Genomic DNA, 57,671 nt, shown 5'->3' with positions numbered 1-57,671 from the left:
CGGTGAACCCTCAGGTCTGGCATTTCGCCCGGATTTTAACCTCGACATGCTACTCAGTTCGCCGAAAACCATGGCCCAGCACTGGCTGTTCCGCCGTGAATTACTGCTGGCAGCGGAAGGGTTTGACCTCAATTATCCGCAGGCGGCAGAGCTGGATTTGATCGTGAAATTGATCGAATCACAAGGATTGAATGTCGTCGGACACCTGGCGGAACCGCTGGTGACGGCGCACCTGCGTGCACGCGATGTGGTGGTGGATGCCGGGATTATCCAGCGTCACCTGCAAAACCGGGGTTACGCCAATGCCGAAATCGCCCTCGACAATTACTACAACTATCGCCTGCGCTACAACCACGAGGCGCAGCCAAAAGTATCAATTGTGATCCTCGCCGGGCAAAGTTTGCCCGCGTTGATTACCTGCGTGACCACCCTGATGGAGAAGACGCGCTATCAGCATTATGAGCTGCTGATTGTGGCTGACGATCAACACAGCCCGGAACGCGACAACTGGCTGAGTGCCATTGCCACGGTGGATCCACAACGTATTCGCGTCATTCACTATCCGCATCCGTGGCATCAGGGGGCGATGAGCAATCTGGCAGCAGAGCAGGCGCAGGGTGAATATCTGATGTTTATGCACAGTGAGCTGGCGATTGCCGATGGCGACTGGCTGGATAATCTGCTCAATCATGGGCTGCGTCCGGAAGTGGCGATTGTTGGCGGTAAGCAGCTCTCTGCCAGTAATAAAGTCCGTCACGCGGGTTATATTCTGGGCATCAATGGCGTGGTCGGTGATGTGTTGCGTGGCCATGATGATAAAGATCCCAGTGCGCTGGGTCGCCTGCATCTCGATCAGAATTACAGCGCCGTGTCTGGTGATTTTATGCTGGTGCGTTTTGCCGTGTTCGCGGCGCTTAACGGTTTCGACGAAAGCCAGCCGCTGTTTAGCGATGTGGATTTGTGTTTGCGCGCGCGCGAACAGGGGTATCTCACGGTCTGGACGCCTTACGCACGTATCATGCGTGCCGCCGAACGCAAAAGTCCCTTTGCGGGTGTCACCCTCAAGACTGCCGCCCAGCTCAGGCAGCAGGAAGAAGACACGTTGCTGCAACGCTGGCTGCCGCTGGTGGGGCATGACCCGGCCTATAACACCAATCTGTCTCTGCGCAGCCGACACTTTGATATCAGCAATGACAGCGAAATGAGCTGGCGTCCGGTGCAACGAGCCGCGCTGCCGCAGTTGCTGCTGCATCACTCTGATACGGCGGGTTGCGGTCATTACCGCATGTTGCAACCGCTGTATGCCATGCAAATGGAAGGAAAAGCGCAGGGCAACGCCTCGTTATCTTTGCTCAATCTGAGCGAAGTTGCCCAGTATCGTCCCGACAGCCTGATCATCCAGCGCCGTTACGCTCCGGCCTTTCATACGTGGATCGAACGTGCGGGTAAGATGCCGGATATGTTCAAAGTGTTCGAACTGGATGATTACATCCTCAATCTGCCGATGAAGCATTACAACCGTGCCAATTTCAGCCAGGAGATCTCCGGACTGCTGCGTAAAAGCCTGAGCTACTTCGACCGCTTTGTGGTTTCGACACCGCCACTGGCGGAGTCGCTCGCCACTTTCCATCCCGATATCAAGGTGGTGCTGAACCGTCTGCCGGTGAACTGGTGGGGCAACCTGCACAGCCTGCGCGGCCAGGGGCGCAAACCGCGCGTGGGCTGGGCCGGTGGCTCCAGCCATCAGGGCGATCTGGAAATGATTGCCGACGTGGTGAAGGCGCTGGCGAATGAGGTGGAGTGGGTGTTTATGGGCATGTGCCCGGAAAAACTGCGTCCTTACGTCCATGAACATCATGCTGGTGTAGACATCAGTCTCTATCCGGCGGCATTGGCGGCGCTCAATCTCGATCTGGCGCTGGCACCGGTGGAAGACAATATCTTTAACGTCTGCAAAAGCAATCTGCGTCTGATGGAGTACGGTGCCTGTGGTATTCCCGTGATCTGTAGCGATGTGGAATGTTATCGCCACACTGATTTGCCGGTCACGCGCGTTAAGAACCGCTTTAAGGACTGGGTGGATGCGATCCGTATGCACCTCAGCGATGCGGATGCCAGCGAACGCAATGGTCTGGCACTGCAAACCCTGGTGCGGGATGAGTGGATGCTGACCGGTACGCATCTGGACAACTGGTTAAAAGCCTGGACTGTCTGATAACGACGTAAATACCCCGTTTTTGCCCTTTGTTTTGGGGATTGGAGGCAGAGCGGGGTCGCTAGTATAGGGAATATTTGCCGGGCTACATCAGCTACAGAAGAAGCGCACAACGATGACCACCATTCAGGACGAAAACTTCCCTTATTTCATTATTGCGCCGGATTATCGCGAGTCTTCGGCTGGCATACAGGTGATGCATCGCTTGTGCCATCTGTTGAATGAAAGTGGCAGACAGGCATGGATGGTCAATTGCGCCGTTAATCCGGCATGGAATACACCGGTGGTCAGCGGTAAAGAACTGCGGGAGCACCGGCTGCGTGGTGGCCTGTTTACCGCTATCTACCCGGAAGTGATAAGCGGCAACCCTCATCAGGCAGCGATGGTGGTGCGTTACATGCTCAACCAGGAAGGGGTAATTAACGGCAATGCCCTGGAAGCCGGTGCTGATGACCTGTTTTTCTGGTATCGCCCGGAATTTGCTGGCAAACACGCCAATCCGCGCATGCTCAATATCGAGTGCTATGACCTCGACTTGTTCCAGAACGATCAGCCAGAGAAAAGCTGCGACATTCTGTATCTCAACCGTGTACCGCTCTCTGCGGTTGATTTCTCCGCCTTACCGCCAGGCATTGAGATCCTCTCGATGCGCAATCCGCTGACATTGACAGAATTGGCAGCCAAGCTGAAAACGGCGCGAACGTTTTATACCTTTGAGTCATCCGGTACCGCCTTGCTGGCCATTCTGTGTGGCAGCCCAGTGGTGGCGCTCAGGGCGGCAGGTTACGAAAAATATGCCCTGACCGAGGCGACGCTGGCGGAAAATGGTGCTGTCGGCATCTGCTGGGATGACCATCCCGCCACGCTTGAGGCTGTGCGTGCCAATTTATGGCAGATGCGCGATACCTTACTGAAGCGACGTGAGCAGACGCAGGCGCAGATCCAGCAGCTGGTGGATATTACCCAGCAGAAGCTGCGCCAGCACCAGCAGGCGCTGTGGCAGGGACGACTGGAAAACTGGCTGGTGCAACGTAGCCTGACACCCGCTCTGCATGACAGGCTGGCATTAGCCAGCTCGCCGCGTATCCTGGTGGCGGTGTTTAACGATCCCGACCATCCTGAGCATCTCTTGCTGACGTTAGACACGCTGGTGCAACGGCCCGCGTTTGTGCAGGTGGTGGTGATTGCGGCGCAGGATATTACCTTGCCTGCTGACATACTGGCGATTCATGCGGGTGAGTGGCTCAACTGGCTGCAACACGCCAGTGTTGATGCCACCTATGATTGGTTACATTGCATCCCCGCTGGCAGTTTTTACAGCGCGGAAAGCTGGCCAGTACTGGCCCATTTCCTCAGCAGACAAGCGGATGCACTGGCGGTGTACAGCGACGAGCTATGGCTGAACGCGGCAGGTGCAGCGGTGCCACATCTGAAACCCCAGTGGGATTGGGACCTGTTCAGTGCAGCACCTGCGGCATATTTGCAACGATGCTGGTTGTCACGCCAGGCACTGCAACGCTGGCAGGGTGAGGCACGGCAATATCCGCAGGCATTTGAAGTTGCTCTGATGCAGCAGATCACCTTACACGCAGGTGCTGAGACGATCCGACATTACCCGGACCCGCTGTGTATCTTGCCTGAACCGCAGTTGACTGAAGCAGAGAGTCTGGAGACTGGGCGGGTGCTGGAGCATGGCCTGCAGCTGATGGGGTATCCCGCGGCTCAGGTCCATATTCAGCAAGGTCAGACGCTGCAGCTGCTGTATGGGCATACGGCAATGCCGCTGGTCTCGCTGATCCTGCTGGCAGGCAATTCGCTGGCAGAGCTGGAGCGTGCCATCACCAGCCTGCTGCAACATAACAACTGGCCGCATACCGAGCTGCTGGTGGTGAATCATCAGCATGAAGACAGCACCCTGAATACCTGGCTGGCAGGGCTGGCAACCATCGATCCAGCACGCATCCGCGTGATTGAGGTGGCCACCGGCTGGCAGCCTGTTGCATTGCGTAATGCGGCAGCAACGCAGGCCACCGGCGAGTTTCTATGCTTTATTGAGCCGCAGCTGATCTTCCTGCTGGATAACTGGCTGGCAGCGTTGATGAACCATGCGCTGCGCCCGGAAGTGGCGATGGTAGGGCCAAAGTTGATCCACACCGAACAGCATATCCTCTCGGCGGGCGTTATTGCCGGTTATCGCGGGCTGGCGGCACATATTGGTCACGGCGAACGCTGGGATTCATCGGCAATGGGCGGTTATCTGCAAAGCGATCGTCAGTCACGGCTGCTCAATGCTCAGTGCCTGTTGATCCGGCAGCATTGCTGGCAGCAGGCGGGTGGGCTGGACGAAAGCTATAGCGATCCTGCCGTGGCAGAAATCGACTTTGCGCTGAAAATTGCCCAGGCGGGTTATCGCAGTATCTGGACACCGCACAGTGTGGTGGCAACCGAGGGCAATGCGCGCGGATTCAACCCTTCGTCGCCAGAGGCCAGTCAGCTGCGCCAGCATTGGGGACGTGACTTGCTGTGCGATCCGGCTTATCCCCTTAATTACTCGTTGCACGGTGATCCTTTCAGCGTTGATGAGAGCCTGAAACAAACCTGGCCTGCCTTTAGCGAGGCAAACATTCCCCGTGTGGCTTTTGTACATGGCGATCAACATAAGCCCAATAGTGCGCGCTTACTGCAGGTCTTGAGTGTGATGGCACAGCAGCAACAGATTGCACTGCTGACCTATGACGCCTTTACCCCCTGGGTGCTGCTGCGTCTGCAACCGGATATGTTGATCGTTACCGCCGACGTCGCCGAGCGACAACGGGAAAATATTGCGTCGCTAGTGAACCTGAGCGGCTGCCAATGCTATGTCCTGCCGGAAGCCAGTGTCAGCCAGCAATCCGGCTCGAATTTGTTGCAGGCCAGCTGGCTGAACGGCTGGCTGGTGTGGAGCGAAGAATCACAGCTTTGGCTGCAAAAACGTAAGCAAAGCGCGTTTTTGCTGCCGTCGCAGGTCATGATGCCAGAGACAACTCCCGTTCGCGCGCCACGTCACGCACGTCTGCGCGTGTTGTGTGACACCAGTGAGCTGAGCGCGGCGGATAACCGCTTTTTTGCCCGGGTAGTGGGCGAAACTTCAGCATTTATCGACTGGGTGATCCGGGGTGCAGCACCGGCCAGCTGGCTTGGTTCGATTTGCGAAATCCATCGCGTTGCGCCGGGTCCGGTTTCGGCCGACGAACTCGCCAGCCTGCACGTCAACATGGCGGTGCTGTTTCGTCTCAATCTGGACGAAAACCGTGGCAAAGATGATTTGTCATTACTCCATTACCAGGCAGCGGGTCTGCCGGTGCTGTGCAGCGACATTGCTTCGCTCCGGCATCGCGGGTCGGCGAGCCATATCCGTAACAAAGAGAATCTCTGGATAACCGCACTGCGCGACTGGCACCAGCAGACTGAATGGCCGCCGGTTCCCGCGCTCGACCCTGCGTATCAGCTGACAGCAGCCGGGCTTGTGACCTTCTGGCAACAGGCTGGTATCTATTTTCCTGACCGTGACACCGCCCACAGGGGGTTTTGATGAAAAAGATTGCGCCACATTACGACAATAAAAACATTCTGGTCACCAGCCCGTTATTGCCGCCGCTGGAAGAGTTTATTCCTTATCTGGAGAATATCTGGCAGAGCAAATATCTGACCAACGGCGGTCCGTACCATCAGGCGCTGGAAGCAGCGCTGGCGGAGTACCTTGGGGTCAAACATATTTGCCTGTTCTCTAACGGCACGCTGGCCTTAATAACGGCGCTACAGGCATTACGCATCGGCGGAGAAGTGATCACCACGCCTTATTCCTTTGTCGCCACCTCGCACTCGCTGCTGTGGAACGGCATCAAACCGGTATTTGTCGATATTGATCCGGTGACCTGTAACCTCGATCCGGCCAAAATTGAAGCGGCCATTACGCCACAAACCAGCGCCATCATGCCGGTACATTGCTACGGTATTCCGTGCGATACCGATGCGATTCAGCGTATTGCCGATACCTATGGCCTGCGGGTGATTTATGATGCTGCGCATGCCTTCGCGGTGAAGCGTGAAGGCGTCAGCATCCTGAATCATGGCGATTTATCGGTGCTGAGTTTCCACGCCACTAAGGTGTTTAATACCTTTGAGGGCGGGGCGATTATCTGTCCTGATGAGAAAATCAAACGTCGCATCGATTATCTGAAAAACTTCGGTTTTGCTGACGAAACCACCGTGGTAGCGGCGGGTATCAACGGCAAAATGAGCGAATTCCAGGCGGCATTTGGTATGTTACAGCTCAAACACGTTGATGCTGCCTTTGCGGTGCGTCAGCAGATCTATCAGCGCTACGTTGCGGCACTGGCTTCTGTACCCGGTGTGTCACTGTTGTATAGCGATGCGCAAACCGAGTGGAATTATGCCTACTGTCCGTTGTTTATCCATCCGGAACACTTCCCGCTGTCGCGCGATGAACTGTACCAGCGCATGAAAGATGCCGGTATTTATGCGCGTCGTTATTTCTACCCACTGATATCACAGTTCCCGATGTACAAAGGCTACGATTCATCCCATCCCGACAACTTGCCGGTGGCGACCGAAACCTCTCAACAGGTTTTGTGCCTGCCGATCCATCCGACGCTGACCGAAGCTGAGCAGACGCGTATCATTGATATCGTGCTGGCAGCCAGCCAGATCGCGGCAGCCTGAAGACAGACGAAGAGAGCATCTCCCCTGACGCGGGGGAGATGCGATTACTGCAGGGTTAGCTGGCGGCGGTAACCGGCTGGCTGAGCAGATCCAGCAGCGTAACCGGTTGATGCAATGCTGCACTGCGCTGCGCTTTCTCGAGAAAGGTTAAGCCACTCAACGCGGTATCAATACCCAGGCTGTAATCATTATGCTCACCGCGCAAACTGTGCGCGATATCCACGTAATAATTGGCAAAGGCTTCGATAAACCCGGCAGGATGACCGGCTTTGAAGCGGCAGTAGCGAGGCAGATTAGCGATGCGGTTGGCGTTATCGGTACGATCAATTAATGTGACCTGCCCCTGTGCGTTGGTGAGCTTCAGGGTCTCCGGTTCGACCTGGAGCCATTCGGCACTGCCTTTATCACCCATCACCCGGATGCGTAAGCCATTGCGGTAACCCAGAGCGGCTTTGCCATACCAATACTGGCATACCAGGCCGTCTTCATAACGGGAAACAGCATGCACGGTATCGATGATATTGGGCAGCGAGGTGAAGTGGCTATTGATGGCATACACATCGGTTGCCCGGCGTTGCACGACAAAATCCACCAGTTGATGGACATGTACGCCGAGATCGAGAGAGACAGTTGGGATCACCCCGTCGGATTGTCGCCAGCTTTGCGGACGAGCCACTTCCCCGGCCGGATTGCGGCGACTAAAGCCTTCCTGCGGCATTTCCACCAGCACTTGCTGAATATCGCCGAGCTCGCCTTCCGCGATGCGCTGACGCAGTTCGCGCACCATCGGGTAGCCGCTGTAGTTATAAGTGACATACAGACGGCCACCGGTACGTTGCAGGGTACGGTGTACCAGCTGGGCGCTGGCGACGGACTCGACCAGCGCTTTTTCACAAATCACGGCGACGCCGTATTCCAGGCAGCGCACGATCACATCGAGATGATGGGGTGTCGGCAGTAAAATCACCACGGCGTCCAGTTGGGCATGTTCGGCAGCCAGTAAAGCCTCGTAATGGTCATACAGGCGTTCTGCCGGGATCCCCCAAGCCTGTGCCGTTTGCTGGTTAATTTGTGCATCGCGGCTGAAACAACCGGCGACCAGCTGGAACTCGCCATCCATCTGGCAGGCAATTTTATGCGTCTGGCCGATGGCGGAATTCATGCCTCCACCGAGAAAGGCCAGCTTGAGTGGCTGGGTCATAATGATCTCTCCTGTTGTATCGACGGGTTGAGATATTGGTTCAGATGAGGAGTCAGCTCTGCCAGCGTGGTCAGGCTGTTGCATTCGGCAAACACCAGACCCGCGCGATCGCGTGGTGCGGCCTCCAGCGCGTCGCCTGGCATTTTCAGCGGGATCACATCCAGAATCTGTGCCGGCAGCGCCGCGAAATGGAAGCCAGGGAAACGGGTCGGCTGGGCCACCGAGACGGTATGACGGGCGATAAAACGCTGGCGTACCGGACGGCGCTGATCAAAATGGTCGTCCAGCCTGATAAAAGGGGCGACGAAGTGGCTACAGTAAGGCACTTCGGTGGAGAGGCTGATCAGGCGGCTGTAGAGATCGCCAGGACAACGGCGCGTCAGTTCGATCAACCAGAAATCGTTGCCATCAGTCATAAACTGGGTGTGCAGCAGGCCATCAACCAGACCAAGTTGTGCGGTTAGCGTCGCCAGACAGTCACTGACCCGATCCTGCATTGCGCTACTGAGCTGGGTGGTGAGGGAGCTGCTGTTGACCTGCCACGGGTAAACGGTGCAAAACTCATCGACAAAGAATTCACAGACGATTTCACCTTTGCGGATAAACGCGGAATGGCTGTGCAGCGAACCCTGAATAAATTGTTCAATCAGCGCCTCGCCGCTGCGCGATGCCTGGCGGGCAGCAGCAAAGGCGGCGGGTAACTGTGCACGTTCGCTGATATGCGTAATTCCCAGTCCACTGTACGCATCCACGGGTTTCACGATTAATGGTAAAGGGAGCGATTCGCTCTCACTCAGCTGCTCAACAGCGGCAGGCACCGGGAAATGGTTGGCCTGTGCCCAACTGCGGAACTGGTCTTTCTGAAACAGCGTGTCACTCACCTCGGGAGAGTCGAATCCCGGGAACCCGAGTTGGTCAGCCACGCGTGAGCCGGTGAGATAAGACACATCGGTGACGCCGGGCAGCAAGGCAGAAATGCGCCATTCACGACACAAATCAATCACCTGCTGGACATCACCATAGTTAACCGGGCTGCTGTCATCAGCGCAGCGATGGCCGGGGTCCTGGTTTTTACTGCCACAGACCGCAGTGCGATAACCCTGCTGGCGTAACACATCGAGAAAGGGCAGTGATGCGAATCCCGCATCCAGCAGCAGCGCCCGTGAGGGTGAAGACATGGCGTCCAACCTTAACCTGAGTAAATTTAACGGCTTTATTTTATGCAGCAGGCAGGGGGAACAATGGCTTAAACAGACGGGCTTTTTGGCCTGATTTGCCGGGTTTTGCCAGGGTGTGGCAGCAAGACGCTTCAGCGTGACGATAAAATCGTGATGCAGGTCGGTTTGTGAACAAGTCTCAGGGAAGGAGAGCAGGATTTCAGGTAAAAAAGGGGCTGCTATAGTCGGTGAACTGACGCGCCCGCGTCAGATTTAATGATGGAATATTATCGGCCTGATAAGGAAACAATTATGCCTGATGCAAATAATGTTAATTCGGTAGTCAATTTCAATCGGCAATCAACATTATCCACGCCAGCAACCTCGCAAATCAGAACCTCAGCTGTCACATCGTTAGCAAATAGTTCGGCACGGCTATCATTACCGCCACAGTTAATGCCCGCACGGATTTTATCGCGCGCAACCAGTTTATCCTTACCCCTGTTATCCTCCCGCAGCAACGTGGATAATCAGTTTACCCGATCAATTCGTACGGTATCTCCGGTCACAATTCCTACTTCACAGCGACCCTCTCCGGTATTGGCAATGGCATGCAGCCGCGATGTGAATAATAAAAAACAGCGTATCACGGGTGATTGGGGAGTAAAGGGTATATTGCAATCTGCGGATAACATAAAGAATGCTATAAAAGAAAAAAAATTTATCAGGAAAAATGCGGCTCAGCAGCTGGCGAAACTCTCACTGAATAAGCATGAGAATAATCAGGCTGAACAAATTAAACAGGATATATTAAGAAACATACGCCAGCCCGGCAGATGGAATCATCAGGCGATTGATATTGCAGTGGCGGCGCTGGCGAATGCATTTAACCTTCACTTGAATATTTATGACGCCGATTTGGGTTTTTCTGTTAATATTGGGCAATCACCAACACCACAAAAGACGATAAATTTACAAAGGATCAGGGTTCATGATCAGGAACATTATCAACTTATCGATGATTCCGGCGTCGTTCGCGATGTAGCGGCGGATGGGAATTGCCTGTTCACGACAGTATCTATTGGGCTGTACGGCGATGAAGATTCCTGGGGATATTTAAGGAGTGAAACAGCGAGTCATATTAATGAACATTGGGATGATTATAAAGAATTTATTGAGCAAACATCGGAAGGTACATCATTAAATGAACGCTTGTCAGAACTGACGGAAAGTAAACCGCATATTAAAGATAACATCCTCGATATTACCGCGCGAATGCTGAAAGAGAATTTATACAGTTTTATTGGACGGTACGTAACGCCGGTGCAGGTCATTGCTAAAGCAGATGAAGTAACTTTACGAAACATGTTGCATCACTTTTTATCGATCTATGATGTGAAAAAGCTGGCTGAAATAAAGCAAGCCATTACTCGTTGGCAACTGGACCCGGTGGAAGAAAAACGACAGCTGGGGCGTTTACAAACGCTGGCAGAACGTTCTCAACATAGCCTGCGCTGCCTGGAGTTTCGTGAGCAGGCCGGTCAGCAAAAACACAAAGATGTTAATTCACTGAAGATTTTTGCGACGGCCATCAGCAATGATCTGGTGAGCATTATGGTGGGTACAGGAATCAATCCTCATCAGCTGCTGGCCTTTCTTGAGGCAACCGAAGCCGCGAATCTGATACAGGAAGCCGGTTTGCTCGGAGCCACCTGTGAGGATCTGGCTGATATCTTACAGGGGACGGCAGAAGATCCTGATTTACCAGCCGAATACATGCGCATTAAGGAATACTCGGTCCAGCGCCAGATTGAACAGTTAAAAGAAGATTTTGAAGAGAGTCTTGTTGCCCTTGCTCAGTTTGATCATGATATCGATGCCGACGGTTTTTTCATTATGAGCGATCGGCAATTAGATGATAATTATAGTCCGGAGAATTATAACCACACCGATAAACTAGATGATGTAGTGAGCCGGGAAGGTGTTAATAAAAAAGATGTTATTGCTCACCGAAGCAGGCGTTTATTAGAGAAGCTTTTTATGCAGCGTGTGGCGGTTAACCATCTTTTTGAGGATGTAATCTATAACGGCCCGCTGTTTATGGTGAGGAGCGTAATTAATCCTGAGCAAAGGGAGGTGTATTATGATGGTGAAATCAGTGAAAAAAGTGTCAGGCATCATCTTAACAATAATCGCGCAGCCAGATTAGCCAGCCTGAAGCAATATATGGCCGGTGCGCCTTTTATACTTGGTGAGGGGGAACCGGTTAAGGATATGAACCTGGATGGTCTCAACTATGGTGATAAAGGATTGAGTATTGAGACATTAAACCGGGAATTGATCGATAATCCGGCTGTCTCGATATTTCGCCTGAATCGTATTGGTCTCTGGAGTAATACGGTAATTCCTAAAATCACCCAAACCGGGGTAATGGATTTTCACTGGATGGATGAGTTAAAGGATGATACGGTCGAGGCCTTATTTCAGGGGGTGAGAAACCCGGGAAATAATGATGAGCTGGATAGCTTGTTATTATTCTCATCGTTAATTCGCATCGGAAAGATAATTAAAGGGGATGAATTCGATGAACACCAGATTGCAGGACTTATCGAAGAAGGCCTTGAACCCTTTAATCTGGGGAAATTATCATTTACCCTGGACGAGCTTGCCCATCTGTTGTTTTTACTGCCGTATGGCGTAGACGGGGGACGGGGTATTATTGATATTGCCACAAAGATCGATGAAGAATGTGCGGAAGGCGAAGTACCTTATAGCCCAGTCGCTGACTGGAAAATGCTGGTAACTACGTTGGCCGATGAAAGAAGGTTCAGAGAAAGACTCCAGTTACGTTTGCAGGTTTTACAGGAAAAAATTGATCATATTCCTCTTCCGGCGTTCTGCCGCTATTTAGCCCGACAAGGGAATATGATAGTTATCGAGGAGGACGAATCGCAGGAGTTTCTGGCTTACTATGAACCAACAGGTCAGGTTGTTTTTACGCCACCGGCAGAGCAGCCAGACCAACCTTTCATGGTGCTGCGTCCTGATTCCTTAGAAGTCTATGATGGCAGAGAAGCAGAACCGATCGAATTCTCCCGCTTTGAACAAACTAATTTCTCTGCCCTGCGGGCAATTATTGAAACTGAGGCAATCCGTTTTTCGAATATACGTATGCGCAAACCTACTGATGCGGAGAATCGGGAGGCTTTAGAACAATTTGCGCTGAACATCTTAGCGCACCATAAAGGCTAAAAACTCAGTAGCGGTGCGATTTATCGTACCGCTACTGAATATGCCAAAAACAGAGGAGGTACATCAGAGAGCAGAGATTATTGTGTTTTTATTTCGTACCAGGAATATAAAAAGCCTGTTGTAATGTCGCTGAGCAAATATGCCTGGCGTCAGATTAAATGATGGATTATCAAGGCTTAAGAAGGAATATATCATGCCAGACTTCCATAATGTTCATTCATTAGTAAATTTTAATCGCCAGTCCACATTATCTACCCGCCCACCTGCATTGAAAAAAATAACAACGGTTGCATCTTTAAATAATACCACCACAACAATTGCTTCACGTATTATGCCACCACCACTTCGGCCAGAGCGGAATTTATCCTCTGCTGCCAGTCAATCTTTCCCTTTCCGCAACCATGCAGACAGTAAATTTATCCGGTCAATTCAAAAAATAGCGCCATTTAGCATCGCGCAGAAAAGACCGTCTTCGGTTATGGAGATTACCCGTGGTCGCAAAGAGCAAATTAAAAGCAAACGCTTTGATCCGTGCTGGGGCGCGAGTGATATATTAAAATCAGGGAGTGAAGCAAGACATAATGCAAAAGTAAAAAAATCGATCCAAAAAAACGCCACACAGTTGCTGGAAAAACTTTCATTACAGACGAAAGAGAAAAGTGAAAGCGAAAAAGCAAAAGAAAATTTATTAAGTTGCATTCGTGAGGAAGGCAGATGGGATCATGATGCCATCGATATTGCCGTGGATGCGCTGGCTAATGCCTGCAATATACGAATCCGAATCTATGATGCTGATGTGGGAATGATTGCTGATGCCGGTCAGGAGCAGAATGCACAGAGAACCATTAATTTACAAAGAGTCAGGATTCGCGGTTATGAGCATTATCAATTTATCGATAATGCAGGTTACGTGCATGATGTGGCGGCCGATGGCAATTGTTTGTTTCGCTCAGTATCCATGGCGTTGTACGGCGATCAAGACTCCTGGATTTATTTAAGAGGCCAGACAGCAGATCATATTGAAAATCACTATGATATTTATCGGGAATTTGTTCGGGTAGCACCGTTAGAGCTGGCACCAGATATAACCGGGCAGGAAAAAAAACTTGAAGATCTCTTGCCAGATCTTACGCTAAGTAAGCCACACGTTAAGGATACTATTCTGGATAATTTCTCAACGTCGTTGCAAAAGGATTTATGCAGTTTTATCGGGAAAAATCTTACACCATCACAAGTCATTACTGAAAAAGACCTAAGGATTCTGAGAAACGTATTGCATCATTTTTTATCGATCTACGATGCCAATAGATTGGCAGGAATAAAGGAAGCTATTGCCAACTGGATAGATGACCCGGTGGAGCAAAAGAGAATCTTCGGTCATTTACAACGACAGATGGAGCGAGCGCAGGAGGGTCTGCATAACCTTGATTTTGAGGAGCAGGTTAGCAGGCAAAAAATCAAGGAAATGAGTTCACTGAAGATTTTTGCTGATGTCATTAACAATGATCTCGTGACCGTTCTGTTAGAACCCGGAATCAATCCCCACCAGCTGCTGGCTTTCCTTGAGCAGGCAGAAGCCGCAACATTGATACACAAAACGGGATTATTGGGAACCGCACTGGAAGACCTGGGGGAAATTGTGCGGGATGCGGAAGAAGATCCTGATTTACCCGAGGATTGCCTGCGCATAAAAGAACCCGCGGTTCAGGAACAGATAGAGAATTTAAAAGAGTGCTTTGAGAAAGATTTGATCGAACTGGCACACTTTGTTAATAACGTCGATTTTGAAGGACATTTCTTTCTGAATGAGCGGCAATTAGACGAGAACTATAGCATCGAAAATTATAATTACACTGACAATCTTGATGATGTTGTCGCCAGGGATGGAGTAATTAAAGAGGATTTGGTCGCTAACCGGAACAGGCGATTGTTAGAGCTACGTTATATGCAACGCCTTCCCATGAATAATCTACAGGAGAATGCGGAATATAATAGTCCGTTATTTATGATGAGGAGTATTATTAATCCGGAAGAGAGGGGGTTGTATTATGATGGCAATCTTAGCGAAAAGAGCATCAGGCATCACCTCAGCAACAATCGCGCAGCCCGTATGGCCAGTCTGAGGCAGCATATGATCGCAGCACCGTTTATTCTCGGTGAAGGTTTGCCCATTACCGATATGAATCTGGAAGGCATCCCTTATGGGGATAAAGGATTAAGCTATAAAATGCTCAGGGAGGAATTAATAGATAATCTCGCTATCTCAATATTTCGTCTCAATCGTATTGGTCTCTGGAGCAACCTGCATATCCCGGAAATAACCCGCACCGGGAAAATAGATTTTCACTGGATGGATGAACTCAGAGATGATTCGCTTGAGTTATTATTTCACGCGTTCAGAAATCCTGAGAAAAACGACGACTATGATAGTTTATTATTGTTAACTTCATTGAAGAATATTGGCAAAAAACTTAATGGAGAAAAGTTTGACGAGCACCAAATTGGGAAGTTAATTCAGGATGGACTGTATCCCTACACACTGGAAAGGCTATCACTGAAACTGGATGATTTGGCATATCTGCTGTTTTTATTCCCAAATGGTGTGGATGGCGGGAGGGGTATCCTTGATATTGCTGCGAAGATCAATGAAGAACGTACCGAAGGCGAGCCTCCTTATCATCCTCACGCGGACTGGAAAAAGCTGGTGTCCTCGCTAGCGCTGGATAAAACCAGGCGGGCCAGTTTCGAAGAGCGTTTTCAGGTGTTGCAAGCAACCATTGATGCGATTACGGGGCCGCAGCTCTGCAGCTATCTGGCCCGGCATGCGAATATGATGGTGATTGAGGAAAACGCGGTGCGCGACTTTGTCGCTTATTATCAACCGAACGGAGTGGTCAGTTTCATACCACCCGCCGATCAGCCAAATGAACCCTGGCTGTTGCTGCGTCCGGATTATTTAGAGGTTTACGATGGCGAAGGGGTATCACTCGGTGAATTTTTCCGTTTTGAAAATACCGGTTTTTCCGCACTGCGCGCCATTATTGATTCTGAAGCGTCGATTTTCTACGATACTCACGGTCGTTTACCGACCGATTCAGAAAACCGGGAGGCGCTAGAGCGTCTTGCTAAACAAATTTTAGCGTTGCATAAAGCGCAGGAAACCCGCCAAAATTCTGTCTGACAGGTTATCTTTCCGCAGCGGCACGATTCAGCGTGCCGCTACCATAAAAAAAGTAACCATCCTGTTACAGAACCCGCCTAATCTGCCGATAACCCCTTTCAGAATCACACCAATTATTGCCTTATTTTTTCCATTTTCTGGGGTGTCTATGCGCTTCAATTATGACTTGTTACCCGGTGAGCTACTGACTTTTGAAGAGATCGCATTGCGCTACACGCAACAGCATCCTGACGAAAAAGAGCTTACCGCCCGCGGGTTGCTGAGCCCGTCAACCAGCTATCGCAATTTGATTATCCGCGCAGTGTTTGCCCAGCAGGAGATCAATAGCCCGCTGGAAGATCTGTTATTTGTCTCGGATGATAACGAACGTAAAAACTATCTGCGCCGTTTTGAGCATTACCTGAAAAACCAGCAGGCTTTCCTTTATTTCCGTCGTACTGATGAAATAAAGAAAGAAAATCGCTGGAAGGTGGTGGGGGAAACCCGGGTCTATGCGATGCTCGATCCGCATTCTGCCGAGGCGCAAAACATGCTGGCGAGCCGTGGTTTTAAGCTGGTACTGATGCGCCAGAATGAAGAGGATGAATACTGGCAGTTGTTCGACCCACAGGCGCACCCTTGTTTCCCGCTGTCACGCAAAGTGCAATTCCTGGTGGTACTGAGTACGCCGCAACATAAAGTACCGATCGCAGTGATGCCTGGCATCGAAGTGGGCAGGCGGGTTAAAGCCAGAGTTTTCCAGCGCGACAGCCAGGCCGAATTTAGCGCCGCGGTTAAGGCGCGTTATGGTGCCTGCATTATCACTGGTACCCGGCTGACCGAGCGCCATAGCTGGCCCTGGGTTGAAGCCTGCCATATCGATACCCAGGAAAATGATGATGGATTTCTCGCCGATAATAGCGTGGACAACGGTTTGTTCCTGCGCAGTGACTTACAACGGCTGTTTATCAACCGAATGTTAAGCATTGATGCGGAAACCGGCCAGGTGTTGTTCAAATCACAACTGGAAAGCGACGATAACATTAATCCTTTTTATCAGCTGCTTGAGGGTAAAACCTGTGCACTGTGGGATGCGGTGCCGCCCGGCACGCGGCAGCGTCTGCGTAATCTGCGTTAATCTCCCGATGGATGGCGGCTCATGATGCTGCCATCTATTACAAATTTGAAATAACCGCGCTTTGCCCGCCTATTCACCCAATCAAAACACCCTACAGAATTGGATAATCATGCCGATAACTTTACTAACGCAGGGTAGTCAACGTGAACGATCTCTATACCGCCGATGGCGTGATGGATAAACATTCGCTCTGGCAGCGCTACGTTCCTCTGGTGCGGCATGAAGCGCTGCGTCTGCAGGTGCGCTTGCCAGCCAGCGTTGAACTTGACGATCTGCTGCAGGCCGGTGGCATTGGTTTACTGAACGCCGTGGAACGCTACGACGCGTTACAGGGTACCGCCTTTACCACTTATGCCGTGCAGCGCATCCGGGGATCAATGCTGGATGAATTGCGTAGCCGTGACTGGGCACCACGCAGCGTTCGCCGCAATGCGCGCGAAGTGGCGGGTGCGATGCATCAGGTAGAACAAGCGATGGGGCGCGCGGCTACCGAGCAGGAAGTGGCTGAGCAATTGAATGTTTCGCTGGAAGAGTATCGGCAGATTCTGCTGGATACCAATAACAGCCAGCTCTTCTCCTACGACGAGTATCGGGAAGAACACGGTGACAGCGCAGAGCTGGTGACGGAAGGGCATGAAGAAGCCAACCCGCTTCATCAACTGATGGAAGGGAATCTGCGTGAGCGCGTAATTGAAGCGATCGAGGCATTGCCCGAGCGTGAAAAATTGGTGCTGACACTGTACTACCAGGAAGAACTGAACCTGAAAGAGATTGGCGCGGTGCTTGAAGTGGGCGAATCCCGCGTCAGCCAGCTGCACAGTCAGGCGATTAAACGCCTGCGTGCCCGATTAACGGGAGCGCGCTGACAGAATCAGTTCCTGGCGATCCAAAAATAATAAAACCGGGGACTCAGCAATGGGAGCCAAATCCAAAGCCAGACCTTTAAGTCGCTACCTTAAAGACTACAAGCACAGCCAAAGCAATTGTTCGCACTGTGGCAAAGTTCTTGACCGTATGGCGTTAGTGTTCCGTGGCCAGATTATCAATAAAGAGGCCATCGCACGGATGGACCAGATGATTGACGATCAGGTCTGGATGAAACTCCAGCCGGAATTGACAGCCTTGTGTCGTTTTTGCAGCGATATTTTTTGTAATACTCATCCGAATTACTTCGATATCATGGCGTTCAAACAATACCTCTTTGAACAGACTGAGATGAGTCACAGCACCATTCGTGAATACGTGGTGCGGTTACGTCGTCTCGATGACATGCTTAAGGCGAAAAACTTCCCGGCAGAACGCTTGCGGGGCAACAGCTGGCATGAATGTCTGGAGAACGATTTACCTGATGCCGGTAACAACAACTACCGCATCGCTTTGCGCAAATATGACCAGTTTTTAGGCTGGCAGCGCAGTTAACTGTGATCCTCCCCTCTGTTGTTGTCGAAGACGTCAGCAACAGGGACCGCACCCGGTGATTTCCGGGTGCGACTTCTCTCATCTTCTGCAACACTGTAAGAATAATCGCACTTAGCCCGAATGGAGGCTGCATTGTCCTTACATCTTTTGCACCAGTATCCCCGTCTTGAATTACTCGGTGCACCCACGCCGCTGGAACACCTGCCACGTCTGTCTGACTATCTGGGCCGTGATATTTTCATCAAACGCGATGATTTCACGCCGATGGCGTTCGGCGGCAATAAACTGCGCAAACTTGAATTTCTGGCGGCCGATGCCCTGCGCGAAGGCGCGGATGTGTTGCTGACCGCTGGCGCTATCCAGTCGAACCATGTCCGCCAGACTGCTGCTGTCGCGGCACGTCTCGGCCTGAAATGCGTGGCGCTGCTGGAAAACCCGATTGGTACCCACGCCGCAAACTACCTCAGCAACGGTAATCGTCTGCTACTCGATTTGATGGATGTTGAAGTGGTGATGGTGGAGGCGTTACACAACCCAACCGCACAGCTGGCGGAGCAGGCAATCCGCCTTGAAGCGCAGGGATTCCGTCCTTATGTGGTGCCCGTTGGCGGCTCCAATGCGCTCGGGGCGCTGGGATATGTCGAGTGCGCGCAGGAAATCGCGCATCAGAGCGAAGGGGTAGTGGATTTTGCTGCGGTGGTTGTCGCGTCCGGTAGCGCCGGTACCCATGCCGGTCTGGCGATTGGTCTGGAACAGCTGCTGCCAGATAGCGAGCTGGTGGGGGTGACCGTTTCGCGTAAGGTGGCCGATCAATTGCCAGTGGTGGAGCGCATCCGCAGTGCGCTGGCACAGCAGCTGGAGGTCACCGCTCAGGCACCGATTACCCTGTGGGATGACTATTTTGCCCCGCGCTACGGTGAACCGAACGAAGAAGGGATGGACGCCGTCAAGCTGCTGGCGCGGCTGGAAGGCATCATGCTTGACCCGGTGTACACCGGCAAAGCCATGGCCGGTCTCATTGATGGTATCAGTCAGCAGCGCTTCCGCCGCGAAGGACCACTATTATTTGTTCATACCGGCGGTGCGCCCGCGTTATTTGCTTATCATCCTTCGGTCTGAGGCGCGGCTGAAAAAAGGTTTATAATCCGGCCGTTATTTGACTTGCCCGGTTAAGTAGCGCTAATAACGATAGTGCGGCAGATGTGGTTTTTGCCGCCTCACAACACACAACTCACAAATAATAAATGGGGTAATTATGGCTTTCTCACAGATTCGTCGCCAGCTGGTGATGGGCGTGATGGCGGTGGCGTTAGTCGCTGGCTTCAACGTGAAAACCTTTGCGGCAGAAAATCTGCTCAATAAAGTTAAAGAGCGCGGTACGCTGCTGGTGGGTCTGGAAGGGACGTATCCACCGTTCAGCTTCCAGGATGAAAACGGCAAGCTGACCGGTTTTGAGGTGGAGTTTGCTCAGCAACTGGCCCAGCATCTCGGCGTCAAAGCCAGCCTGAAACCGACCAAATGGGACGGCATGCTGGCGGCGCTGGATTCAAAACGCATTGACGTCGTCATCAACCAGGTCACTATTTCTGACGAGCGTAAGAAGAAATATGACTTCTCCACGCCATACACCATTTCCGGTGTGCAGGCGCTGACGTTGAAGAAAAACGCGGGCAGCATCAGTAAGCCGGAAGATCTCTCTGGTAAGAAAGTGGGCGTTGGCCTCGGTTCTAACTATGAGCAATGGCTGCGCGATAACGTCAAGGGTGTAGATATCCGCACCTATGATGATGACCCGACCAAATATCAGGATCTGCGTTCTGGCCGTCTTGATGCCATCCTGGTTGATCGCCTGGCTGCGCTGGATCTGGTGAAGAAAACCGGCGATACCATGGCAGTGGCCGGTCCGGCCTTCTCCCGTCTGGAATCGGGTGTGGCACTGCGTAAAGGCAATGATGATTTGCTGAACGCGATTAATGCCGCCATTGCTGAGATGCAAAAAGATGGCTCGCTGAGCAAGCTCTCCGAGAAATGGTTCGGCGCGGACGTCACTAAATAATGCAGGAAAGCCTACAACTGGTGCTGGATTCAGCACCATTTCTCCTTAAAGGCGCGGTGTTCACCCTTCAGCTGAGTATCGGCGGGATGTTCTTTGGCCTGATACTTGGCTTTGTGCTGGCATTGATGCGCCTGTCCCACTTCTGGCCAATTAACTGGCTGGCCCGCATTTATGTCTCGATCTTCCGCGGTACCCCGCTGATCGCCCAGCTGTTTATGATCTACTACGGTCTGCCGCAGTTCGGTATCGAGTTGGACCCGATTCCTTCCGCGATGATTGGCCTGTCGCTTAACACCGCGGCCTATGCCTCGGAATCGCTGCGTGGTGCCATTGCGGCGATTGAACGTGGACAGTGGGAAGCGGCCGCCAGTATCGGTATGACGCCGTGGCAGACACTGCGGCGCGTGATCCTGCCGCAGGCGGCGCGGACGGCATTGCCGCCGCTGGGCAATAGCTTTATCAGCCTGGTGAAAGACACCTCGCTGGCGGCGACCATTCAGGTGCCGGAGTTATTCCGTCAGGCGCAGCTGATCACCTCGCGTACCCTTGAGGTGTTTACCATGTATCTGGCCGCGTCGGTGATTTACTGGGTGATGGCCACGGTACTTTCTGCCTTGCAGAACCGGCTGGAAGCGCATGTAAATCGTCAGGATCGGGAGGTGAAATGAGTGCCATTGAAGTTCGTCAGCTGGTGAAGCAATTTCACGGCCAGACGGTGCTGCACGGTATCGATCTGGACGTGGCTTCCGGCGAAGTCGTCGCTATTATCGGACCGAGTGGCTCGGGTAAAACCACGTTATTACGCAGTATCAACCTGCTGGAAGTGCCGGACAGCGGGCGCATCAGGGTCGGGGATATCTCGGTCGATGCCGCACTGGGCATCCACAAGCAAAAAGAGTTGGTTCGGCGTCTGCGTCAGCAGGTTGGTTTTGTGTTCCAGAACTTCAATCTGTTTCCTCACCGCTCGGTGCTGGAAAATATCATTGAGGGGCCGGTAATCGTCAAAGGCGAGCCGAAAGCGGAAGCCATTGCGCGCGCGCGCTCGCTACTGGAGAAAGTCGGTTTGCAGGGTAAGGAAGAGAGCTTCCCACGCCGGTTGTCCGGTGGACAGCAGCAGCGCGTGGCGATTGCGCGTGCGCTGGCGATGCGGCCGCAGGTGATTTTGTTTGATGAACCGACGTCCGCTCTCGATCCTGAGCTGGTGGGGGAGGTGCTGAATACCATTCGCGCGCTGGCGGAAGAGAAACGCACCATGGTCATCGTCACCCACGAAATGAGTTTTGCCCGTGATGTCGCTGATCGCGCGATCTTTATGGATCAGGGACGCATTGTAGAGCAGGGGCCGTCAAAGGCGCTGTTTAGCAACCCACAGCAGGCGCGTACCCGGCAATTTCTCGATAAATTCCTTAGTCAATAATCCTCAACGCCGCAATTCAGTTGCGGCGTTTTTTACTCTTCTGACTCGATTATTCCCTGGCTGAATAGTAGGTGAAATATTCTTAATTGTGAGGGGTGTTGATATTCTGTTGACAGTGACGGTGGTTACTGGTCGTTTAAATAAATGAAGTAAATCATTAGCCTGCTTATTTACAAATAAAGATAAAACCACGTAACGCATTGTTATATCAGGACCAGTGAAAAACTTTTAAGAGTTTCGCTACAGTAATGCAACCTTTCCTGCCCGATAATCGCCCCTTAATCAAAAAAAGTACTCGCCATTTATCTGCCTCACATTTTTCACATTTCAGACCTACACAGCGGGAGTTAATCTTATGAATAACACCAGGAGCGATGAAATATTGTGGGTAAACACCCTCAAAGGGACCTGCATATTACTGGTTGTGCTCTATCACACGGTCTTACCCGGATTTGAGAATACGGTGCAGTATCTGTCGGCAGGATGGATTCCGGCTGAGTTATGGGTGAAGTTCAATACGGTATTGTCGCCACTGCGTATGCCAGCCTTTTTCTTTGTGTCGGGATTGCTGGCGGCGAACGGGATTATGAATCGCCCGTGGAAACAGGTATTTACCAGCCGGATTACCAACCTGTTCTATCTCTATATTTTATGGGGATTCATTCAGTGGTGGTCAATTGTTGGTATCTCCTCTGAAATTACCGGGCAGCGTATTTCCGAAAACCTGAATGCGGCGTATGCAGGTTCTTTACTTGAGTTTCTCAAGCTGACCTTCCTCGCGATGAGTACTTCCTGGTATCTGTATGGTCTGGGCATTTACTTCCTGCTCGCCAGGATCTTCCGTAAGCAGAAAATGGCGTTGCTGGTGGTGGCGGTGGTGCTGAATTATCTGGCCGTAGAGAAGATTATTCCTTTCTGGGGACCACAAAGCCTGGCGCAATATTTCCTGTTCTTCCTGATGGGGGCATTCTGGAGCCCGCTGATGCTGCGCCTGAGCGAATGGCGGCGTGAGAATATCGTGCCCTGGGCGCTGCTGGCGGCCATTGCCGGTGTCCATGTGATCTTCGGTATGAACCGCAGCCTGTTTATGTGCCTGATTGCGGTGCTGTGCAGCGTGGCAATTTGTCGCTGGCTGAATGCCCATTTCCGTATGAGCTGGCTCAACTGGATTGGGCGTAATACGTTACAGATTTACGTTATTCACCGCATCTTCATTGAGTTCTTTGGTATGTCGGCGATTCTGTTTGCCCAGCGTCATCATCTGTTCGAGCAAACATGGTTTTCCGTGCTGTGGGCATGTCTCTACCCGATAGCGATCGTCACCATCTGTTCGCTGTGCTCGGTACTGGTATGGTCATTAACCAATCGTGGTTTGGGGCAGTCCTTGTTTGTCTTCCCGACTCTGATTGGTATGAAACGTAAGAAAACCGCAGCGTAGCAACGCGATTTATCGCGCAATAAGATCTGCAAAGCGGCCCTGTTACAGGGCCGCTTTGCTTTTCAATATCAACCGATGGTCATCAGGCTGGCGTTACCCCCGGCAGCGGCGGTATTGACGCTGAGCGAGCGCTCAATCAACAACCGTTCCAGCAGCAGATTGGTTTCACCACGGGCAAAGCCCTGCACGGAAACAATCGCACCGTCACGCGCGGCAACCTGTTCGCACAGGCTACGCAGCTGATCGGCATCACCGTGGTAGATCACCGCATCAAACTCACCGGCCAGCACATCTTTTGCCAGCGTAATACGTTGCTGAACCGCCGCAGGTAACGCCGCGCGCAGCGTCCGATGAAGTTCATCATCCGGCCACAACGCATGGCTGCCGACGCTGGTGACGGCTGCCAGTTGCGCCAGCGCATCCTGTTCATTATCGGCGATACACAATACCTGCTCACGCGGTAACAGGGTGAAGGTGTTGCGCTCACCGGTCGGGCCCGGCAGCACGCGCACCGTACCGGCCTGTGTCAGCTGTTCATAACGCTGTGTCAGGGCCAGTAGTTCAGGTTTGTCCTGTGCCCATTGTTGCAGTGCCTGATGGGCGCTGAGCAGCGTGGTGCGCAGCACGCTGTCCACCGGGCGCTCGGCATCCTGGCGATCAAAAGTCGTGCGCAGTGCAGCGTCCGGGCGGTTTGCCAGCAGACGATAGAGATAGAGCGGGCCACCGGCTTTCGGACCGGTACCCGACAAACCTTCACCCCCAAACGGTTGCACGCCGACCACGGCACCGACCATATTGCGGTTCACATACAGGTTGCCAACTTTCGCTCCGGCGGTGACCTGCGCAATGGTTTCATCGATACGGGTGTGTACGCCGAGCGTCAGGCCATAACCGGAGGCGTTGATCTGATCGATCAGCTGCGGCAGGTTATTGCGTGCGAAACGCACCACATGCAGCACCGGACCAAATACCTCTTTGTCGAGATCGCTGACCTGTTCCAACTCAATCAGCGTTGGTTTAACAAAGGTGCCCGTCGCCCATTCTTTGCTGTCCTGCGGATTTTCCTGTGCGGCCTGGTAAATGGTGAAACCTTTACTGCGCATCGCCTGAATGTGACGCTCAATATTGGCTTTGGCTTCGGCATCAATCACCGGACCCACATCGGTGGAGAGACGCTCCGGATTCCCCATGCGGCACTCGGCCATGGCACCACGCAGCATTTTCAACGTGTGATCGGCCACATCATCCTGCACACATAGCAGACGCAGGGCGGAGCAACGCTGTCCGGCACTATCAAACGCGGAGGCGACGATATCGACCACTACCTGCTCGGTCAGCGCTGAGGAATCTACGATCATCGCGTTCATCCCTCCGGTTTCGGCAATCAGCGGCGTTGGACGACCCTGCGGATCAAGACGACCGGCAAGATTGCGCTGCAGCAGGGTGGCGACGGCGGTAGAACCGGTGAACATCACACCGCGCACGCGTTCGTCTCCGGTCAACTGAGCACCCACGGTTTCCCCCAGACCTGGCAACAGTTGCAGCACGCCAGACGGCACACCGGCATCCAGCATAATCTGTACTGCCTGGGCGGCGATCAGTGGCGTCTGCTCGGCCGGTTTCGCCAGCACGCTATTGCCTGCGGCGAGGGCGGCGGCAATCTGGCCGCTGAAAATCGCCAGCGGGAAGTTCCACGGACTGATACACACCACCGGACCCAGCGGGCGATGGGTGACATTGTCGAAATCATCACGCACCATGCCCGCGTAGTAGTAGAGGAAATCCACCGCTTCACGCACTTCGGCGATGGCGTTGTTGTAGGTTTTGCCCGCCTCGCGCACCAGCAGACCAATCAGTTGCTGCATCTGGCCTTCCATCATTTCGGCAGCGCGTTCCAGAATGGCGGCGCGTTCCTGCGGTGGGGTGGCAAACCAGATCGGACCGGCATTCACCGCAGCATCCAGTGCTTGTGACACCTCCTGGGACGTGGCTTCGCGCACGCTGCCCACCACATCAGCAGGAGCCGACGGGTTGAGCACCGGACGGCCGCTACCGGCACCCAGTTCACCGTCAATCAGCGGCTGGGCCTGCCACGGCTGGCTGGCGCTGTTCAGCAGGGCGCTGGACAACGACGCCAGACGGTGTTCGTTCGCCATGTCGAGACCGGCGGAGTTAACGCGTTTTTCACCATACAATTCGCGCGGCAACGGAATTTTCGCGTGCGGCAGGCCAATCGCCCCTTCGCTCGCGCCTATTTTTTCCACCGCCGTGACCGGATCGGCCACCAGTTCATCAATCGGCAGTGAAGTATCGGCAATGCGGTTCACGAACGAGGTGTTAGCTCCGTTTTCCAGCAGACGGCGTACCAGATACGCCAGCAGGGTTTCATGGGTGCCGACGGGTGCATAAATTCGGCATGGGCGATTGAGTTTGCCATCAGCCACTTTGCCCACTACCTGCTCATACAAGGGTTCCCCCATGCCATGCAGGCACTGGAATTCGTACTGGCCTGGATAGTAGTTGTTACCCGCCAGCTGATAAATCGCGGCCAGCGTATGGGCATTATGGGTGGCAAACTGCGGATAGATCAGGTTTGGCACCGCCAGCAGTTTGCGTGCACAGGCCAGGTAGGAGATATCGGTATACACCTTGCGGGTATAGACCGGGTAGCCTTCCAGGCCGTCGATCTGGGCGCGTTTGATTTCGCTGTCCCAGTAGGCACCTTTCACCAGACGGATCATCAGGCGACGACGGCTGCGCTGAGCCAGATCCACCAGGTAATCAATCACGAACGGACAGCGTTTTTGGTAGGCCTGAATCACAAAACCAATCCCGTTCCAGCCTTCCAGCTCCGGTTCAAAGCACAGTTTTTCTAGCAGATCGAGCGACAGTTCGAGACGGTCAGCTTCCTCGGCATCGATGTTAATGCCGATGTCGTAAGAGCGCGCCAGCAGCGTCAACGATTTCAGCGTCGGGTAGAGTTCTTCCATCACACGTTCATACTGCGCGCGACTGTAGCGCGGATGCAGTGCCGACAACTTGATGGAGATACCCGGGCCTTCGTAAATGCCACGACCATTAGAGGCCTTACCAATGGCATGAATGGCTTGCTGATAGGAGACCAGGTAGGCTTTGGCATCACTGGCGGTGAGCGCCGCCTCGCCCAGCATATCGTAAGAATAACGGAAGCCTTTTTCTTCCAGCTTGCGTGCGTTAGCCAGCGCTTCCGCGATGGTTTCACCGGTCACAAACTGTTCCCCCATCAGACGCATCGCCATATCCACACCTTTGCGGATCAACGGCTCACCGCTCTTACCAATGATGCGGTTAAGGGAACGGGACAGGTTAGCCTCATTGTGGGTGGACACCAGACGACCGGTGAACAACAGGCCCCAGGTGGCGGCATTAACGAACATCGACGGACTGCGACCGAGATGCGACTGCCAGTTGCCATTGCTGATTTTGTCGCGGATGAGTGCATCACGCGTCGGTTTATCTGGAATACGTAGCAAAGCCTCGGCCAGACACATCAGCGCCACCCCTTCCTGAGAAGAGAGGGAGAACTCCTGCAACAAACTTTGCACCATTCCTGCGCGTCCGGTTGCACCTTTCTGATGCCGAAGTTTATCGGCGAGGGTGTAAGCCAGCTGATGGGTTTTTTCCGCCAGCGGGGCCGGGAGACGTGCCTGTTCCAGCAGCATCGGGACGGCATCGGTTTCCGGACGACGCCATGCGGCGGTAATGGCTGAACGTGTCACCGACTGCGGCAGGATATGCTCGGCGAAATCAAGGAACGGTTGCAGGGGTTCTTCAGCTGACGCGTCTTCCTGCGCAGTGTCGCTGGATTGCAATGGAATCTCTGGCAGCGAATCCCCGGCCTCAAGTTGTGCCAGATAGTTAAAAATCGCCTGTTTAATCAACCAGTGTGGCGTGCGATCGATCTTCTGCGCTGCCAGTTTAATGCGATCGCGGGTGGCGTCATCCAGCTTCACCCCCATGGTGGTGGTTCCCATGCTTTCCTGTTCCTCAAAAAGAATAGTTTGATGTCCGGTGTGAACTGCACTATCACTTATGTTGCAACTTTGTGCAACCTTGTTAATTGTGCGCTAAGTCATTGGTCTGAGGTTTATTGCAAGAATCTCGCCAGGGTTGCACCTTGAGTGGTTATAAATTCATTGGGTGCAACCGTCTGTGGCGCGACATGAAAGGCATTGTGCCGGCCACCGCTTTGCGGCAGGATACCGCGCCTTTATGGAAATCGAATAATAAGTGGAGAGATAAAATGAATGTCAGTACACCGATGCTGGTGACTTTTGTTGTTTATATCCTCGGGATGGTGTTGATCGGGTTTGCGGCATATCGTTCAACTAAAAACTTTGATGATTATATTCTCGGTGGCCGCAGCCTTGGCAGCGTGGTAACGGCGCTCTCTGCAGGGGCGTCGGATATGAGTGGCTGGCTGCTGATGGGGTTGCCAGGTGCCATTTTTCTCTCGGGCATTTCTGAGAGCTGGATTGCCATCGGCCTGACTATCGGTGCCTGGCTGAACTGGAAAATCGTTGCCGGACGTCTGCGTGTACAGACGGAGCATCATAACAATGCCCTGACGCTGCCAGACTTCTTTACCAGCCGCTTTGAGGACCACAGCAAAATTCTGCGGGTGATCTCTGCGCTGATCATTCTTATCTTCTTCACCATTTATTGTGCTTCAGGAGTGGTTGCCGGCGCGCGTCTGTTTGAAAGCACCTTCGGTATGGATTACCAGACGGCGTTATGGGCCGGTGCTGTGGCCACTATCCTCTATACCCTGGTGGGGGGCTTCCTGGCGGTGAGCTGGACTGACACCGTACAGGCCAGCCTGATGATCTTCGCGCTGATCCTGACGCCAGTGATTGTGATTGTTGCGGTGGGTGGCCTGTCCGACTCGCTGGCGGTGATTGAAGCCAAAAGCCTGGAAAACCTCAACATGCTGAAAGGGCTGGACTTTGTGGCGATTGTCTCGTTACTCGGTTGGGGACTGGGTTATTTCGGTCAACCACATATCCTGGCGCGTTTTATGGCTGCTGACTCCCATCGTTCCATCCGCACCGCGCGTCGGATTGGGATGACCTGGATGATCCTGTGCCTGGCAGGCGCAGTGGCAGTGGGCTTCTTCGGTATTGCTTATTTCCAGAACCATCCTGACCAGGCTGGCGGTGTCAGTCAGAACGGTGAGCGCGTGTTTATCGAACTGGCGCGCATCCTGTTCAATCCGTGGATTGCCGGTATTCTGCTGTCGGCCATTCTGGCGGCAGTCATGTCAACGCTGAGTTGCCAGTTGCTGGTGTGTTCCAGTGCGCTGACGGAAGATCTTTATAAAGGTTTCCTGCGGAAAAATGCCAGTCAGCGGGAGCTGGTCTGGGTGGGACGTCTGATGGTGTTAGTGATTGCCTTGATTGCGATCGCGCTGGCTGCAAATCCGGAAAATCGGGTGTTGGGTCTGGTGAGTTATGCCTGGGCCGGTTTTGGCGCTGCCTTTGGTCCGGTGGTGCTGTTTGGTGTGTGCTGGCAACGCATGACACGTAACGGTGCGCTGGCGGGCATGATTATCGGCGCAGCGACGGTGCTGGTGTGGAAACATTTTGCCTGGCTGGATCTGTATGAAATTATCCCAGGTTTCCTGTTTGCCAGTATCGCGATTGTGGTGGTGAGTCTGATGGACCGGGCACCCTCGCAGGAGGCGCAACTGCGTTTCGCGGCGGCAGAAGCCGAGTATCAGACTAAATAAGCCTCAGCCGCCTCATTTGATGGGGCGGGTTTATTGCAGTGCCATAGAGATGAGGTGTTCAACCGAGGGTGAATATATTTTCCAGGGTAAAACAATTATCCCACCTGCCGATTGTTGACCAGTTGGTTAATAAACACACAGCACGTTTTACCACATCAGATGCGCAGGCATCATCCCCGTCAGGTTTTCCTGAGTTTCGCATGGCACCTGCGATTTCCGAATCCTCCTAAAAAGTTCAGACCAATCCGAAATAACTAACTAATTGATAATAATCTTAAATTTAATTTAAGATGCAGGCCGGGTGCATGCCGCAGTCACTTTTTGTTAGCCGATAGTTAAAATTACTGTTGCAAAGGACCGTAAATATGATGCACTTTAATCATAAGCGTTGTCAGAAGTGTGGCTAAGGTCACTGGAGTTCGCGCATGATTCGGTCCTTCAAAGGACAGGTAAATACCCTCCAACATACGCAGTCCACTGCGGGGGATTTCTTCCCTCGAAAGTTTCCTCTTCGTTTTTCAATCTTCAGACTTTTTCATGCCCCAATTCATTACCGGTGCGCGGCAGCGTTTTGGCGTTGTTGTACACCTTTCTCAATGGCTAGAAACGGCTCTAAAGGAAGCCACGTAAACCTCTAAAGCGTTCACGTCATCGCAACAGGAAAGCCCCTGCGGCGATAAATGAAACCAACTGTAAGGTGCCACTATGGGAAGACAGAAAGCAGTGATCAAAGCGCGTCGCGAAGCAAGAAGAGTAATTCGTAATGACTCTCGCAGTCATCGTCAGCGTGAAGAAGAATCGGTCACTTCGCTGGTGCAGATGGGTGGGCTGGATGCAATTGGTATGGCGCGTGATGTACGCGATCGTTCACCAATTGAGGCCAGAAATGATGCTCAGGCGCACTATCTTAATGCCATAGAAACGAAACAGCTTATTTTCGCCACCGGTGAAGCCGGCTGCGGAAAAACCTGGATTAGCGCAGCTAAAGCGGCTGAGGCCCTGATACATAAGGACATCGACAGGATCATCGTTACGCGCCCGGTTCTGCAGGCGGATGAAGATCTCGGTTTCCTCCCCGGAGATATTTCCGAGAAATTCGCCCCTTATTTCCGGCCGGTCTATGACGTTCTGGTTAAACGTCTTGGCGCTTCCTTTATGCAGTACTGCCTGCGTCCCGAAATCGGCAAGGTGGAGATCGCGCCCTTCGCGTATATGCGCGGACGCACCTTCGAAAATGCCGTAGTGATTCTGGATGAGGCGCAGAACGTCACCGCCGCGCAGATGAAGATGTTTCTGACGCGCCTTGGTGAGAACGTGACGGTCATCGTCAACGGTGATATCACCCAATGTGATCTACCGCGTGGCGTGCTATCAGGCCTTGCAGATGCGCTGGCGCGCTTCGAAGAGGATGAGATGATTGGGGTTGTCCGTTTTGCTAAAGACGACTGTGTCCGTTCAGCACTCTGCCAGCGCACGCTGCATGCTTACAGTTAACCATTGAGAATCAGGACAGTAGACAAAACCCGGCTCAGACCGGGTTTTTTTGTGCTGTTGCCGGAGACCAGGCAAAAAAAGTCTGAACGTAAGTTCAGACTCTTCTTCAAAATTGTGGCGGTGAGAGGGGGATTGACTCGCTTCGCTCGCCCTGCGGGCAGTTTGTTCGCCGCGCGCCCAAACTGTCCAACCGGCTGTGCCGGTTGTCGAACCCCTTCAGGGGGGATAGGAACGAATGGTAACATTATTAACTTCACAGGGCAGTTAGGCCAAGTGGCGGTGAGTTCTTCGCTTGGTGGAACCTGAGGGGCGTCATTTAGTAGCTATGGTGGTCTTGGACACTCAGCATCAGCTGGTGATGATGGAGGCTTTTCTGGCGGCGGTGGAGCGGGTGGTTCTAAGCCTTGCTCAGCTTTTGCGTCAGGAAAAGGTGCGCACGGGTATGTAATTATCGAGGAGTATGCCTAATGGAAACACCTGACTGTGCAATGATCAAATCCGGCGATACGGAAGTTATCAACGTTATCGTGGCTGAGGATGGGTTTGAAATTGAAGGGTACTACTTCATCAAAATAGAAGCTAGAGTGTTTGTAACTATTGGAATGAATTACGATAAAAACACTGGAGGGTTCAATTAACCCCTCCAAATTCCAATTAAGCTTTACTCAATTGTTTCGGCTTTAACACCGTTCCTGTAAACATATGCGGATGAAATCTCCTGCAGGTCCTTATAGGGTAAATCCCCATTGATTATAATGATGGGGCATTTACTATCTGTTGATGACCTTAAGTCACTATCGCCAGGGACATACTCCCAAACGGACCTGTTAAGAATTAAGTTAAGATAAGCCCTGACCCGAGTGCTGTTAAAAATCCTTGCGCACTCAAATCCATTAACCTCCTTTATTCTGCTTGCCAATTCATGATTAGACTTCTGGATTGAAACCCAGCCCTTGAATTTGCTTATGTCTTTTTTGTATGTGTTAATCGATAGTGGAATAGAAATTAATATAATTATCAGTGTTACTAATCTTAATTTTTGAGCCTCGGAAACAATCAACTCTCCAATCAGGACAGCAAGAAGGAATGCCAGCTTAAACCTGTCGAATGTGTAGCTTGTTGCATGCTGAGCCAGTATGACATTCTCTACAAGCATAAACACGCAGAGCAGGATGGCAATTCTTGTTAAATTGTTCGATTTCTTTCTACCTATAAATTTGTGTGCAATGTAAACAGGAATGACGAGCAGAAATAAAGAGAACGACTCATAGTATCCAAAGATGAGGTCTGTGAAGTTTGCATTCTCACCACTCCTGACGCTAAAGCGTGCCAGGGAGGCAGAAGTAAAGGTGGATAAATCCAAGGTGAGTAATAATTGCATACCAAAAATGAGCAGGGAGGCAACAAGAGATGATATGATACTGATTGCGAGCCTGTAGTCTCTGTTTGCTTTACTCAGAGTGAAATATAAAAATGAAAGCCCACCCAGAACAAAGCCAGTCCACTCAGTCAAAGCGATCAGTAAACAAGACGCAAAAACAAAAAATAAAGAAATGCGAGTTTTACTTTCAATTCTGCATGCAACTGAGAGCATGAATGCCGAGATAAGCAACTGGCTTAGTGATTGAGGCCAGTAAAGTATTCCAGAACTAGCCAGTGATTCTCGGGAAAGTATGAGTGGAGCACAAGCAATCGCTGCAAGAACAAAACCAAAACACCGTTCAGGTTTAAATAATTTTAAAATTAAAGAATAAGATATTATTGATGTTGAAATTAATATCAATAAATTTATGTAAAACAGGCTTTGTATTGAGTAGTCAAGATTTAATGCTCTAATGAACATTTCTGGAACTAAGAAACCAAAACTAGGAAAGCTAGTATAGATATAGCCACCGGATTTGTCAGGAACTGCCGCCCCCCAAGGGATGTTAGAATTTACGGTGCCACCCAATGTAACAAGCGGCAAGAAATGATGCTCTGAAAAGTTTCTCTCCGAAATTGACTTGGCAATTAACAGAGCGTGATATGATGCCTCAATGTTTTCGATGCCATTGTCGTCCTTCATATTCTTATACTTTATTAGGCTTGAAGCTAAAACCATAATCAACAATATGGACACGCCAAATATATTGTACTTATGTAATTTCATGTTAATTCTCAATCAATATCCATGATAAAAACCGCTATCTAATGAAATGATATCACTCAAATCAGATAAGAACACCAGTCATTGACACCGAGAGAGACCACTTTGCTTTCAGTAGTCACCACTCCCACAACCAACTAAATTCCCTTTCCCGCCAATCCCTTCAGGCATCTCGGTCATCTTCCACTTGATCAGTTCCGCCGATCAATAATGCTGTTTGTATATGCAGTAGATATCGGAGGGTGCACCATGCCCCGCGAACTCGACATCCCATACGCTTTCACGCTTGCAGTTATCCGTAATCAAAGAGGCTTGCTGACTGTCACGACTTCAGTGTTCCGGGCTGAGCTTCACAAGCTTAATCATGACTGGTCCCTCCAGCGCTGCAACGAGTGGTCTACCCGCAAGCAGACTTTCTTCAAGGACATCACTGATGGCGATGGTGCCGATCGCACCTATGTTTTACGCAACATGGGGAGGGTGCTCTGATGGGATTTCCTTCACCGGCGAATGATTATGTCGAGCCACGCCTCGACCTGAATCAGATATTCATGCCGAATCGGGCAAACACGTTCATGATTGAAACTGCGACGGGCTGTCTGCTCGTTGACCAGGTGGTTAAGGTGAGGCTTGGCGATTTGGTCGCCTTCCAGATTGATGGATGCCTGATGATTGGGAAGTGGTACCCGAAACACCTGATGACTGATGACGGGATTATCGAAGCTGATGCGCTGGAGAATGTGATCGCATTGGGAGTGGTGAGAGGGGGATTGACTCGCTTCGCTAGCCCTGCAGGCAGTTTGTTCGCTGCGCGCCCAAACTGTCCCACCGGCTGTGCCGGTTGTCGAACCCCGTCGGGGATTCTCACCCTCTCTCACCCGAAGAATATACAAAAAAAAAGTCTGAACGTAAGTTCAGACTCTTCTTCAAAATTGTGGCGGTGAGAGGGGGATTCGAACCCCCGATACGTTGCCGTATACACACTTTCCAGGCGTGCTCCTTCAGCCACTCGGACACCTCACCACATTTTTTGCTGCTGACCTTGGCGGGTCAACGGGGCGCTACTATAGGGAGTTCGCCTAAAAGGGTCAAGCCCTATTTTCTCCTTTTTTTCTATTCGCTTAAGCCCTGAGCGAATCGCTTTAACCCTGTGCGCTTTGGTTACCCTGTCATCAAAATATTGCATGTCAGTCACAAAAGTGTCACGAAATTGTCGCAGACTTGTCCGCGGAAACATTTGGTTATATTTGTGAATAAGGATGCTTATAAATGAAACATATACCTCTGATTACGGTTCCACTTATCGCTTCACTGTTTGCTTCGGCTGCGGTGGCGGATGAGGCAGCTTACTCCCGCGCCGCAACCGGCGATTTGACGCAGCACGGCGGTGCGCGTCGTCTGACGGGGGATCAAACTGAAGCATTGAAAGCCTCGCTCAGCAACAGCACGGCTAAAAACGTGATTCTGCTGATTGGTGATGGCATGGGGGATTCAGAAATCACCGCAGCACGTAACCAGGCGATGGGGGCCGGTGGCTTCTTCCCGGGTATCGATGCGTTACCGCTCACCGGCCAGTACACCCACTATTCTCTGGATAAGAAAACCCACAAACCAAACTACGTCACGGATTCAGCCGCTTCTGCCACAGCCTGGGCGACCGGCACCAAATCCTATAACGGTGCCATTGGCGTTGATGTGAACGGTAAAGATCAGACCACGCTGCTGGAGCTGGCAAAAGCAGCGGGCAAGGCGACCGGTAACGTTTCTACGGCGGAATTGCAGGATGCGACACCTGCGGCACTGATCGCCCATGTGACCTCACGTAAATGTTATGGCCCGGAAAAAACCAGTGAGCTATGCCCGACTAATGCGCTGGAGCAGGGTGGCAAGGGTTCAATTACCGAACAGATGCTGAAAACCCGCGCGGATGTCACGCTGGGCGGCGGAGCGAAATCCTTCAGCGAAGTGGTGAAAGCGGGTGAATATCAGGGCAAAACCCTGCGTGAGCAGGCGCAGGCTATGGGTTATCAGCTGGTGGATAATCTTGATGGTATGAATGCTGTGCAGCAGGCAGATCAAAGCAAGCCAGTGCTGGGGCTGTTTGCGGAAGGCAATATGCCGGTACGCTGGCAGGGGCCAAAAGCCAGCTATCACGGTAACCTGGATAAGCCGGTGGTCACCTGTGAAGTGAATAAAGATCGCCCGGCAACTACGCCGACACTGGCGCAGATGACCAAAAAGGCACTGGACCTGCTCAGTCAAAATGACAAAGGTTTCTTCCTGCAGGTTGAGGGGGCATCGATTGATAAACAGGATCATGCTGCCAATCCCTGTGGTCAGATAGGTGAAACCGTGGACCTGGACGAAGCGGTACAGCAGGCACTGGCCTTTGCACGCCAGCACGGTGACACGCTGGTGGTGGTGACTGCGGACCACGCTCACAGTAGCCAGATTATCGAAAATGGCACCAAAGCGCCGGGACTGACGCAGGCTGTCAACACCAAAGATGGCGCAGTGATGACCATCAGCTATGGTAATTCAGAAGAGGATTCGCAGGAACATACCGGCACTCAGCTGCGTATTGCTGCTTACGGCCCTCATGCTGCCAATGTGGTGGGTCTGACAGATCAGACTGACCTGTTCTTTACCCTGCGGGATGCGATGGGTATGAAGTAACGCATTAATCTTACGCGATAAAAAATCCACGCAATCGCGTGGATTTTTTCGTATTTGATTGCGGTAAGAACAGTCTTCATCATAAAGAACAGCGTCTTAGTGACTGGGTTGCCCAACGGTGGTTTTTAAATCTTTACCCGCGAACTCATACTGATAATTGAATTTACCATTACATCGTCCATATGAATGCGGATGAGTAAGCTCGCCTTGTTTCCCGTTTGAAGTGACGTAGGGTGGTGAAACGGTGATTTGCGCGACTTCCGGAATAGAACAGGTTGCAACATTCTTATAATACTCAATCCACCCCGCCTGGTTGTTCCTTAATGTTCCTGAACCCGCAGGCAGGCGCCATGCACCAATCTGTGTTTCATCCTTACTCCCTTCTTCTTTGACGAAACCGTACCAGGTATTCGCGTCATGGTTATCACGGCGAACTTCAAACAGATATTTTTTACCTGTCTTGATCGGATACAGGGTAGAACAACTCACACCGTGACCGCCATCAGCACCCAGGCGACAGTGCTGATTGTCCAGTACAACCGTTCCGTTAATAAAAGAAGAGAAAATCAACATATATTGTTCGGTTGTGTGTGGTTGCAAACCAATATAACCAACGGCACTGGTACCAGTGAAAGAAAATTGATTTGCAAAATAATAACCGGCAGTGTCTGGGGCCTTGTTAACCGTTAACGGCAGGGTGAGGCTGGTAATATTGTCCGCATTGACAGACCAGTTCCATCCGGCCACACCACCTGGTGTTATAGCGCAGGCATTGCCTGTCAAACAGGTGGTTACAGCCAGGGCAAAAAAAGAATATTTCATGTTTCTCCTCCATGAATAAATCAAGTGTGTTGAATATCTGGCAGTGGATAATTATTAGTTGAATTTTGTTTTGTGCAAATTTCGATAGAAAAAACTCTTTCTTAGTGGCGTTAAATATTAAGATAATTTTCTGCTTAAAGTTCGGCAATGTAACAGTATGTGGGATAGATGTTTTCTTTTGGGAATCACAGAAATTTCTTAGTTGTTATTTCATCAACGACAATGAATAAGACAGCAGGAGAACGAGAAAAAGGGACTAATTAGCGGTGATGTGTAAAGAAAAATCCACGCAACTGCGTGGGTTTTTGGCTCGCGAAGGAGAGCTCGCAGTACTGGTGCCATTGTTAAAGCCAGATCATTCAATGTTGACTTCAACGGTCAGATTCGCGCGTTCTTTTTTCCAGATAAGATTGCGGAACTGGGTGCCGGCAATAACCGTGATCATCACAGAACTACCCGATGCAATATTTCCTAAAATTCTGGAGCCGGTGAGGAAAAATCCCTGGAGTGTCTTCAATCTGTAAACCGTATTGAAGCTAATTGACAAACTGTCGGGTAATAATAGCGGTAATAAAAAAGCCCATGCAATTTGCATGGGCCTGATTTTCGACGTCAGCTTATAAGAAGTAAATCAGACGTTAAACAGGAAGTTCATCACATCGCCATCTTTCACGATGTATTCTTTGCCTTCTGAACGCATTTTTCCTGCTTCCTTCGCGCCTTGTTCACCCTTATAAGTGACAAAGTCATCAAATGCGATGGTCTGGGCGCGGATAAAGCCTTTTTCAAAGTCGGTGTGGATCTTGCCAGCGGCCTGTGGGGCCGTTGCGCCTACCGGGATGGTCCAGGCACGCACTTCTTTGACGCCTGCGGTGAAGTAGGTCTGCAGGTTGAGCAGGGTGTAACCGGCGCGGATAACGCGGTTCAGGCCTGGTTCTTCCAGACCCAGCTCCGCCATAAACTCAGCACGCTCTTCATCATCCAGCTCGGCGATATCTGATTCGACAGCCGCACATACCGGTACTACCACAGAGCCTTCAGCGTCAGCAATCGCACGAACCTGGTCGAGGTAAGGGTTGTTATCGAAACCATCTTCGTTGACGTTGGCGATGTACATGGTCGGCTTGAGCGTCAGGAAGCTCAGATAACGGATGGCGGCTTTTTCATCGGCATCCAGATCCAGTGAACGCAGCATACCGGCGTTTTCCAGATGCGGCAGGCACTTCTCCAGCGCAGCCAGTTCAGCTTTTGCGTCTTTATCTCCGCCTTTGGCTTTCTTCTGCACACGCTGGATAGCGCGTTCGCAGGTATCGAGATCCGACAGCGCCAGTTCGGTGTTGATAACGTCAATGTCTTCAGCCGGGTTTACTTTGCCTGCAACGTGAATGATGTTGTCATTCTCAAAGCAACGTACCACATGGCCGATAGCTTCGGTTTCGCGGATATTGGTCAGGAATTTGTTGCCGAGACCTTCACCTTTCGACGCACCTTCAACCAGACCGGCGATATCGACGAATTCCATGGTGGTTGGCACAACACGCTGCGGCTTAACGATGTCGCTCAGTTGATCAAGACGCGGGTCGGGCATAGGCACCACACCGGTATTGGGTTCGATGGTGCAGAACGGAAAGTTGGCTGCTTCGATACCCGCTTTGGTCAGCGCGTTGAACAGGGTGGATTTACCGACGTTCGGCAGGCCCACAATACCGCATTTAAATCCCATGGTCTGATTACCTTTCTCACTGAGGGTGCAGCGCTGGCTGGCAACGCTGACAGATTCTAAAAATTTCGCGCATTATACACAGAAATGCTGCTGTGCGGCGCGGGAATTGGCGTTAACCGGCTTTGAAAGCGTGCAGGCGGTTCATCGCCTTTATTTTGTCTTCTTTCAGCCAGAGTTCAGTGCAACGCACCGCTTCATCAATGGCATCATCAATCAATTTCTGCTCGCTGGTGGGTGGTTTACCCAGCACAAATCCGGTGACTTTATTGCGATCTCCAGGGTGGCCAATGCCAACACGCAAACGGTGAAAGTTATTGTTATTCCCCAGTTTGCTGATGATGTCTTTCAGCCCGTTGTGGCCGCCGTGGCCGCCACCCTGCTTAAATTTTGCGATGCCAGGCGGCAAATCCAGCTCATCATGTGCGACCAGAATCTCTTCCGGCGCAATACGGTAAAAGGTCGCCATCGCTGCCACCGCTTTGCCACTCAGGTTCATAAATGTGGTCGGTACCAGCAGGCGCACATCTTTTCCCGCCAGCGACAGCCGGGCGGTATAGCCAAAGAATTTGGGTTCGTCTTTCAGAGACTGATTGTAGCGCTCTGCCAGCAGATCCACATACCAGGCGCCAGCGTTATGGCGCGTGGCGGCATATTCGGCGCCGGGATTCGCCAGTCCGACAATCAGTTTAATACTGCTCACGATGGTTATCCTGTCTCGATCACGAAAGGGCGATAGTTTACTGCGTGCCCGAGAAGATGACAAAGGGCGAGGCTGAAGAATAGTGACGCTTCGTTATTTATCATTTTCTATCGAAATCAATCCGATAAGCGGTAAAGTTTTGTCAGAATTGTGAAAGATGTGTGATCCTGTACGCATATTAACCGCCTGGTATTGCCTAAACTTATGGTCAGTTAACGTTATGTGCTGTTCTGAGCTTTGCTCATAAGGAAGGAGGTAAACCATGAAACGTCATCATACTCGCTATATCGGTAACGGCCTGATGTGTCTCGGCTTACTCACCATGGTGCTCGGCGTCGGGTATTCGATCATTAATCAAATTCCTTCGCTGAATCTGCCGCAATTTCTGGCGCATGGCGCAATGTTCAGCATCTTTATCGGTGCGCTGCTGTGGCTGGTTGGCGCACGCGTCAGCGGACGTGAAAAAGTAGAAGACCGTTATTTCTGGTTGCGGCATTACGGCGATAAACGTTGCCGCCGCAATACCCATCATTCTTAACGCTACACCAACGTAGCCTGATTAAACGGCTGTAACTGCGCCAGATACTGTTCGGTGCGGTTACGGCCTGTGGCTTTTGCGCGGTAGAGTGCTTCATCGGCCAGTGCCAGCAATGCCGGGAAATGTTTATCTTCCTGACAGGCAGTGGCAAAACCAATGCTGACGGTGTAACTGATATCATTCGGTTGCGACAGCTGAGTCGCCAGCCGGATGCGTTCGCAGACTGTTTGCGCCAGTTCACTGCCACCGGGCAGAATGGCGGCAAATTCCTCGCCGCCCAGACGGGCAAACTTACCTTCCTCCGGCAATAACGCTTGCGCAATCTGACAAAAATCGATGAGCACCCGGTCGCCTTGCTGATGACCATAACGGTCATTGATGCTTTTGAAGTGATCCAGGTCGAACAACACTGCGGTGAATGGCTGCTGCTGACGTAATCGGCGGGCAATGATCTTTTCTGCCTGCTCGAACAGGGCCCGGCGATTCCACACGCTGGTTAGCGGGTCGTGCAGTGATGCCAGCTTGTGTGCAATTTGCGTGCGTTCATTCACCATTGCCAGAATCGTAAAGGCCAGACCAATCACGAACAAAATGGATTCAAGAATGACGTAGACGGAAAAACTGGAGCCACCAATCGCCCCATGTACCGGAGTCGCCACGGCATCATCAAGAAAAATACGGGCAACGTGGAACAGCAGATGAATCCACAGCAGAGTTTGCGCGGGCCAGAATGTCACCGTCAATGTGGCGCGGGCACGCCAAAGCAACTGAATTAAGGCTGCGGTGTAAAAGATACACAGCAGACAAACCACCAGCACGCGTTTGGGCAGGCTGTAATAAAAGGCGGGGAAGCAACACAGAATCGCCCAGAGCAGGGCACCGGCCAGCCAGCTCAATCCCAGTGGCTTGTTATCGAACACGCGGAAGGCATTCAGCAAACTGCCATAGGCCAGCAGCATGACCACATTTCCGACTGCGACCGGCAGGAAGTGCAATCCTGCGGCGCGCAGGCTGCTGAGAAACACCGCCAGTAAGGTTAATGTCAGGGTCAGCGAAGTGAAGCCCAGTACGCGATCATATTGTGAACCGACCCAGGCGAAGACCAGAATGATGCTTAAAAACCCCAGTACATAGAGCTCACAAACAAAAAGTGTGTAGATGTCGAGAGCCATAGTGGTCGGAGTTCTCAAAAAAAGTGTGGTGAAAAATACCACTAAACATGGGAGCGCTAAAGTCCGGATGTCAGTGTTGGCTGAAAACAGTGAATGGCAACGAGAATAGTGAATTTTAACGAAATTTATCGCGCAAGAACCCGCGCCGGGAGCGGCTTAATCGGTAAATGGCGCAATAGCAGGGCGAGAGAAATAAAACCGGGCACGAGGCCCGGTTTCGTTCGATTAATGTTCGAACATGGCAGAGATAGATTCTTCGTTGCTGATACGACGAATCGCTTCGGCCAGCATGCCGGACAGCGTCAGAGTACGCACGTTCGGCAGAGATTTCATCTCGTCAGAAAGTGGGATGGTGTCACAAACGATAACCTGATCGATCACCGATTTGCGCAGGTTTTCCACTGCGTTACCAGAGAAAATCGGGTGTGTGGCGTAAGCGAACACGCGCTTCGCACCGCGTTCCTTCAGCGCTTCAGCCGCTTTACACAGCGTACCGCCGGTGTCGATCATATCGTCGACCAGTACACAGTCTCGGCCAGCGACGTCACCAATGATATGCATGACCTGAGAAACGTTGGCACGCGGGCGACGTTTATCAATGATAGCCATGTCGGTGTCGTTGAGCAGTTTGGCAATCGCACGGGCGCGAACCACACCACCAATATCCGGGGAAACCACAATCGGGTTTTCCAGACCAATTTGCAGCATATCTTCCAGCAGAATTGGGCTGCCAAACACGTTGTCAACCGGGACATCAAAGAAGCCCTGAATCTGCTCGGCGTGCAGGTCCACCGTCAGAACACGGTCAACACCCACGCTGGAAAGGAAATCCGCAACCACTTTAGCGGTGATTGGCACACGCGCAGAACGCACACGGCGGTCCTGACGGGCATAGCCAAAGTAGGGGATAACGGCAGTAATACGACCAGCAGAAGCCCGACGCAGCGCGTCGACCATCACAACCAGCTCCATCAGATTATCATTGGTGGGGGCACAGGTGGACTGGATGATGAAAATATCACCACCGCGTACATTTTCGTTAATCTGTACACTCACTTCACCATCGCTGAAACGACCGACAGCGGCGTCTCCGAGGCTAGTGTAAAGGCGGTTGGCAATACGTTGTGCTAGTTCCGGGGTGGCGTTACCAGCAAATAGCTTCATATCAGGCACGAGAAGAACCTCAGGCTTTGCGTCCAGCGAATGAACAACACTGCGATAACCGGCGCATACCGCAAAGCGTGTTCAGACAGGTGTGTTGATGCGTCGCGTGCTGTGTCTGGAACAGGGGTGACACAGTCACGCATACGCTTAAATCCCGGAAAGAGTACGCTGCAACGGCGAGATATTTAGCCCGCGCGCCACAAATCCTCGTATCCATTCCGGGGCAAGCTCCAGCACCTGACGAGCGGCGGATTCGGTGTTAAATTCAGCAAACACACAAGCTCCGGTGCCAGTCAGGCGCGACGGCGCGTATTCTAGCAGCCAGGAAACCAGCTCATCAACCTCACGAAAACGTTTTCTTGCCACAGACTCACAATCATTGTGGAAAGGAAGCTGCAAAAGTTCATCAAGTGAGCGAGTTGGTGAATCTCTCGTCAGCTCCGGATCGCCAAAAATTTGCGGCGTAGCGATACTGACGCCAGGATGGGCCACCAGATACCACTTTTCTGCCGGGGCGGCTGGCTGCAATTGTTCTCCCACGCCTTCGGCAAAAGCTGCCTGCCCGCGGACAAACACCGGTACATCGGCACCCAGCCGCACGCCAAGGGTCGCCAGCTCATCGACACTCAACCCGGTTTGCCACAGATGATTCAGCGCCACCAGCACCGTAGCGGCATCTGATGAGCCGCCACCCAGCCCACCACCCATCGGCAGACGCTTTTCCAGGGTGATCTGCGCACCGGCATGTGGCGGCAGGGTGCCGCGCAGGTTTGCCGCCTGCATTAACGCCCGGGCGGCCCGCACAATCAGGTTATCCTCGTCCGGCACGTCATCAAGTGGTGTCAGCAAACGAATATCGCCGCTGTCATCCGGGGTGATGGTCAGCGTATCGCCGTAATCAAGGAACTGAAACAGGGTTTGCAGATTATGATAGCCGTCCGGACGACGGCCAGTGATGTAGAGAAATAAATTCAGCTTCGCCGGAGCAGGCCAGGTGGTGATCATTGTACGGTCCAGCTATCCATACGCAGTTTGATGCGCTGGCCACCTTCAGACAGCTCCAGATTTGCCGGCAGCGGTGGTGTGACTTTGCTGTCATAATCCGTAATCGAGACCTTCCACTGCTGGCCGTTACGGCTATAGTTCAGGCTCTGCAACTGATATTGGTCGTTCAGCTGATACTCGCTGGCATCGCCAGGCAGGCCCATCATCCACTGACGCAGATTGGCGAGCGGAATATCCATGCCGGTCAGCTGGGAGATCATTTTTTCAGCATCGTTGCTAACGTAGCGCTTGCCTTTGTTATCGACGATTTGAACGACTGAACCTTGTGCATCCAGCTGCAACTCGGTGCTACCCAGCGGGTTGGTTAGCAACAGGCGATAGCGGTCAGCGGCGGTTTGTTGCCAGTTAAAACGGGCATACACTTTCTGGCGATCAGAGATGTAAGCGAACGCACCACGGGTTTCATAGTGGCTGATTTTCGCCACTGTCTGCTGATGTTGTTGCCACTGTGGTGAGGTGGTGCTGGGACCAGGACCCTGCTGCGGCTTGTTGATGCTACAGGCAGCCAGCAGCACACTGGCAAGGGGTAGAAGGCGCAACAGCTTGCGCGGGGGCATGTGCATCACGTGGTCATCTCCTCAGACACGTTTTTATTTCGTAACCGGTAACGCTAACCATCCGCATCTAAGCCGTCAATGCTGATGTACGGATTATTGCGCACGATCAGTTTAATCTTATTACAGTCATAGCCTTTGTATGGCTTTTCTTGATCTAAGGCATCTTGTAGAATGCGCTTCACAAAACCATGACAATACCTGGGATATCCCAACCAGAATCACCATGACGCTGCTTGCTCTCGGAATCAACCATAAAACCGCACCCGTTGCACTGCGCGAACGTGTATCGTTCACGCCGGATACGCTGGATCAGGCACTTAGCAGCCTGCTGTCCCAACCGATGGTGCAAAGCGGAGTGGTGCTTTCCACCTGTAATCGTACTGAACTCTACCTCAGCGTAGAGCAGCAGACTGATTTGCAGGAGAAGCTGGTGCGCTGGTTGTGTGATTATCACCAGCTGCGCGAAGAAGATGTGCGCAAAAGTCTCTACTGGCATCAGGATAACGCCGCCGTCAGCCATCTGATGCGCGTCGCCAGCGGGCTGGACTCACTGGTGCTGGGCGAGCCCCAAATTCTGGGGCAGGTGAAAAAAGCCTTCGCCGATTCCCAGCGCGGTCATGCGTTGACCAGCGAACTGGAGCGCATGTTCCAGAAGACCTTCTCTGTCGCCAAACGCGTCCGTACCGAAACTGAAATCGGTGCCAGCGCGGTTTCCGTCGCTTTTGCCGCCTGTTCCCTGGCGCGTCAAATCTTTGAATCGCTCAGCACCGTCAATGTTTTACTGGTGGGTGCCGGTGAAACCATCGAGCTGGTGGCGCGCCATTTGCGCGAGCACCATGTGCAAAAACTGATGATCGCCAACCGTACGCGTGAGCGCGCTCAGCTGCTGGCCGATGAGGTCGGGGCTGAAGTGATTGGTCTGGCGGATATTGATTCGCGTCTGGCCGATGCTGATATTATTATTTCTTCTACTGCCAGCCCGCTGCCCATTATCGGCAAAGGGATGGTGGAACGCGCGTTAAAAGCACGCCGTAACCAGCCAATGCTGCTGGTGGATATCGCGGTACCGCGTGACGTAGAGCCGGAAGTGGGCAAACTTGCTAATGCCTATCTCTACAGCGTGGATGACCTGCAGGCCATCATTGAGCAGAATATGGCGCAGCGTAAAGCCGCTGCCGTGCAGGCCGAAAGCATTGTGGTGCAGGAAAGTGGCGAATTTATGGCCTGGCTGCGCGCGCAAAGTGCCGTTGAAACCATTCGCGAGTATCGTACCCAGGCTGATGATGTCCGCGCAGAATTGCAGGAGCGTGCTCTGGCAGCATTGCGTCAGGGCGCGGATGCGGAAAAAGTATTGCAGGAGTTGGCACACAAGCTGACCAACCGTTTAATTCACGCTCCAACCAAATCACTACAGCAGGCCGCGCGCGATGGCGACAGCGAACGCCTGCAGATCTTACGTGACAGTCTCGGTCTCGATTAGGCTGTTACGTCCTTTTACGGGATACCCTCAATTACATGAAGACCTCTATTGTTGCCAAGCTGCAAGCGCTCCAGGAACGTCACGAAGAAGTGGAAGCGATGCTGGGCGATGCTGGCGTGATTGCCGATCAAGACCGTTTCCGTGCGCTTTCGCGCGAATATGCACAGCTGTCTGACGTGACCCGCTGTTTCCGTGAATGGCAGCAGGTACAGGAAGATGTTGAGACGGCTGAGATGCTGCTCGACGATCCTGAAATGCGCGATATGGCGCAGGAAGAACTGAAAACGTCACGCGAAAAACGCGAAATACTGGAGCAACAGCTACAGGTATTGCTGTTGCCGAAGGATCCTGACGACGAGCGTCCCTGCTTTGTGGAAGTCCGTGCGGGCACTGGCGGTGATGAAGCGGCGATTTTTGCCGGAGACCTGTTCCGTATGTACAGCCGTTATGCGGAAGCGCGTCGCTGGCAGGTAGAAATTATCAGCAGCAATGACGGCGAGCACGGCGGTTATAAAGAGGTTATCGCCCGCGTAATTGGCGATGGCGCTTATGGTCGCTTCAAGTTTGAGTCGGGTGGACATCGCGTGCAGCGCGTTCCGGAAACGGAGTCGCAGGGCCGCATCCATACTTCAGCCTGTACCGTGGCGGTGATGCCTGAGTTGCCGGAAGCCGAACTGCCGGAAATCAATCCAGGCGACCTGAAAATTGATACTTTCCGCTCCTCCGGTGCCGGTGGCCAGCACGTTAACACCACCGACTCTGCTATCCGCATTACCCACCTGCCGACCGGTATTGTGGTGGAGTGCCAGGACGAGCGTTCGCAGCATAAAAACAAAGCGAAAGCGCTGGCCGTATTGGGTGCGCGTATCCACGCAGCTGAAATGGCAAAACGCCACGAAGCCGAAGCCTCAACGCGTCGCAACCTGCTGGGCAGCGGTGACCGCTCCGACCGTATCCGCACCTATAACTTCCCGCAGGGAAGGGTGACCGACCACCGTATCAACCTGACGCTTTATCGTCTGGACGAAACCATGGAAGGTAAGCTGGATACCCTGATTGAACCGATTGTGCAGGAATATCAGGCCGATCAGCTGGCGGCGCTGGCTGGACAGGATTAATGGAAATCCGTCATTGGCTCCGGCAGGCCGTCACTACGCTCCGTGGTGGCGATAGCCCAAAACGCGATGCAGAAATTCTGCTGGCGTTTGTCACGGGCAAATCCCGCAGCTGGCTGGTGGCGTTTGATGATGCGCAGCTTGATGACACCCAGCTACAGCAACTCGATACTCTGCTGGCACGTCGTGCCCGGGGTGAGCCGGTGGCGCATCTGGTGGGTGAACGCGAATTCTGGTCGCTGCCGCTACGCGTCAGTGACGCCACCCTGATCCCGCGTCCTGATACCGAAGTGCTGGTGGAGCAGGCGCTGACCCATCTGCCTGCTGCTGCCGCAAACATACTTGACCTGGGCACCGGCACCGGTGCTATCGCGCTGGCGTTGGCCAGTGAGCGACCTGATTGCCAGGTTATCGGCTGCGATCGTGTTGCCGCTGCCGTGGCGCTGGCGCAGGAAAATGCGCAGCGTCTGCATATTTCTAACGCAACGTTTTTCCTCAGCCACTGGTTTAGCGACCTTCCCCCACAACGTTTTGACCTGATCGTCAGCAATCCTCCCTATATTGATGCCGCCGATGAACATCTGCAGCAGGGGGATGTACGTTTTGAACCACTCAGCGCGTTGGTGGCCGATGATGCCGGACTGGCGGATCTTCGGGTCATTATCGCATCGGCCCCGGATTGGCTTTTGCCGGGCGGCTGGCTGTTGCTCGAGCATGGCTGGCAACAGGGTGAGGCGGTGCGTACCTTACTGGTTCAGCACGGCTATCAAGAGGTGAACACCGTGGACGATTACGGCGGTAATCCGCGCGTGACGCTTGGACAATTTCTCTGATTAAGGAAGCAAGATGGTTACCTGGTATCCACTGATCAAACATTTCCACCTGCTGACGGTGGTCATCACCATTAGCCTGTTCTTGCTGCGTTTCTACTGGCTTTGTACCGGTTCCGGGCAGTTGAACCGTCGCTGGGTGCGCATTGCGCCACACGTAAACGACACCTTTTTACTGTTGAGCGGCGTGCTGTTGGTCATGATTACGCACTTTTACCCGTTCTCACCACAAGGAAGCTGGCTGACGGAGAAGCTGATAGGGGTTATTATCTACATCGCCTTAGGTTCCGTGGCACTAAGTCGTCGCCCACGCAAGATAAGTATCCGCTGGATTGCCTGTCTGCTGGCTATCGTGGCGTTGCTGGTCGTGTTTAAGCTGGCGATGACCAAAGTGCCGTTATTGGGGATAGTATGACCTCGCCAGAGCAACTTGATTACAGTCAAACACCGTTAAGTGAAGCGGTTATTGGCGCAACCTGCGCCATCCGTGAAGATTTTTCTGCTCAATCCGTTGAGCTTCAGCTGGCTGCGTTGGTTGAAGAAGCGCGCGTTTATGTCAGCAGTGCAACGGATGCCGACCTGCAACTGGAAAAGTTGCTGGAGCTGTTTTATCGCCAGTGGGGATTTGGTGGTGCCAGTGGCGTCTACAATTTATCGGATGCGTTATGGATCGATAAGGTGCTGAAAAGCCGCCAGGGCACGGCGGTGTCACTGGGCGTGATCCTGCTGCATATCGCTGAGGAGCTGGAGTTGCCGCTGATGCCGGTGATTTTCCCGACGCAGATGATTCTGCGCGCGGACTGGCTGGATGGCGAGATGTGGTTGATCAATCCGTTTAACGGCGAAACCCTTGATACCCATACGCTGGAAGTGTGGCTGAAGGGCAATATCAGCCCGACAGCGAAGCTCTATCAGGATGATCTCGACGAAGCGAAAACCGTCAGCGTGATGCGCAAAATGCTCGATACGCTGAAAGCGGCGCTGATGGAAGAGAAGAAGATGGAGCTGGCGCTGAATGTCAGCCAGGTGCTGTTGCAAATCGATCCGGACGACCCGTATGAAATCCGCGATCGTGGTTTGATCTATGCTCAGCTGGAATGTGAACATATCGCGCTGAACGATCTTACCTACTTTGTTGAACAGTGTCCGGAAGACCCGGTGAGCGAAATGATTCGGGTGCAGATCCACGCAATTGAACAAAAACAGGTCACGCTGCACTAAGCGTACCTCTGAATAAGGAAAGGGCATGACACAGAAAGTAGTCAGTATTGGTGATATCAAGGTCGCAAACGATCTGCCATTTGTTCTCTTTGGCGGCATGAACGTGCTGGAGTCGCGCGACCTCGCCATGCGTATCTGCGAACACTACGTGAAAGTAACCGATAAACTCGGCATCCCTTACGTGTTCAAAGCCTCTTTTGATAAAGCGAACCGTTCTTCAATCCATTCCTATCGCGGTCCGGGTCTGGAAGAGGGCATGAAGATTTTTCAGGAGCTGAAACAGGCGTTTGGCGTGAAAATCATTACTGATGTCCATGAAGCGGCGCAGGCACAGCCCGTTGCTGATGTGGTGGACGTGATTCAGTTGCCTGCGTTCCTGGCGCGTCAGACTGACCTGGTTGAAGCGATGGCGAAAACCGGCGCGGTGATCAACGTGAAGAAACCGCAGTTTGTCAGCCCGGGTCAGATGGGCAACATCGTGGATAAATTCGCCGAAGGCGGCAATGACAAAGTCATTCTGTGTGACCGTGGCAGCAATTTCGGCTATGACAACCTCGTAGTGGATATGCTCGGTTTCAACGTCATGAAGAAAGTCACCAACAATAGCCCGGTGATTTTCGACGTTACCCATGCGCTGCAAACCCGTGACCCCTTCGGTGCAGCATCCGGTGGACGTCGTGCACAGGTGGGTGAACTGGCGCGTGCGGGTATGGCAGTGGGTATTGCCGGCCTGTTTATCGAAGCGCATCCGGAGCCGAACAGCGCCAAATGTGATGGTCCGTCAGCGCTGCCGCTCGACAAGCTGGAGCCGTTCCTGGTGCAGATGAAAGCCATTGATGATCTGGTGAAAAGCTTCCCGGAACTGGATACCAGCAATTAATTTGCCGGTTGATGAAAAAAGGCGTCGTAAGACGCCTTTTTTATTGCGCGTTCGGTTACAACATAATCGTCATCAGATAGCCGACAAACAAGGCCAGATGGGCCGCGCCGTTGAGCACATTGGTACGCCCGGTGGAAAACGAAATATGGCACAGGATCAGTACGGCGCTCATTACCACCATATGCGGCGGCTCCAGACCGAACACCAGCTGCTGGCCCGTCAGCGTAGCGATGATGGTCACCGCAGGTACCGTCAGGGAAATTGTCGCCAGCACGGAACCGAAAAACAGGTTCATTGCGCGCTGTACCTGGTTCATCAGCACCGCTTTGATCGCCCCGAGTCCTTCCGGTGACAGAATCAGTAATGCCACCAGGAAGCCGGTAAACTGCTCGGGTGCATTTAATTCTGTCAGCAGATATTCCAGCGTATTGGCGTTCATTTTGGTCACGCTGATCACCGCAATCAGATGCACAATCAGCCATGCGGTATGCCAGACAGAACTGTGCGCCGATGGTTTGCCATGATGCGGGTCGCCATCATCGCTCTCATCTTCGTGCTCATAAACAAACAAATTCTGGTGCGTTTTGGTCTGAATCAGCAGAAACACGCCATACATCGCCGCGGAAATCGCCGCAATCAGCAACGCCTGGGCGGTAGTGAAATTGCCACCGGGTAACGCATTGGGGAAAACCAGCACCAGAATCGCCAGCGGGAAAATGGCGATCAGATACTGCTTAACGCCGACCAGATTGACGTACTGGGTAGCGAATTTACGTCCGCCGAGCAGCAGCGCAAAGCCGACCAGGCCTGCGGTAACAATCATAATGATGGAGTAAAGCGTATCGCGCATCAGTGCGGGCGCGGCATCGCCGGTTGCCATCAGCGCGGAGATCAGGCTGACCTCCAGAATCACCACTGACAAGCTGAGGATCAGTGAGCCATAAGGTTCACCCAGCCGGTGGGCCAGAACGTCAGCATGACGAACCACGCTGAATGCGCTGCTCAGAATAGCAACCAGCGCCAGCAGGTTAATGCCGACTACAGCCAGAAGGCTGGTTTGCCCGCCAAAAAAGCTCAATACTGCCAGGGCGACAATCGGGAAAATCAGGGAATACTCAGAATGTCGGGTTTTCTCTTGTGCAGCCATTCACCATCCTCTCCGGAAAAAAGAACAAAATCAGGCAGTCAGTGCCTGATAAATATACGTGGTTTTACCGCGATGCGCAGTGTAACTTTTCAGCTTCTCCGTTGTTGCATCTTTACGCGTTTTTACTTTTAGTGAAATCAAGACCAATTCGGGTAAAAAACAAAGTTATCTCAATTCATCTTCATATTTTCATGGTGTTAATGTTTGAATGGTGAAGGTTTTCATGGTGATTTTTGCGATTTAATTTTGAGTTTATGAATAGAAATTTATGTTATAACTGAATTATTCTGTTTGTAAGGTAAAAATGGTGGTTTGCGTTTTTCTTTATCTGTTCCAGACTTATAAGGTGTGTTCGCAGGGGAGGAACTATGCCTTATTCATCAACACGTCAACTGCCTGACAGCATACGCCATGTACTGCCAGCGCACGCGCAAACCATCTACCAGAAAGCGTTTAACAGCGCCTGGGATCAGTATCAGGATGAAGACGATTGGCGCGGCGATGATTCACGGGAAAAGGTGGCACATAAAGTGGCCTGGGCGGCAGTGAAAAAAGATTACCAAAAGGGCGACGATAATAAGTGGCATCGTAAACATTAATTTGCGCGGGTCTTTGCGGCCCGCTTCACACTTCTCAACCCATCTGACTTTCTCACCTCAAGTATCATGCCAGGCAGCCGATGCTATTTACGGGCAATTTACCCTTTGTGATCGGCATCAACCTTGAAAAAATTGTGACAAATGCATTAATGTCTTCTTATCTGGCAGCTCTGTGCTAGCCAAAGGTCATGAAATCAGTTTCAGCGGAGCCAAATCGACAGGATGTCAGGGGAGTTGAGGAGGTCGCATTGCTAACCCGGGAATTCTTATTAAAAGCGGATTGTAAAACATCATTCGGCGATATTGATGACACGCTGCTGTGGAGCTGTGAGCAACGTGCCGCTTCTCTCGCTGCCACGCTTGCCTGTCGGCCTGACCAAAGTCCGGTGTGGATTTTCGGTTACGGCTCGCTAATGTGGAACCCGGTTTTTGAGTCGGAAGAAGTGGCGTCTGGTCATCTTGATGGCTGGCATCGTGCTTTCTGTCTGCGCCTCACGGCCGGACGCGGTACCGCATCGCACCCTGGCCGCATGCTGGCGCTGAAAGAGGGCGGTAGCACCAGTGGGCTGGCGTTTCGTCTGCCAGAAGCGCGTCTGCATGAAGAGCTGGAATTGCTGTGGAAGCGTGAAATGATCACTGGCTGCTATCTGCCCACCTGGTGTGAGCTGAAGCTGGACGATGGTCGCAGCGTATCTGCGCTGGTGTTTATTATGGATCCGCGCCATCCGCTGTTCGAAGCCGATTCCTGCCCTGGAACTATCGCCCCGTTAATTGCCCAGGCCAGCGGCCCGCTGGGCACCAACGCGCAGTATCTCTTTGCGCTGGAGCAGGAACTGGCAAAGCGCGGTATGCAGGAAGAAGGGCTAACGGTGCTTGCCAGCCAGGTCAGAGCGCTGCAACAGCGTACAGCGCGCTTATCCTCTTAATTGCCGGGGTTAATCAGCCAGGTGCCAGGTTTATCAATGGTCAGCGTCTGGCTGTGAACCTGACTGCCACTGTGCACTTCAATATGATACTGGCCTGCCGCCAGGCTCAGCGAGGCAAACCCGTTGCTGGCAGGCTTCACGTTCTGCGCTTTCCCATTCAGCACGATATTCTCGCCGCTCTGCAAACGCAGATAAAGGGTTGCCAGCACGGGTGCATTGCTGACGGTTTTGCTGGCTTCGGCGGGTGCAGGTGTGCCTGAGTTCACTAACGGCACCGCCACTTCACGATGATTCACTTTCCAGACAGCAACAATCACCGCCAGCAGTGCAACGGCAGCCACCGCCAGTAGTCCGGGTGATAAACGACGGACGTTGCGTGGGGTGAGCGGTTCAATGGCCGCCGCCGCATGGTTAACTCCCATGATTTGGGGTTCAGGAATGATGATCGCTGGTTCAGGTTCCGCTGGCGTTTCGCTGACGCTGGTATACCGGGCTACCAGCGCTTCGACATCGCTTACCGGTAAGTCTATCAGGCTGGCGAAAGCATCAATGGTTTGTGGCCGGTCAGTGGGTTTCATCGCCAGCGCGCAGTCGATGGCATGCAGCAGGGGCAGCGAATAGCCTGCAGGTTTGCGTTCTACCAGCGACTGATAGTTGTCTTCAATGCAGCGCACCACGGAAACCGGTGGCGCATAGCCGGTAATCAGATTATGCAGTACCGCGCCCAGCGCGTAAATGTCGGTCCAGGGGCCCTGTTCGCCTTCACCTTCTTCGCTGTATTGTTCAATGGGCGCAAAACCGGGTTTCAGCATAATCTCGGTTTCATCGGACAGGTTGCCAATCTCTTTACGCGCGGAGCCGAAATCCAGCAGCACTGGCAGCTGGTTCTCCTGAATCTGGATATTATCCAGTGAGATATCACGATGCAGGTAACCGGCCTGATGAATGGTATTGATGGCGCCAAACAACGGCGGCAGCAGGCGACGTATCCAGGCTTCGTTGACGCTTTCCGGGCTGGTCAGCTGCCACTCTTTCAGCGTCATGCCGCTGTAGTAGAGCGTCCCCATATAGGCAGTGCCGTTCTCTTCCCAGAAACGCAATACATGCAGCAGGCCGGGATGATTAAAACGCGCCAGCAGACGGGCTTCCTGAATAAAGCTGTTGCGACCGGCGTTGAACAGCTTCTGAAAGCGCTCGCCGCGCAGCTCCAGCGACAGATCAGCAGCACGAATGGCCAGTGAAACCGGCATATATTCTTTGATGGCGATAGTGCGCTCCAGCTGATGATCCCAGGCACGGTAAACAATGCCGAAACCACCGCCGCCAATCACATCCTTGATTTCAAACTCATTGAACCGGTAACCCGCAGGCAGGGCGTTGGGTACTTTCTGATTATCGTTTGCCGACATAGTGAACTCTCTGAACACGTCCTGTAGCGCCCGGCCATCGCGATGACATGGGCAACGACCGCTAATTAATTAATGTTACGCCAGGCACCAATCGCGGGATCGGCGAGATCCGCATGCAGGGTGTCAATCAGTAACACAGTCACTTTTTGCTGTGGCATAAACTGTGGCGTCCAGACGCCACGTAAGGTATCAACCCGCTTTTTAACGGCATCACTATCTTGTCCAGCGTTCTTATCCATTTTGATCAGCAAAGTCCCGGTAAAGCGCCACAGGTGTTGTTGCGCATCAAACGGCAACACCAGCCAGCTACCGTCGGCATCAGGACGCGTCACAATCATGCGTTGATTATTCACAGCCACCACCTGCAACGCTGTCGCGTTCAGATTGAGATCGGCGATGGGATAACCCTGATAAAAATTCACTGACTGCCTGCGGGTCTGACCGGCACTCATCAGCGTCAGTTCGCTTACACCTTCGAGCCAGCCTTCACTGGAGCAGTGCTGCTGGGTACTCTCCGGGACAAATAACGATTCCCCTTTCTCATCCCATGAAGTCCGGAAATGGCAGCCACCGGGCAGCGCAAATTGCTGCAATGGCGTGCTGTCCGCAGGGCGCGATAAATCAAGCGGTGCGGCATTATCGTTGCTGGCACTGGCCGTGGCGTCATTCAATACAATCGGCCGCCAGTTCTGCAATTTGGTGGCACTGCCGTTCGCCAGTACGCTGCCTTCTTTATCAGTCATTTGCCAGGGAATGACATCAAGGGTGCCACACTGATTCGCCAGTAATGTCCCTACGCGCGGCAGGAAGCTGGTGAGTACGCTGGAGTCGGTGCTTTTACCCGAGACAATGCGCAGCGGCAGCGTCTCTTTACACCAGTCGTTCGGCGCATTACTGGCCACGTCATCGATATACACTTCCAGTGAGAGGCTTGGCGAGTACACCACCCGATAATCTTCGGCCTGTGCTGTCAGGGTGAGCAGCAAGGTCGCTAAGCCCGGCAACCACAATTTCATATGAATCCTTGCATCAATAACGTGACGGCAGAAAACGTGCCGCATCAGCCTGGGAATAAAGCAGCGTTGCTTCCTGTGGCTCGCCAATCCAAATCGCCAGAGCACTCAGATTGTCGCTTTTTACGCTGCGGTTAACGGCTTGTTCCATCAATGCCAGCCACTCTTCGCAGGCATTCACCATGCGCAGTGCCTGTTCCATTTCTTCGGTGGTCAGGTTGAGCCAAAATCCGTCGGTGCAGACAAGAAATGCGTCGCCATCCTCCAGCGCAATCACATCGCTAAATGTGGCGGGTTTCGCCGGTTCAACGCCCAGCGCATTATAGAGTAAATTACTGTTAATGCCGGTATTTTCATAGCCAGCTTCGCGTAACTGCTGGGCAAGACTGTGGTCGCGAGTGACCTGGTGCAGCGCACCGTGACGGAAGTGATAAACCCGGCTGTCACCCGCGTGTGCCCACCACGCGCATTGTTTTTCCCGGTCAATAAACAGGGCAGCGAGCGTGGTACTCATGCGGGAAAAATTCGGATTCTTTCCCTGCGCGTCCAGCAACACGCGCTGGCAAAGTTTCACCGCTTCACAGGTGACTTCCGGTGTGAAGTCATCATTGTCCTGCAATGCACCCAGCAGCGTGTCACGTACCAGCTGTGCCGCCATGTCACCGCCGGGTATGCCTGCGACGCCATCACAGACCAGAAAACAGGCTTTATGCTCGTCAAGTTTCGCGCCGGTGCGATCCTGATTTTCATCGCGCATACCCTGCTGGCAGCGACTGGCAAACATCATCTTCATGCGTCTTCGGTCCGCGTTTGTGAGTCCTTGTATTGATTGACTTCCATGTCGTAGGCATGAAGAAAGGCTTCGCCGAACAGGGTGTGGAAGTCATCCTCAATCTCACCGGCGGTGCGCTGATAATGACGGGAAAAATGGTCCCACAGCGCGGCTTTGCGGGTATTGGAAAACGGTATTTTCGGCATGGCACCATCGCGTCGTGCCTGTTCTTCCAGCCGTTGCGGATTGAACGATTGCAGCATCGCCGCAATAATCGCGCGAATCCCGGCGATCATTCCGAGTTGATGCGCCTGTAAATCCACCAGCGCATCGCGTACCGCCGTTTCCGGCGGCATAAAGCCCGGCATCTGGCTCTGGTACATCTGCATCAACACAGTTTTGCCGGAGGGTAGGATCTTGAACGGGTTATTGGCCTCATTGAGGATCATCGTCATATCAGCTTTTACGCCGCGCTTGAGAATCGAGCGCGAGGAAAGCAGCGCCACCGTTCCCTGTGAGAACAGGCTCAACATGCGGCCAGTGACCCGCATTTGATCTTCATTCATCGGCGTCTGATGGCCATTATTCAGCCCCATCCCCTCCAGCAAAGCAGCAATCAGTTTATCCTGATCGCTGCCGGGCATGATGGCGGGCAGGGCGGGGGAATCGCTCTGTGGATCGATGCCGAGCCGGGCATCATTATGACGTTCAGAGCGTGTCACTAAGGGTTCAGAGATAACATTCTCAGCGGGGATATGCAGGCCATCCAGCATGCCGAGAGGATCGCTTTCGCTGGCAGCAAACAACGCCAGCGGATCATCTTTTTGCGTACTTGTACGCACCGGATCGCGGACCTCCAGGCCATAATCGCCAATCTTTAGTGTATCGCCATGCTGCAGGACCGCCTGCGCGCCACGGGGTAATGCTGCACCATTCAACACCACCGAGGTGACGCTTCCCTGATTGGTCAGACGGCATTCGCCTTCTGGCGACAGATGTACCAGTGCCTGCAGGCGCGAAATGGCCCGCGATTCATCCGGCAGCACCAGGTCATTATCCTGGCTACGGCCGATGGTGCCACCGGGAGGCTTAAACGCCACCGTTTTTGCCGGCACATCCGTATTGCATTGCACAATGGTAAATTCCATGAGTCTTCCCGTTTTCAGAGGGCAAACGTCGCGGTCTTATTCGAACATCGGCGGATAAAGACCGTTACGTCCCGGCTGCGCACCAGACGCCGGGTTAAACAATAACGAAAAAAGCTGCGCGGTGAGCGGGCCACTGTGTTTATGCGTGGCGTGAGCAAAACCGTCACTGCGATTACTCCACCAGTAGCTGATATGCTGCTGGGGATCAAACTGGTCTGCCACCTCACGCCAGCTCAGCGTGCTGGGCAGATCGTCAAAACCGATGACATCCATGATGTCAGAGCGACGTTTTTCCGGTACCAGTAAAGGTGACACCTGCTGTATTGACTGTTCCAGCTGCTCCGCTGTCTGTGCTTCACGCACTGCATGCCACAGCGTCGCGCCCAGCTCCTGGAACCACTCACCGGAAATCGCCAGCTGAGCAGGATGCCACAGGTTGAGTGGAAAATGGTGCAATGCCAACAGCGGCCAGGCACGACCGACACGATCGCACGAGGGCAGCAGGCAACCCATTTGCACCTGCTGGCGCAGTGGCGAAATCGGCAAAACAAAATTCCACACCGGAGCGGCGAGAAACTGCTGGGTACTGGCATCATTCTCCGGGTGCCAGTGCAGCAATCCCTGTTGAAACCAATGGCTCCAGGATGTCACGGTATTTTCACTGAGACGCTGTCGCAGGAAATCACCGGTTGTCGGCAATTTCCCGTACCAGCCTGGGGCGGTATAGGTCGCCATCGTTACCTCACCATTACTCACTGCGTCCGGTCAATCGCTGTGCAGCCTTTAAAGGCACGAGCGTCAGCGTATTGCCATTCTGACCCGCATTTTTCAGATTTTCCGCAAGCTTACGCATCATCAACGCATTGTCGCTGGCATAAGGCGAAGACTGAATCTGCTGATCCAGCAATTGGCTGAGATGCCAGTCCAGTTGTTGTAAATCGCGAGCGCTGACATTGGCGGGCAGGGAACGTTGCAGGTTTTGCATCAGCCAGCCGCGCAGAAACTCACCGTCATAATTGCGAGGCTGATACAACATCTGATAGGCCCGCAAGGCGTTGCGGCTGTATTCATTGTCGGTACCGGGATCGTCGCGCAGCAGATTGGTAATTTGCTGTGCCACGCGTGGCAACAATAAAGACTTTAAGGCGTTTTGATAAAGCACCCATGCCGCGTCACTCACCTGATTACCGCGATACAAGCCGACACGCATAGTAAGCGGTGGATTGTCGAGGGAAAAACGATCCGAAAGCGGCAATTTGACCAGGTTATTTAAGAAGGGTAGCAGATCAAAAATATTATCAGCAGGCTGATGAATCACCTGTTGGCTCTGGCGGGTAATGGGCGCGATACGAGCGGCGACCTGGTCCAGATAGCGCTGATTCTGGAGATAACTTGCCAGCCACAGACAGGAAAGCAGCAGCAGGGCACCAGTGAGGGCACCGTAGCCAATCCAGTGAAATAACCGGTTGCGGTACTCCCAATGGCGGTTACTCCCGGCCAGCCCGCTCTCACGAAACACCAGGTCACTCAGGAGATTACGGATAAAAAAGCTTTGACCTTTGGTACCGGGAATCGGGCTGCTGCGATTGACACTATCCCAGGCAGCAATGGTGTTCTGCCCAGCCAGCGGCAGCTGTAATTTGCGGTTCAACTCACCCATGATGCGGTCAAAGGGCAAGCCTTCCTGGGTGCCGCTGGTAAAAAACAACCCGCGCGCGGACCAGGCGACCGCATCCTGATGGCCGGAAAACACCACATCGAGATATTCACTCAGCAGCGGTCGCAGGGAGCTGAATTCCTGCGGGAAAAGGAAACTGTCGGCACGTTGCGTCAGGTCGCGATCCTGCGCCATCACCCCCGCCAGCTGTTGTTGCAGGCGCTGTTCCAGCAGATGGAAATGCTGATTGAAGCTGCGATGCCAGCTGTCCTTGTGCGGTTTACCCGGATCCCACGGAAAGGTAAAACCCCAGATGGCATCGCGCTGTTGCTTAGTCAGTGCACCGTAAAAGCTGAGAAATCCTTTCAGCAAATCGGTTTTCGTCACCATCACATAAACCGGGAAATGAATGCCGGTTTGCTGATGCAGCTCGACCATCCGCTGGCGCAGGGCGGTGGCCTGAGCATGGCGCGCT

Annotated in this window: 47 protein-coding genes and 1 tRNA gene (2 of these 48 cut by a window edge); 28 read left to right on the top strand and 20 right to left on the bottom strand. The window is 52.6% G+C overall.

Annotated features, from left to right (window positions below; translation table 11 throughout):
- The 3 genes from PW844_RS11545 to PW844_RS11535 form a co-directional block, all read left to right on the top strand.
- Positions 1-2,215, top strand: partial view of a glycosyltransferase gene (locus PW844_RS11545; protein ID WP_299451693.1) — the 3' portion only. Its footprint begins 158 nt before the window's first position; the window shows 2,215 of its 2,373 coding nt (coding positions 159-2,373); the start codon falls outside the window, past its left edge; its stop codon occupies positions 2,213-2,215.
- Positions 2,216-2,330: 115 nt separating this feature from the next.
- Positions 2,331-5,786, top strand: coding sequence for a glycosyltransferase (locus tag PW844_RS11540; RefSeq protein ID WP_299451692.1), 3,456 nt, complete (start codon positions 2,331-2,333; stop codon positions 5,784-5,786).
- Complete coding sequence (locus PW844_RS11535) at positions 5,786-6,937, top strand: DegT/DnrJ/EryC1/StrS aminotransferase family protein (protein ID WP_299451690.1); 1,152 nt, start codon at positions 5,786-5,788, stop codon at positions 6,935-6,937. Before PW844_RS11540 ends, PW844_RS11535 begins: the two co-directional genes overlap by 1 nt.
- Before the next feature lie 55 nt (positions 6,938-6,992).
- Here PW844_RS11535 and PW844_RS11530 read toward each other — a convergent pair whose 3' ends face one another.
- Together PW844_RS11530 and PW844_RS11525 are read right to left on the bottom strand one after the other, a co-directional pair.
- Positions 6,993-8,138: a Gfo/Idh/MocA family oxidoreductase gene (locus PW844_RS11530; RefSeq protein WP_299451688.1), complete on the bottom strand. Its 1,146-nt coding sequence runs from the start codon at positions 8,136-8,138 to the stop codon at positions 6,993-6,995.
- Positions 8,135-9,316 carry an ATP-grasp domain-containing protein gene (locus PW844_RS11525; protein WP_299451687.1) on the bottom strand — a complete coding sequence of 394 codons (1,182 nt, stop codon included), beginning with the start codon at positions 9,314-9,316 and terminating at the stop codon, positions 8,135-8,137. The genes PW844_RS11530 and PW844_RS11525 overlap by 4 nt, the downstream gene beginning before the upstream one ends.
- 291 nt (positions 9,317-9,607) lie before the next feature.
- Between PW844_RS11525 and PW844_RS11520 the strand changes: the two genes are divergently transcribed.
- The 10 genes from PW844_RS11520 (at position 9,608) to PW844_RS11475 (ending at position 23,175) form a co-directional block, all read left to right on the top strand.
- Positions 9,608-12,547, top strand: a complete 2,940-nt coding sequence (locus PW844_RS11520; RefSeq protein ID WP_299451686.1) for an OTU domain-containing protein — start codon at positions 9,608-9,610, stop codon at positions 12,545-12,547.
- 193 nt (positions 12,548-12,740) lie between these two features.
- A complete protein-coding gene (locus tag PW844_RS11515) occupies positions 12,741-15,728 on the top strand; it encodes an OTU domain-containing protein (RefSeq protein WP_299451684.1) in 2,988 nt (995 codons plus the stop codon).
- A gap of 148 nt (positions 15,729-15,876) precedes the next feature.
- The gene (locus PW844_RS11510) at positions 15,877-16,845 is read left to right on the top strand and encodes an HNH endonuclease signature motif containing protein (protein ID WP_299451682.1); all 969 of its coding nucleotides are present in this window, start codon (positions 15,877-15,879) and stop codon (positions 16,843-16,845) included.
- A gap of 143 nt (positions 16,846-16,988) precedes the next feature.
- Complete coding sequence (locus PW844_RS11505) at positions 16,989-17,711, top strand: RNA polymerase sigma factor FliA (RefSeq protein ID WP_084875557.1); 723 nt, start codon at positions 16,989-16,991, stop codon at positions 17,709-17,711.
- 49 nt (positions 17,712-17,760) lie between these two features.
- A complete protein-coding gene (gene fliZ / locus PW844_RS11500; protein ID WP_013509525.1) occupies positions 17,761-18,264 on the top strand; it encodes a flagella biosynthesis regulatory protein FliZ in 504 nt (167 codons plus the stop codon).
- Between the two features lie 132 nt (positions 18,265-18,396).
- Positions 18,397-19,383: a D-cysteine desulfhydrase gene (locus tag PW844_RS11495; RefSeq protein ID WP_299451679.1), complete on the top strand. Its 987-nt coding sequence runs from the start codon at positions 18,397-18,399 to the stop codon at positions 19,381-19,383.
- A gap of 136 nt (positions 19,384-19,519) precedes the next feature.
- Positions 19,520-20,320, top strand: coding sequence for a cystine ABC transporter substrate-binding protein (gene tcyJ / locus PW844_RS11490; RefSeq protein ID WP_208715439.1), 801 nt, complete (start codon positions 19,520-19,522; stop codon positions 20,318-20,320).
- Positions 20,320-20,988, top strand: a complete 669-nt coding sequence (gene tcyL, locus PW844_RS11485) for a cystine ABC transporter permease (RefSeq protein WP_084875548.1) — start codon at positions 20,320-20,322, stop codon at positions 20,986-20,988. Before tcyJ ends, tcyL begins: the two co-directional genes overlap by 1 nt.
- The gene (gene tcyN, locus PW844_RS11480) at positions 20,985-21,737 is read left to right on the top strand and encodes an L-cystine ABC transporter ATP-binding protein TcyN (protein ID WP_299451675.1); all 753 of its coding nucleotides are present in this window, start codon (positions 20,985-20,987) and stop codon (positions 21,735-21,737) included. Before tcyL ends, tcyN begins: the two co-directional genes overlap by 4 nt.
- Before the next feature lie 355 nt (positions 21,738-22,092).
- Complete coding sequence (locus PW844_RS11475; protein ID WP_299451673.1) at positions 22,093-23,175, top strand: acyltransferase family protein; 1,083 nt, start codon at positions 22,093-22,095, stop codon at positions 23,173-23,175.
- 68 nt (positions 23,176-23,243) lie between these two features.
- Here the strand turns inward: PW844_RS11475 and putA are convergent, their stop codons facing one another.
- The gene (gene putA, locus PW844_RS11470) at positions 23,244-27,188 is read right to left on the bottom strand and encodes a trifunctional transcriptional regulator/proline dehydrogenase/L-glutamate gamma-semialdehyde dehydrogenase (protein ID WP_299451672.1); all 3,945 of its coding nucleotides are present in this window, start codon (positions 27,186-27,188) and stop codon (positions 23,244-23,246) included.
- Between the two features lie 269 nt (positions 27,189-27,457).
- Between putA and putP the strand changes: the two genes are divergently transcribed.
- The 3 genes from putP (at position 27,458) to PW844_RS11455 (ending at position 31,074) form a co-directional block, all read left to right on the top strand.
- Positions 27,458-28,942, top strand: coding sequence for a sodium/proline symporter PutP (putP, locus tag PW844_RS11465; RefSeq protein WP_299451671.1), 1,485 nt, complete (start codon positions 27,458-27,460; stop codon positions 28,940-28,942).
- Positions 28,943-29,647: 705 nt separating this feature from the next.
- Positions 29,648-30,436 (top strand): phosphate starvation-inducible protein PhoH, encoded by a 789-nt coding sequence (gene phoH, locus PW844_RS11460; RefSeq protein ID WP_084875535.1) that lies wholly within the window; start codon positions 29,648-29,650, stop codon positions 30,434-30,436.
- A 467-nt stretch (positions 30,437-30,903) separates the two neighbouring features.
- On the top strand, positions 30,904-31,074 hold the full coding sequence (locus PW844_RS11455) for a hypothetical protein (RefSeq protein ID WP_299451670.1): 171 nt from the start codon (positions 30,904-30,906) through the stop codon (positions 31,072-31,074).
- A 23-nt stretch (positions 31,075-31,097) separates the two neighbouring features.
- On the opposite strand, the gene PW844_RS11450 is transcribed toward PW844_RS11455, so the two are convergent.
- Positions 31,098-32,585: a hypothetical protein gene (locus PW844_RS11450; RefSeq protein ID WP_299451669.1), complete on the bottom strand. Its 1,488-nt coding sequence runs from the start codon at positions 32,583-32,585 to the stop codon at positions 31,098-31,100.
- Between the two features lie 246 nt (positions 32,586-32,831).
- On the opposite strand from PW844_RS11450, the gene PW844_RS11445 reads away from it, so the two are divergent.
- On the top strand, positions 32,832-33,071 hold the full coding sequence (locus PW844_RS11445) for a hypothetical protein (RefSeq protein WP_299451668.1): 240 nt from the start codon (positions 32,832-32,834) through the stop codon (positions 33,069-33,071).
- The gene (locus PW844_RS11440) at positions 33,071-33,526 is read left to right on the top strand and encodes a hypothetical protein (protein ID WP_299451667.1); all 456 of its coding nucleotides are present in this window, start codon (positions 33,071-33,073) and stop codon (positions 33,524-33,526) included. The genes PW844_RS11445 and PW844_RS11440 overlap by 1 nt, the downstream gene beginning before the upstream one ends.
- Here PW844_RS11440 and PW844_RS11435 read toward each other — a convergent pair.
- Positions 33,518-33,605: transfer RNA gene (locus tag PW844_RS11435), tRNA-Ser, on the bottom strand. The genes PW844_RS11440 and PW844_RS11435 overlap by 9 nt on opposite strands.
- A gap of 246 nt (positions 33,606-33,851) precedes the next feature.
- On the opposite strand from PW844_RS11435, the gene phoA reads away from it, so the two are divergent.
- A complete protein-coding gene (gene phoA / locus PW844_RS11430) occupies positions 33,852-35,258 on the top strand; it encodes an alkaline phosphatase (protein WP_299451666.1) in 1,407 nt (468 codons plus the stop codon).
- A gap of 96 nt (positions 35,259-35,354) precedes the next feature.
- Here the strand turns inward: phoA and PW844_RS11425 are convergent, their stop codons facing one another.
- The 4 genes from PW844_RS11425 to pth form a co-directional block, all read right to left on the bottom strand.
- A complete protein-coding gene (locus PW844_RS11425; RefSeq protein ID WP_299451665.1) occupies positions 35,355-36,080 on the bottom strand; it encodes a DUF3472 domain-containing protein in 726 nt (241 codons plus the stop codon).
- 355 nt (positions 36,081-36,435) lie between these two features.
- Positions 36,436-36,675 carry a hypothetical protein gene (locus tag PW844_RS11420; RefSeq protein WP_299451664.1) on the bottom strand — a complete coding sequence of 80 codons (240 nt, stop codon included), beginning with the start codon at positions 36,673-36,675 and terminating at the stop codon, positions 36,436-36,438.
- 36 nt (positions 36,676-36,711) lie between these two features.
- A complete protein-coding gene (gene ychF, locus PW844_RS11415) occupies positions 36,712-37,803 on the bottom strand; it encodes a redox-regulated ATPase YchF (protein WP_299451663.1) in 1,092 nt (363 codons plus the stop codon).
- Between the two features lie 112 nt (positions 37,804-37,915).
- Positions 37,916-38,503: an aminoacyl-tRNA hydrolase gene (gene pth, locus PW844_RS11410; RefSeq protein WP_299451662.1), complete on the bottom strand. Its 588-nt coding sequence runs from the start codon at positions 38,501-38,503 to the stop codon at positions 37,916-37,918.
- A 262-nt stretch (positions 38,504-38,765) separates the two neighbouring features.
- On the opposite strand from pth, the gene ychH reads away from it, so the two are divergent.
- Positions 38,766-39,041: a stress-induced protein YchH gene (gene ychH, locus PW844_RS11405; RefSeq protein ID WP_299451661.1), complete on the top strand. Its 276-nt coding sequence runs from the start codon at positions 38,766-38,768 to the stop codon at positions 39,039-39,041.
- Positions 39,042-39,043: 2 nt separating this feature from the next.
- Here the strand turns inward: ychH and PW844_RS11400 are convergent, their stop codons facing one another.
- From PW844_RS11400 to lolB, 4 genes are all read right to left on the bottom strand, one after another.
- Positions 39,044-40,213, bottom strand: a complete 1,170-nt coding sequence (locus PW844_RS11400; RefSeq protein ID WP_299451660.1) for a GGDEF domain-containing protein — start codon at positions 40,211-40,213, stop codon at positions 39,044-39,046.
- A gap of 225 nt (positions 40,214-40,438) precedes the next feature.
- Entirely contained in the window at positions 40,439-41,386 is a 948-nt protein-coding gene (gene prs, locus PW844_RS11395) for a ribose-phosphate diphosphokinase (protein ID WP_021182910.1), read from the bottom strand.
- A 138-nt stretch (positions 41,387-41,524) separates the two neighbouring features.
- On the bottom strand, positions 41,525-42,382 hold the full coding sequence (gene ispE, locus PW844_RS11390) for a 4-(cytidine 5'-diphospho)-2-C-methyl-D-erythritol kinase (protein WP_299451659.1): 858 nt from the start codon (positions 42,380-42,382) through the stop codon (positions 41,525-41,527).
- On the bottom strand, positions 42,379-43,005 hold the full coding sequence (gene lolB, locus PW844_RS11385) for a lipoprotein insertase outer membrane protein LolB (protein ID WP_299451702.1): 627 nt from the start codon (positions 43,003-43,005) through the stop codon (positions 42,379-42,381). Before lolB ends, ispE begins: the two co-directional genes overlap by 4 nt.
- A 217-nt stretch (positions 43,006-43,222) precedes the next feature.
- Between lolB and hemA the strand changes: the two genes are divergently transcribed.
- The 6 genes from hemA to kdsA are packed head-to-tail and all read left to right on the top strand — an operon-like array spanning position 43,223 to position 48,525.
- Positions 43,223-44,479 carry a glutamyl-tRNA reductase gene (gene hemA / locus PW844_RS11380; RefSeq protein ID WP_084875511.1) on the top strand — a complete coding sequence of 419 codons (1,257 nt, stop codon included), beginning with the start codon at positions 43,223-43,225 and terminating at the stop codon, positions 44,477-44,479.
- A 35-nt stretch (positions 44,480-44,514) separates the two neighbouring features.
- Positions 44,515-45,597: a peptide chain release factor 1 gene (gene prfA, locus PW844_RS11375; protein ID WP_299451656.1), complete on the top strand. Its 1,083-nt coding sequence runs from the start codon at positions 44,515-44,517 to the stop codon at positions 45,595-45,597.
- The gene (gene prmC / locus PW844_RS11370; protein ID WP_299451655.1) at positions 45,597-46,427 is read left to right on the top strand and encodes a peptide chain release factor N(5)-glutamine methyltransferase; all 831 of its coding nucleotides are present in this window, start codon (positions 45,597-45,599) and stop codon (positions 46,425-46,427) included. Before prfA ends, prmC begins: the two co-directional genes overlap by 1 nt.
- A gap of 13 nt (positions 46,428-46,440) precedes the next feature.
- Complete coding sequence (locus PW844_RS11365) at positions 46,441-46,839, top strand: SirB2 family protein (RefSeq protein ID WP_299451654.1); 399 nt, start codon at positions 46,441-46,443, stop codon at positions 46,837-46,839.
- Positions 46,836-47,645, top strand: a complete 810-nt coding sequence (gene sirB1 / locus PW844_RS11360) for an invasion regulator SirB1 (RefSeq protein WP_084875501.1) — start codon at positions 46,836-46,838, stop codon at positions 47,643-47,645. Before PW844_RS11365 ends, sirB1 begins: the two co-directional genes overlap by 4 nt.
- 25 nt (positions 47,646-47,670) lie before the next feature.
- Positions 47,671-48,525 (top strand): 3-deoxy-8-phosphooctulonate synthase, encoded by an 855-nt coding sequence (gene kdsA / locus PW844_RS11355; RefSeq protein WP_084875498.1) that lies wholly within the window; start codon positions 47,671-47,673, stop codon positions 48,523-48,525.
- Between the two features lie 55 nt (positions 48,526-48,580).
- Here kdsA and chaA read toward each other — a convergent pair whose 3' ends face one another.
- Positions 48,581-49,672 carry a sodium-potassium/proton antiporter ChaA gene (chaA, locus tag PW844_RS11350; RefSeq protein WP_299451649.1) on the bottom strand — a complete coding sequence of 364 codons (1,092 nt, stop codon included), beginning with the start codon at positions 49,670-49,672 and terminating at the stop codon, positions 48,581-48,583.
- 368 nt (positions 49,673-50,040) lie between these two features.
- On the opposite strand from chaA, the gene chaB reads away from it, so the two are divergent.
- Both chaB and PW844_RS11340 read left to right on the top strand, forming a co-directional pair.
- Complete coding sequence (gene chaB, locus PW844_RS11345; RefSeq protein WP_299451647.1) at positions 50,041-50,271, top strand: putative cation transport regulator ChaB; 231 nt, start codon at positions 50,041-50,043, stop codon at positions 50,269-50,271.
- A 248-nt stretch (positions 50,272-50,519) separates the two neighbouring features.
- Entirely contained in the window at positions 50,520-51,197 is a 678-nt protein-coding gene (locus PW844_RS11340) for a gamma-glutamylcyclotransferase (RefSeq protein WP_299451646.1), read from the top strand.
- Here PW844_RS11340 and PW844_RS11335 read toward each other — a convergent pair.
- The 6 genes from PW844_RS11335 to tssM form a co-directional block, all read right to left on the bottom strand.
- Entirely contained in the window at positions 51,194-52,606 is a 1,413-nt protein-coding gene (locus tag PW844_RS11335; protein ID WP_299451644.1) for a serine/threonine-protein kinase, read from the bottom strand. The genes PW844_RS11340 and PW844_RS11335 overlap by 4 nt on opposite strands.
- A 65-nt stretch (positions 52,607-52,671) precedes the next feature.
- Positions 52,672-53,622 (bottom strand): hypothetical protein, encoded by a 951-nt coding sequence (locus PW844_RS11330; RefSeq protein WP_299451642.1) that lies wholly within the window; start codon positions 53,620-53,622, stop codon positions 52,672-52,674.
- Between the two features lie 13 nt (positions 53,623-53,635).
- Positions 53,636-54,412 (bottom strand): protein phosphatase 2C domain-containing protein, encoded by a 777-nt coding sequence (locus PW844_RS11325; RefSeq protein ID WP_299451640.1) that lies wholly within the window; start codon positions 54,410-54,412, stop codon positions 53,636-53,638.
- On the bottom strand, positions 54,409-55,539 hold the full coding sequence (gene tagH, locus PW844_RS11320; protein ID WP_299451639.1) for a type VI secretion system-associated FHA domain protein TagH: 1,131 nt from the start codon (positions 55,537-55,539) through the stop codon (positions 54,409-54,411). Before tagH ends, PW844_RS11325 begins: the two co-directional genes overlap by 4 nt.
- A 36-nt stretch (positions 55,540-55,575) precedes the next feature.
- Positions 55,576-56,274 (bottom strand): type VI secretion system-associated protein TagF, encoded by a 699-nt coding sequence (tagF, locus tag PW844_RS11315; protein WP_299451637.1) that lies wholly within the window; start codon positions 56,272-56,274, stop codon positions 55,576-55,578.
- A gap of 13 nt (positions 56,275-56,287) precedes the next feature.
- A protein-coding gene (gene tssM / locus PW844_RS11310) for a type VI secretion system membrane subunit TssM (RefSeq protein WP_299451635.1) crosses the window boundary here: on the bottom strand, positions 56,288-57,671 show its 3' portion. The gene runs 731 nt beyond the window's last position; only the last 1,384 of its 2,115 coding nucleotides appear in the window; its start codon lies beyond the right edge, outside the window; its stop codon occupies positions 56,288-56,290.

The organism is Pantoea sp., from assembly GCF_028283705.1.
Classification (GTDB): Bacteria; Pseudomonadota; Gammaproteobacteria; order Enterobacterales; family Enterobacteriaceae; genus Pantoea.
Note: the sequence above shows the minus strand (reverse complement) of the source record. Positions and strands in the feature narration are given on the sequence as shown.

Bases quoted from the DNA above. Each gene is read 5' to 3' on its own strand.
- PW844_RS11515 (WP_299451684.1), top strand. From the start codon at position 12,741: ATGCCAGACTTCCATAATGTTCATTCATTAGTAAATTTTAATCGCCAG.
- tcyL (WP_084875548.1), top strand. From the start codon at position 20,320: ATGCAGGAAAGCCTACAACTGGTGCTGGATTCAGCACCATTTCTCCTT.
- PW844_RS11455 (WP_299451670.1), top strand. From the start codon at position 30,904: ATGGAAACACCTGACTGTGCAATGATCAAATCCGGCGATACGGAAGTT.
- tagH (WP_299451639.1), bottom strand. From the start codon at position 55,539: ATGGAATTTACCATTGTGCAATGCAATACGGATGTGCCGGCAAAAACG.
- hemA (WP_084875511.1), top strand. From the start codon at position 43,223: ATGACGCTGCTTGCTCTCGGAATCAACCATAAAACCGCACCCGTTGCA.
- PW844_RS11540 (WP_299451692.1), top strand. From the start codon at position 2,331: ATGACCACCATTCAGGACGAAAACTTCCCTTATTTCATTATTGCGCCG.
- PW844_RS11520 (WP_299451686.1), top strand. From the start codon at position 9,608: ATGCCTGATGCAAATAATGTTAATTCGGTAGTCAATTTCAATCGGCAA.
- tcyJ (WP_208715439.1), top strand. From the start codon at position 19,520: ATGGCTTTCTCACAGATTCGTCGCCAGCTGGTGATGGGCGTGATGGCG.
- PW844_RS11425 (WP_299451665.1), bottom strand. From the start codon at position 36,080: ATGAAATATTCTTTTTTTGCCCTGGCTGTAACCACCTGTTTGACAGGC.
- PW844_RS11400 (WP_299451660.1), bottom strand. From the start codon at position 40,213: ATGGCTCTCGACATCTACACACTTTTTGTTTGTGAGCTCTATGTACTG.
- prfA (WP_299451656.1), top strand. From the start codon at position 44,515: ATGAAGACCTCTATTGTTGCCAAGCTGCAAGCGCTCCAGGAACGTCAC.
- PW844_RS11325 (WP_299451640.1), bottom strand. From the start codon at position 54,412: ATGAAGATGATGTTTGCCAGTCGCTGCCAGCAGGGTATGCGCGATGAA.
- PW844_RS11445 (WP_299451668.1), top strand. From the start codon at position 32,832: ATGCCCCGCGAACTCGACATCCCATACGCTTTCACGCTTGCAGTTATC.
- ychF (WP_299451663.1), bottom strand. From the start codon at position 37,803: ATGGGATTTAAATGCGGTATTGTGGGCCTGCCGAACGTCGGTAAATCC.
- phoH (WP_084875535.1), top strand. From the start codon at position 29,648: ATGGGAAGACAGAAAGCAGTGATCAAAGCGCGTCGCGAAGCAAGAAGA.
- PW844_RS11335 (WP_299451644.1), bottom strand. From the start codon at position 52,606: ATGTCGGCAAACGATAATCAGAAAGTACCCAACGCCCTGCCTGCGGGT.
- phoA (WP_299451666.1), top strand. From the start codon at position 33,852: ATGAAACATATACCTCTGATTACGGTTCCACTTATCGCTTCACTGTTT.
- putP (WP_299451671.1), top strand. From the start codon at position 27,458: ATGAATGTCAGTACACCGATGCTGGTGACTTTTGTTGTTTATATCCTC.
- PW844_RS11330 (WP_299451642.1), bottom strand. From the start codon at position 53,622: ATGAAATTGTGGTTGCCGGGCTTAGCGACCTTGCTGCTCACCCTGACA.
- PW844_RS11535 (WP_299451690.1), top strand. From the start codon at position 5,786: ATGAAAAAGATTGCGCCACATTACGACAATAAAAACATTCTGGTCACC.
- PW844_RS11510 (WP_299451682.1), top strand. From the start codon at position 15,877: ATGCGCTTCAATTATGACTTGTTACCCGGTGAGCTACTGACTTTTGAA.
- ispE (WP_299451659.1), bottom strand. From the start codon at position 42,382: ATGATCACCACCTGGCCTGCTCCGGCGAAGCTGAATTTATTTCTCTAC.
- tcyN (WP_299451675.1), top strand. From the start codon at position 20,985: ATGAGTGCCATTGAAGTTCGTCAGCTGGTGAAGCAATTTCACGGCCAG.
- PW844_RS11450 (WP_299451669.1), bottom strand. From the start codon at position 32,585: ATGAAATTACATAAGTACAATATATTTGGCGTGTCCATATTGTTGATT.
- PW844_RS11440 (WP_299451667.1), top strand. From the start codon at position 33,071: ATGGGATTTCCTTCACCGGCGAATGATTATGTCGAGCCACGCCTCGAC.
- chaB (WP_299451647.1), top strand. From the start codon at position 50,041: ATGCCTTATTCATCAACACGTCAACTGCCTGACAGCATACGCCATGTA.
- kdsA (WP_084875498.1), top strand. From the start codon at position 47,671: ATGACACAGAAAGTAGTCAGTATTGGTGATATCAAGGTCGCAAACGAT.
- PW844_RS11530 (WP_299451688.1), bottom strand. From the start codon at position 8,138: ATGACCCAGCCACTCAAGCTGGCCTTTCTCGGTGGAGGCATGAATTCC.
- prmC (WP_299451655.1), top strand. From the start codon at position 45,597: ATGGAAATCCGTCATTGGCTCCGGCAGGCCGTCACTACGCTCCGTGGT.
- PW844_RS11475 (WP_299451673.1), top strand. From the start codon at position 22,093: ATGAATAACACCAGGAGCGATGAAATATTGTGGGTAAACACCCTCAAA.
- fliZ (WP_013509525.1), top strand. From the start codon at position 17,761: ATGGGAGCCAAATCCAAAGCCAGACCTTTAAGTCGCTACCTTAAAGAC.
- chaA (WP_299451649.1), bottom strand. From the start codon at position 49,672: ATGGCTGCACAAGAGAAAACCCGACATTCTGAGTATTCCCTGATTTTC.
- putA (WP_299451672.1), bottom strand. From the start codon at position 27,188: ATGGGAACCACCACCATGGGGGTGAAGCTGGATGACGCCACCCGCGAT.
- ychH (WP_299451661.1), top strand. From the start codon at position 38,766: ATGAAACGTCATCATACTCGCTATATCGGTAACGGCCTGATGTGTCTC.
- PW844_RS11525 (WP_299451687.1), bottom strand. From the start codon at position 9,316: ATGTCTTCACCCTCACGGGCGCTGCTGCTGGATGCGGGATTCGCATCA.
- PW844_RS11420 (WP_299451664.1), bottom strand. From the start codon at position 36,675: ATGCAAATTGCATGGGCTTTTTTATTACCGCTATTATTACCCGACAGT.
- PW844_RS11365 (WP_299451654.1), top strand. From the start codon at position 46,441: ATGGTTACCTGGTATCCACTGATCAAACATTTCCACCTGCTGACGGTG.
- tagF (WP_299451637.1), bottom strand. From the start codon at position 56,274: ATGGCGACCTATACCGCCCCAGGCTGGTACGGGAAATTGCCGACAACC.
- sirB1 (WP_084875501.1), top strand. From the start codon at position 46,836: ATGACCTCGCCAGAGCAACTTGATTACAGTCAAACACCGTTAAGTGAA.
- lolB (WP_299451702.1), bottom strand. From the start codon at position 43,005: ATGCACATGCCCCCGCGCAAGCTGTTGCGCCTTCTACCCCTTGCCAGT.